Origin of the sequence: Chryseobacterium sp. IT-36CA2, assembly GCF_949767875.1 — a bacterium.
Taxonomy (GTDB): domain Bacteria; phylum Bacteroidota; class Bacteroidia; order Flavobacteriales; family Weeksellaceae; genus Chryseobacterium.
On the sequence record NZ_CATKPG010000026.1, the window covers coordinates 1 to 57671 of the forward strand.

General features: G+C 36.1%; 52 protein-coding genes and 1 tRNA gene. 12 read left to right on the top strand and 41 right to left on the bottom strand.

Going from position 1 to position 57671, the window contains the following annotated elements:
• Positions 1 to 818: 818 nt before the first annotated feature.
• The 7 genes from ACM6F9_RS21525 to ACM6F9_RS21555 form a co-directional block, all read right to left on the bottom strand.
• Positions 819 to 1196, bottom strand: a complete 378-nt coding sequence (locus tag ACM6F9_RS21525; protein WP_414847556.1) for a VanZ family protein — start codon at positions 1194 to 1196, stop codon at positions 819 to 821.
• The gene (gene gcvH / locus ACM6F9_RS21530; RefSeq protein WP_414847557.1) at positions 1171 to 1548 is read right to left on the bottom strand and encodes a glycine cleavage system protein GcvH; all 378 of its coding nucleotides are present in this window, start codon (positions 1546 to 1548) and stop codon (positions 1171 to 1173) included. The genes ACM6F9_RS21525 and gcvH overlap by 26 nt, the downstream gene beginning before the upstream one ends.
• 107 nt (positions 1549 to 1655) lie before the next feature.
• Positions 1656 to 8687 carry a cell surface protein SprA gene (sprA, locus tag ACM6F9_RS21535; protein WP_414847656.1) on the bottom strand — a complete coding sequence of 2344 codons (7032 nt, stop codon included), beginning with the start codon at positions 8685 to 8687 and terminating at the stop codon, positions 1656 to 1658.
• A 57-nt stretch (positions 8688 to 8744) separates the two neighbouring features.
• Complete coding sequence (gene ruvA, locus ACM6F9_RS21540; protein WP_105703328.1) at positions 8745 to 9329, bottom strand: Holliday junction branch migration protein RuvA; 585 nt, start codon at positions 9327 to 9329, stop codon at positions 8745 to 8747.
• A 193-nt stretch (positions 9330 to 9522) separates the two neighbouring features.
• Positions 9523 to 11814: an NADP-dependent malic enzyme gene (locus tag ACM6F9_RS21545; protein ID WP_414847558.1), complete on the bottom strand. Its 2292-nt coding sequence runs from the start codon at positions 11812 to 11814 to the stop codon at positions 9523 to 9525.
• A gap of 16 nt (positions 11815 to 11830) precedes the next feature.
• Entirely contained in the window at positions 11831 to 12679 is an 849-nt protein-coding gene (locus ACM6F9_RS21550) for an ATPase (RefSeq protein ID WP_414847559.1), read from the bottom strand.
• A gap of 85 nt (positions 12680 to 12764) precedes the next feature.
• Complete coding sequence (locus ACM6F9_RS21555) at positions 12765 to 13028, bottom strand: hypothetical protein (protein ID WP_089696488.1); 264 nt, start codon at positions 13026 to 13028, stop codon at positions 12765 to 12767.
• Positions 13029 to 13389: 361 nt separating this feature from the next.
• On the opposite strand from ACM6F9_RS21555, the gene ACM6F9_RS21560 reads away from it, so the two are divergent.
• From ACM6F9_RS21560 to ACM6F9_RS21590, 7 genes are all read left to right on the top strand, one after another.
• On the top strand, positions 13390 to 13848 hold the full coding sequence (locus ACM6F9_RS21560; RefSeq protein ID WP_414847560.1) for a GtrA family protein: 459 nt from the start codon (positions 13390 to 13392) through the stop codon (positions 13846 to 13848).
• 3 nt (positions 13849 to 13851) lie between these two features.
• Positions 13852 to 14589: a lysophospholipid acyltransferase family protein gene (locus ACM6F9_RS21565; RefSeq protein WP_414847561.1), complete on the top strand. Its 738-nt coding sequence runs from the start codon at positions 13852 to 13854 to the stop codon at positions 14587 to 14589.
• Positions 14590 to 14619: 30 nt separating this feature from the next.
• Positions 14620 to 16065 carry an MFS transporter gene (locus ACM6F9_RS21570; RefSeq protein ID WP_414847562.1) on the top strand — a complete coding sequence of 482 codons (1446 nt, stop codon included), beginning with the start codon at positions 14620 to 14622 and terminating at the stop codon, positions 16063 to 16065.
• Between the two features lie 91 nt (positions 16066 to 16156).
• The gene (locus ACM6F9_RS21575) at positions 16157 to 17119 is read left to right on the top strand and encodes a DUF3810 domain-containing protein (RefSeq protein WP_414847657.1); all 963 of its coding nucleotides are present in this window, start codon (positions 16157 to 16159) and stop codon (positions 17117 to 17119) included.
• Positions 17120 to 17865: 746 nt separating this feature from the next.
• Complete coding sequence (locus ACM6F9_RS21580; RefSeq protein ID WP_414847563.1) at positions 17866 to 19380, top strand: vitamin K epoxide reductase family protein; 1515 nt, start codon at positions 17866 to 17868, stop codon at positions 19378 to 19380.
• A gap of 190 nt (positions 19381 to 19570) precedes the next feature.
• Entirely contained in the window at positions 19571 to 21766 is a 2196-nt protein-coding gene (locus ACM6F9_RS21585) for a peptidase domain-containing ABC transporter (protein WP_414847564.1), read from the top strand.
• A 302-nt stretch (positions 21767 to 22068) separates the two neighbouring features.
• Positions 22069 to 23367, top strand: a complete 1299-nt coding sequence (locus ACM6F9_RS21590; RefSeq protein ID WP_414847565.1) for an HlyD family secretion protein — start codon at positions 22069 to 22071, stop codon at positions 23365 to 23367.
• A gap of 400 nt (positions 23368 to 23767) precedes the next feature.
• On the opposite strand, the gene ACM6F9_RS21595 is transcribed toward ACM6F9_RS21590, so the two are convergent.
• The 7 genes from ACM6F9_RS21595 to greA all read right to left on the bottom strand — a co-directional run bounded on the left by ACM6F9_RS21595 (position 23768) and on the right by greA (position 29706).
• A tRNA-Met gene (locus tag ACM6F9_RS21595) sits at positions 23768 to 23841 on the bottom strand.
• 44 nt (positions 23842 to 23885) lie between these two features.
• Complete coding sequence (locus tag ACM6F9_RS21600; protein ID WP_414847566.1) at positions 23886 to 25178, bottom strand: TlpA family protein disulfide reductase; 1293 nt, start codon at positions 25176 to 25178, stop codon at positions 23886 to 23888.
• A gap of 61 nt (positions 25179 to 25239) precedes the next feature.
• The gene (locus tag ACM6F9_RS21605) at positions 25240 to 25461 is read right to left on the bottom strand and encodes a signal peptidase (protein ID WP_414847567.1); all 222 of its coding nucleotides are present in this window, start codon (positions 25459 to 25461) and stop codon (positions 25240 to 25242) included.
• A 5-nt stretch (positions 25462 to 25466) separates the two neighbouring features.
• Complete coding sequence (locus ACM6F9_RS21610; protein WP_414847568.1) at positions 25467 to 27458, bottom strand: T9SS type A sorting domain-containing protein; 1992 nt, start codon at positions 27456 to 27458, stop codon at positions 25467 to 25469.
• Positions 27459 to 27532: 74 nt separating this feature from the next.
• Positions 27533 to 28720, bottom strand: coding sequence for an ATP-dependent Clp protease ATP-binding subunit ClpX (gene clpX / locus ACM6F9_RS21615; RefSeq protein WP_414847569.1), 1188 nt, complete (start codon positions 28718 to 28720; stop codon positions 27533 to 27535).
• A 68-nt stretch (positions 28721 to 28788) separates the two neighbouring features.
• Positions 28789 to 29178 (bottom strand): HIT family protein, encoded by a 390-nt coding sequence (locus ACM6F9_RS21620; RefSeq protein WP_414847570.1) that lies wholly within the window; start codon positions 29176 to 29178, stop codon positions 28789 to 28791.
• 57 nt (positions 29179 to 29235) lie between these two features.
• A complete protein-coding gene (greA, locus tag ACM6F9_RS21625) occupies positions 29236 to 29706 on the bottom strand; it encodes a transcription elongation factor GreA (protein WP_121490200.1) in 471 nt (156 codons plus the stop codon).
• Between the two features lie 109 nt (positions 29707 to 29815).
• Here greA and ACM6F9_RS21630 point away from each other — a divergent pair, with 109 nt between their 5' ends.
• From ACM6F9_RS21630 to ACM6F9_RS21640, 3 genes are all read left to right on the top strand, one after another.
• Entirely contained in the window at positions 29816 to 30271 is a 456-nt protein-coding gene (locus tag ACM6F9_RS21630) for a hypothetical protein (RefSeq protein ID WP_414847571.1), read from the top strand.
• An 8-nt stretch (positions 30272 to 30279) separates the two neighbouring features.
• Positions 30280 to 30729, top strand: a complete 450-nt coding sequence (gene dtd, locus ACM6F9_RS21635) for a D-aminoacyl-tRNA deacylase (RefSeq protein WP_414847572.1) — start codon at positions 30280 to 30282, stop codon at positions 30727 to 30729.
• A 266-nt stretch (positions 30730 to 30995) separates the two neighbouring features.
• Positions 30996 to 32654 carry a S8/S53 family peptidase gene (locus ACM6F9_RS21640; RefSeq protein ID WP_414847573.1) on the top strand — a complete coding sequence of 553 codons (1659 nt, stop codon included), beginning with the start codon at positions 30996 to 30998 and terminating at the stop codon, positions 32652 to 32654.
• Between the two features lie 88 nt (positions 32655 to 32742).
• On the opposite strand, the gene ACM6F9_RS21645 is transcribed toward ACM6F9_RS21640, so the two are convergent.
• From ACM6F9_RS21645 to ACM6F9_RS21705, 13 genes are all read right to left on the bottom strand, one after another.
• Positions 32743 to 33255, bottom strand: coding sequence for a hypothetical protein (locus ACM6F9_RS21645; protein ID WP_414847574.1), 513 nt, complete (start codon positions 33253 to 33255; stop codon positions 32743 to 32745).
• A 59-nt stretch (positions 33256 to 33314) separates the two neighbouring features.
• A complete protein-coding gene (locus tag ACM6F9_RS21650) occupies positions 33315 to 33854 on the bottom strand; it encodes a hypothetical protein (protein WP_414847575.1) in 540 nt (179 codons plus the stop codon).
• Between the two features lie 53 nt (positions 33855 to 33907).
• The gene (locus ACM6F9_RS21655) at positions 33908 to 34612 is read right to left on the bottom strand and encodes a DUF1361 domain-containing protein (RefSeq protein WP_414847576.1); all 705 of its coding nucleotides are present in this window, start codon (positions 34610 to 34612) and stop codon (positions 33908 to 33910) included.
• A 6-nt stretch (positions 34613 to 34618) separates the two neighbouring features.
• Positions 34619 to 35989: a DUF4153 domain-containing protein gene (locus tag ACM6F9_RS21660; protein ID WP_414847577.1), complete on the bottom strand. Its 1371-nt coding sequence runs from the start codon at positions 35987 to 35989 to the stop codon at positions 34619 to 34621.
• A 52-nt stretch (positions 35990 to 36041) separates the two neighbouring features.
• Positions 36042 to 36359 (bottom strand): hypothetical protein, encoded by a 318-nt coding sequence (locus ACM6F9_RS21665; protein WP_414847578.1) that lies wholly within the window; start codon positions 36357 to 36359, stop codon positions 36042 to 36044.
• Between the two features lie 12 nt (positions 36360 to 36371).
• Positions 36372 to 36857: a Coq4 family protein gene (locus ACM6F9_RS21670; RefSeq protein ID WP_414847579.1), complete on the bottom strand. Its 486-nt coding sequence runs from the start codon at positions 36855 to 36857 to the stop codon at positions 36372 to 36374.
• 25 nt (positions 36858 to 36882) lie between these two features.
• Entirely contained in the window at positions 36883 to 37179 is a 297-nt protein-coding gene (locus tag ACM6F9_RS21675; protein ID WP_414847580.1) for a hypothetical protein, read from the bottom strand.
• A 33-nt stretch (positions 37180 to 37212) separates the two neighbouring features.
• On the bottom strand, positions 37213 to 37503 hold the full coding sequence (locus ACM6F9_RS21680; protein WP_414847581.1) for a hypothetical protein: 291 nt from the start codon (positions 37501 to 37503) through the stop codon (positions 37213 to 37215).
• A 64-nt stretch (positions 37504 to 37567) separates the two neighbouring features.
• Positions 37568 to 37858, bottom strand: a complete 291-nt coding sequence (locus ACM6F9_RS21685; RefSeq protein WP_184560377.1) for a winged helix-turn-helix domain-containing protein — start codon at positions 37856 to 37858, stop codon at positions 37568 to 37570.
• A 101-nt stretch (positions 37859 to 37959) separates the two neighbouring features.
• Positions 37960 to 38577 (bottom strand): hypothetical protein, encoded by a 618-nt coding sequence (locus ACM6F9_RS21690; RefSeq protein ID WP_414847582.1) that lies wholly within the window; start codon positions 38575 to 38577, stop codon positions 37960 to 37962.
• 171 nt (positions 38578 to 38748) lie between these two features.
• On the bottom strand, positions 38749 to 40251 hold the full coding sequence (locus tag ACM6F9_RS21695; protein WP_414847583.1) for a RagB/SusD family nutrient uptake outer membrane protein: 1503 nt from the start codon (positions 40249 to 40251) through the stop codon (positions 38749 to 38751).
• An 11-nt stretch (positions 40252 to 40262) separates the two neighbouring features.
• Positions 40263 to 43214 carry a SusC/RagA family TonB-linked outer membrane protein gene (locus ACM6F9_RS21700; RefSeq protein ID WP_414847584.1) on the bottom strand — a complete coding sequence of 984 codons (2952 nt, stop codon included), beginning with the start codon at positions 43212 to 43214 and terminating at the stop codon, positions 40263 to 40265.
• Positions 43215 to 43643: 429 nt separating this feature from the next.
• On the bottom strand, positions 43644 to 44408 hold the full coding sequence (locus ACM6F9_RS21705; RefSeq protein ID WP_414847585.1) for an enoyl-CoA hydratase/isomerase family protein: 765 nt from the start codon (positions 44406 to 44408) through the stop codon (positions 43644 to 43646).
• Between the two features lie 259 nt (positions 44409 to 44667).
• Between ACM6F9_RS21705 and ACM6F9_RS21710 the strand changes: the two genes are divergently transcribed.
• The gene (locus tag ACM6F9_RS21710) at positions 44668 to 45219 is read left to right on the top strand and encodes a phage tail protein (RefSeq protein WP_414847586.1); all 552 of its coding nucleotides are present in this window, start codon (positions 44668 to 44670) and stop codon (positions 45217 to 45219) included.
• Positions 45220 to 45253: 34 nt separating this feature from the next.
• Positions 45254 to 46075: a T9SS type A sorting domain-containing protein gene (locus ACM6F9_RS21715; protein WP_414847587.1), complete on the top strand. Its 822-nt coding sequence runs from the start codon at positions 45254 to 45256 to the stop codon at positions 46073 to 46075.
• A gap of 85 nt (positions 46076 to 46160) precedes the next feature.
• On the opposite strand, the gene ACM6F9_RS21720 is transcribed toward ACM6F9_RS21715, so the two are convergent.
• The 14 genes from ACM6F9_RS21720 to ACM6F9_RS21785 all read right to left on the bottom strand — a co-directional run bounded on the left by ACM6F9_RS21720 (position 46161) and on the right by ACM6F9_RS21785 (position 57627).
• A complete protein-coding gene (locus ACM6F9_RS21720) occupies positions 46161 to 46847 on the bottom strand; it encodes an SMUG2 DNA glycosylase family protein (protein ID WP_414847588.1) in 687 nt (228 codons plus the stop codon).
• A 2-nt stretch (positions 46848 to 46849) separates the two neighbouring features.
• Positions 46850 to 47620: a DUF4241 domain-containing protein gene (locus ACM6F9_RS21725; protein WP_414847589.1), complete on the bottom strand. Its 771-nt coding sequence runs from the start codon at positions 47618 to 47620 to the stop codon at positions 46850 to 46852.
• A 147-nt stretch (positions 47621 to 47767) separates the two neighbouring features.
• Positions 47768 to 47929, bottom strand: coding sequence for a bacteriocin-like protein (locus tag ACM6F9_RS21730; RefSeq protein WP_156121380.1), 162 nt, complete (start codon positions 47927 to 47929; stop codon positions 47768 to 47770).
• A gap of 219 nt (positions 47930 to 48148) precedes the next feature.
• Complete coding sequence (gene paaZ / locus ACM6F9_RS21735) at positions 48149 to 50644, bottom strand: phenylacetic acid degradation bifunctional protein PaaZ (protein ID WP_414847590.1); 2496 nt, start codon at positions 50642 to 50644, stop codon at positions 48149 to 48151.
• Positions 50645 to 50652: 8 nt separating this feature from the next.
• A complete protein-coding gene (locus tag ACM6F9_RS21740; protein ID WP_414847591.1) occupies positions 50653 to 50925 on the bottom strand; it encodes a hypothetical protein in 273 nt (90 codons plus the stop codon).
• Between the two features lie 14 nt (positions 50926 to 50939).
• Positions 50940 to 51767 (bottom strand): alpha/beta hydrolase, encoded by an 828-nt coding sequence (locus ACM6F9_RS21745; protein ID WP_414847592.1) that lies wholly within the window; start codon positions 51765 to 51767, stop codon positions 50940 to 50942.
• A gap of 18 nt (positions 51768 to 51785) precedes the next feature.
• The gene (locus ACM6F9_RS21750; protein WP_414847593.1) at positions 51786 to 52379 is read right to left on the bottom strand and encodes a transferase hexapeptide repeat family protein; all 594 of its coding nucleotides are present in this window, start codon (positions 52377 to 52379) and stop codon (positions 51786 to 51788) included.
• Positions 52380 to 52475: 96 nt separating this feature from the next.
• Complete coding sequence (gene pcaF, locus ACM6F9_RS21755; RefSeq protein ID WP_414847594.1) at positions 52476 to 53681, bottom strand: 3-oxoadipyl-CoA thiolase; 1206 nt, start codon at positions 53679 to 53681, stop codon at positions 52476 to 52478.
• A gap of 50 nt (positions 53682 to 53731) precedes the next feature.
• Positions 53732 to 54427: a DUF6624 domain-containing protein gene (locus tag ACM6F9_RS21760; protein ID WP_414847595.1), complete on the bottom strand. Its 696-nt coding sequence runs from the start codon at positions 54425 to 54427 to the stop codon at positions 53732 to 53734.
• Positions 54428 to 54458: 31 nt separating this feature from the next.
• Positions 54459 to 54872, bottom strand: coding sequence for a PaaI family thioesterase (locus ACM6F9_RS21765; RefSeq protein WP_414847596.1), 414 nt, complete (start codon positions 54870 to 54872; stop codon positions 54459 to 54461).
• A gap of 9 nt (positions 54873 to 54881) precedes the next feature.
• Positions 54882 to 55190 carry a hypothetical protein gene (locus ACM6F9_RS21770; RefSeq protein ID WP_414847597.1) on the bottom strand — a complete coding sequence of 103 codons (309 nt, stop codon included), beginning with the start codon at positions 55188 to 55190 and terminating at the stop codon, positions 54882 to 54884.
• Positions 55191 to 55263: 73 nt separating this feature from the next.
• On the bottom strand, positions 55264 to 56397 hold the full coding sequence (locus tag ACM6F9_RS21775) for a 3-hydroxyacyl-CoA dehydrogenase NAD-binding domain-containing protein (RefSeq protein ID WP_414847598.1): 1134 nt from the start codon (positions 56395 to 56397) through the stop codon (positions 55264 to 55266).
• Positions 56398 to 56437: 40 nt separating this feature from the next.
• On the bottom strand, positions 56438 to 56791 hold the full coding sequence (locus tag ACM6F9_RS21780) for a four helix bundle protein (RefSeq protein WP_414847599.1): 354 nt from the start codon (positions 56789 to 56791) through the stop codon (positions 56438 to 56440).
• Positions 56792 to 56826: 35 nt separating this feature from the next.
• Complete coding sequence (locus ACM6F9_RS21785; protein ID WP_414847600.1) at positions 56827 to 57627, bottom strand: enoyl-CoA hydratase/isomerase family protein; 801 nt, start codon at positions 57625 to 57627, stop codon at positions 56827 to 56829.
• Positions 57628 to 57671 lie beyond the last annotated feature (44 nt).

The window sequence follows — 57671 nt, forward strand, 5'->3', positions numbered from 1 at the left end:
TGCAGAGAGAAAAATTTTAAACATTTGTTTGGAATGTTCGGCGAGAGGGGTTGAAAGCTGGAGAGTTTGGGGGTGAAAGGGGTTTTCAGGAGTAATGAGTAATGAGTAATGAAAGGTATACCTATATATATTATACAATAATAGATATCTTTCTAGAAATATTCTTTTTCCAAGTTGGGGATAAAGCCCGCTTCTATTGAATCGCCAGATACAATTAACCACAGACTGCACGGATTTGCACAGAGAATAATAGATACAATATATATAAGAGAGGTTATAATAGCAGAAATATTATGCATCGTAAGTAAAATGCTTCGACTCTGCTCAGCATGACACTGCTAATACTTACTGCTAAAAAAGCTTAGACATTATCCTGTCATTTTACTTGCTTTAAGGCTCTCGTAAATAAGTTGGGATTCTTGCGGAATGACACAATGGGAATAGCAGGATATCTCCACACTGGTTTGTATAGGAATGATAGATTTAAAAACTTCAACCTGATTACCGAAACCCAGCAACCAGGAACCCGTAACTTTATAACCCATCATTCATCACTCATTATTCATAATTCATAATTTATAATTGACTCCCCTAGCCCTGATAGAAATGGTTACCCCGCAGTATGAGTTGGTGGGTGGGTTTGGGCGTGGGGTGCGCTGGCGCGAGGAGTAGGAATGGATAGCAGGATGAAGCTCCTGAGAATGGTGGAGAGTGAGAGGGGCTGAGAGTGAGGATGATTGTAAGTAGGTTTGAGAGAGATGGAGAAGTGAGATACTAAGAGGTAAGAATAGAAATTCTGATTATTTTAAGGACCTGCGTTAAAAGAAGCGCTTGATCAACATCTTATAGGTATAGTAGCCCAATAAACATCCGATAGCATCTGCTACGATATCCAAAGTTTCCATTGATCTGCCTAATCCCATTTCTTCCTGCAGAATTTCTGTAAGGAATGCATAGATAAGGATGATCTGAAAGAAGTATGAGAATTTTATTTTGGGAAATGCAGCAATAAAAGAAAAACCCAAGGCTGCAAATATGCTTAAATGCAATACCTTATCGATACCGCTGAACATAAACCAGTATTCCTGGTTTTCTTCTCCGGGCTTGAGAAGCATATAAGTAAGAAATGCCCAATAAATGGGCAATATCTTACTAAATATTTTTGAAATCTTATCCAATGATTGCTTTGTAATCATCTGCAGAAAGTAACTCAGACTGATCTGCCCCATCAGCAATTTCCAATTTGATGATCCATCCATCTCCATAAGGATCTGTATTTAACAATTCTGGCTGACCTTCTAAGTCTTCATTAAATGCAATAACCTTTCCTGCGATAGGTAAGAATAGATCTGAAACAGTCTTTACTGCTTCTACACTTCCGAAAACATCTCCTCCATTAAGATCATCATCTACAGTATCTACATCTACGTATACGATGTCTCCAAGTTCTCCCTGAGCAAAGTCTGTAATACCAATTGTAGCTACATTACCTTCGATCTTGATCCATTCGTGATCTTTCGTGTACTTTAATTCTGATGGTGTGTTCATTTTTTAATTTTTATTTTGTACAAATGTATTCAAAAATATACTAGCTTCAAATATTGGATATAAAAAAAGTCCTTCAAAACTGAAGGACTTTTAAGTTTGTATCTTTTTTAGAATCCGCCTCCGGATTCTCCGAATGTAAATGTGGCAGAGATACCTGCTCTGATCGTTGACAGTGGAAATGCTGTGGAGATCTTATACTTTGAGGTCATCTGTTCGTAGAATACTCTCAGGTTAAGATTCTCGGAAACATTATAGTCTGCAGAAAGTTTGATATTCATCAATCTCTGTCCTCCTGTTACCTGTGCATCGTTTAGAAGAATATTCATAATGGAGGTTTTGCTGTCTCTTAATGAAATATCTCCTCTGATGTTCAGGTCACTTCCTTTTCCTCTTGTTCCTCGTCCTCTGATGTTAGCTGTTCCCAATCTGAAGTTTCTAATAATATATCCAAGACCTACTCGATATTCTGTATTAGCATCTTCAGTAAGCGTCTGGTTAACTAATCCCAATACCATCATTCTTGTTTTATTATACTCGATTCTGAACTGCATATTATTTCTCATGGTAACATCTACTCCGATGAGGGGTGAGAAAGATTCTACATATCCTACCTGTGCGAATGTATATGGATTGATTTTATCCCCCTCATTTTTAAGTACGTTACCTGCATTATCCACAGTTTGATAGTACCCACCCGGATTACCATGATAATCTACATTACTCTGGATTCCTGTAGCAGTATAAGTTGCTGTATACCCATGTAGGATATCGAACTTCGTAAACTGTCCGCTTATTATCGGAATATTTTTTAATCCCGAGTAAACAATTCTCCAGTTTGGTAATGGGAACCCTGATTTTTTAGGATTACCCATTGGTGTCACAGATTTGCCTTCCATAGCTGCTCTAAAGGCAGGAATCAATACATAAGCATTTCCAATACTGTAATGCTGAGCAAATCCATTGTTATCCAGTGCTCCTGTACCTCCAAGTTGTTGTGACAGGGCTCTTGCATTTTCTCTGATAGCCTGGTAAACTGCCTGCCCATCTTTAAATGAAGTGCTAAGAAGCATTGTTGTGTTGGAATACGTTGTCAATTCGCTGGCAAATGTAAAGCCAGGATCAGGAACTCCGTTATTTGTATAGTTAAATCCTGTATGTGAGAAGTTACTGTTAAAAGTATGCAACACATTTAAATCAATCCTTAAATCATTCATTGGCATTACCTGTAAGTCTGCCCTCAATTCTTTAGTAGACATTCTTTGATATGGATCTGTCATATAATTGGAACCACTCACCCATCCGTTTTCCATTACTGTTCTTCTGATGTCTGCCTGTGATCCAAAAAGGAATCCGATTGTTGGCCCTCCTAGCGTTTGTCCGGATCCATACCAGTTTGGAGCAGACAATAATCCTGGAAGTACAGTACCATTATTTTCAGTGTAGCTTACATTCAACTGTTTGAAAGAGGTAAGGAAGAATGCAGCACTTTGAAGTGGGGTAAGTCTATTTTTAAACTTATACTTTTTATATCTGTATCTGTTCTTCTCCCATTGTTTTGTATAAACATTGTTCAGAGAGTCCATCTCCTGTTTGCGTTTCTGAAGCTTGGCATTTATATTTTTAAAATAATTAAACTGCCCAAAGAACTTAGGAAGGTCTGCAGAACCTGTTACCTGAATAACATTGGTATTCTGTCCCACAGATCCTAAACTTTGCAGCTGATTGGTTTGAGGATCCACAAATCTAAGCAATGAAGTAGATCTTGCAGCCCAGTTATAAGTAAATCCGTATCCTACCTCAGCATCAATGAAATCCAGATAAGGTAAATACTGGAACGGCAGTTTATAATTCAACTGTGCTCTGTGGTTATACAATACAGGTCTTCCAGCTCTGAATACATTTCCAAAAACCGATTTGTTGTCCATCGAGTTTACGTCCAGATTGTCATTAAGGGTTCTGGTTGCTGAATTGATTTCTAGTTTTAATGATTTTGTGAAATTGAACCCTAAACCGTACTGCCATCCAAAGAAGAAGTTTCTGCTTCTGATGACATTGGCATTACTATACATATCTCCACTAAGGATAGCTTCTACATTTCTGAACTCAAGCTCATTGTAATTTCTATCAATTTCAGTTCTGAAAGATATTCTTGTAGGGATAGGATTAAAATTGAATTCCTTCACCCATCTCAAATATTTCGTAGATTTTGCAGTATCGCTGATCATTTTATTGAAAGGCTTAATTACCCACGGTTTAAACGTGTAGTTATAATCAATATATCCTCTCAAATATTGTTTGTAATCTTTTTTTCTATAAATATCTCTGAAATAGTCATCGTTATAAACAGCCGTTACCGAAACGTTTTCAATGTCATAAAACTTAGGCTTTTTATTTGGATTTACTCTTTCCTTATGCATATTAACGACTCCTATACTTCTCTGCTGAGTGTATGTTCTCGCTACTTTTTTCAACTGATCCTTATTGGGTGCCTTATTGAATTCCACGTCGGTATCCAGAGGGTTATATTTCGGATCTTCAATAGTCTGTGAATAAGAATAGTTTAAAGGAATCTTCACTCCTGTTTTTTCCGGAAGGAATTTGTCTAAATTAACAGCAGTATTAATGCTGAATGCTGATTGGGTAGACTGTGTTCTTTCTGCCGGTTTAGAATCAATATTTCCGAAACCAACTGAAGTATAAGATGCATTTGCATTCACTGTTGCAAGATCTCCCATGTTAAAGTTCAGGCTGGCATTTCCTGCATATCCTCCATCATTTTCAATTTCAGAAAGACGGATTTCGTTTACCCATAATATTCTGGTTATTCCGGCACCACCTCTTACATCTGCATTTCTTACCCCAATCATAATGGTGGTAATATTTCCTAAGCTTGGTCTACCTTTAATATAAATATTTTTGAAAGGTTCCTGGTATGCAAGATCCATTGTTCTATTGGTAACCGCTACTCCCGATTTATCTCTCCTGATCTTAGCATCTACAAAATTTTGAACATCGAAATCAACTTCGTTTTCCATTGGCCAGATTTCCATAGGAGCTGTTGCCGTTGTTGGAGTCATTTTTAATGATGATTCATATTCGTAATAGTTATCAGTAGCATCACTTCCGAAACGAATAAAGAATTTGGTTTTCTCATCCATTCCTATTACTCTGTTCAATGGATCGTGAGCGTGTACAAATAATTTCAGCTTTTTGTATCTTCTCATATCCAATGTTGTATTTTTGAATACCCCTCTTGCTTCTGATTTAAGATCAGTTACTTTCATGTAAAGTGAAGCTTCATTTTGTCTCTGAGCTCCTGCATTTCCACTTAATACCTGTCTGTCAATTCCTGGAGGCAATACATACGGAGGCTGGTTCAGTGCATTTTCTTCAATATTTACACTTCCTACTTCAAAGTTCGGATCTGCCACAGTACCTGTTCCTTCTTCTGGTGCGGTAACAACTGTACTGGCGATTTTACTATCATACTTTCTCCAGTCTGATCTTACAAGATCCATTGTTCCGAATCTTAAAGTAGAGGTCTGATCGAACCCTGCCAACATTAATCTTGCAAATCTTACATTGTTCAATACTGAAGGATCATGTGATCCTTCCTGTGGGTCATACTTAGATACCGGGATTCTGAATAAATACCATTTGACATCTGAAGTCTGCCCATTCTGGAATGTTGCTTTTACCGTTTTAACATCTACAATATTATTATTTCCCCCAAGTGTCAAGCTAGGTTGGTCAAGTTTAATAACATACTGGTTATAGTTTTCTGTCTGATCAAGGTTATAATCTTTATTGATATCTTCAGCATCCGGAGTTTGAGAAGCTACGTTCAATGAGTTCGCTTCTGAGTTTCCTTCCGGGTTTCTGAAATATTTGTAACGCTCCACCACTGACGACGCCTGAGATCCTGTAAATTTATCAGAAAGATAGAACACGAAGTCATCCACTGCAGGGTCAGCAATATTGGTTACCGGGTTTACAAATGTATTTCCGAATCTCATTGCTTCCTGATCAGAAGTAAGACCGTCATAACCGGCATCCTGTACTCTTCTGTCATCTCCTTCTGTAGAGAATGCATATAAGATTGGTGGCTGTTTTGGCTGAACTCCCCAATTTGAATTGGTGGTAGATGATGGTGTAACAGGAGTTGGAAGTCCGTTTTCGTATTGCATTTTTCCATCCTTCAGAACATCTTCTGAAACGTTTCCTAAATGCAGTAAAAGTCTTGGATCAGTTCCCAGAGTTTTACCATCGGCATAAGGGTCCATCATCCAGAATTCAACGTATTCAATATTGGAAGCAACGAAGTTCGGAACACTGATTGATCTCATAATTCCTCCCCATCTGCTTTGTACCTGCTCTGTTACTGGGTTTACGTTGTATGGTCCTTTTTCTTTAGGGAAATAAGAGATATCGAAAGTATTGGTGAAAGTTTGCTCTCCTGCTACGAAATCTCTGTTGTTATAAATCTCCGAATATTGTACTCTTCTTGAAGCATGGTTGGATACGGACTGAGGTGTAATTCCTGAAGGCGCTTTTCCTCCAACCCCCCAGAATCTTGGGTCAATATTATACCAAGTTAATAGTCCTCTTCCATACCCACTTGTTAAATCGTCATTGCCAGGCACTGTGTTAAATGGCGGCAAGGTATTTTTTTCTGGTTTTGAAGCTAAGCTCCATGCAGCAGGTTCTTTTAATGAGATCTTCGAGGTGGTTTGCTCAAAATCGTCAATATATGACTGGTTGTTTGTTCCTTTATTCAATCCAGGTATCAGATAGGCGCCTTCCATCTTAAAGTTGATGTTGGATGGGGCTTCGGTTTTTACCATCGGTATTTTATTGGCAAATCTGGTTAGATAAGGAGCCTGATTGTTATACATCAGGTTAATTCCTGCCATGGTATTGTTTACCGCTTCCTGCCCGAAGTTTACTTTCTGGGTCAATGGAGATTCTGAGTAATTGATTACCGTTCCTCCTAAGATAAAGTTTTCACTGAACCTTCTTTCCAAATTTAATCCTAAGAATCTTTTTCTTTGGGTATTAAATGTCAACTGATTTTCTAATGAAATATTAATTGCCTGCCCGGATTGTTTTACATTTTCATTGATAATGGTAACCGTCCCAAGCATGTAGTCTACTGTATAGTCTACACCTTCTGTAAGCTGTACCCCATTTGCAGCCACTTTCACTGATCCCTGAGGAACGTTTACCGCTCCTAAAGAAATACCTTGTCCCTGAACTCCTTTGTAACGGCCTTCCAATGTATATCTTTGAGAAAGGTTACTGGAAAGCACAGACTGCTTTTGTTTGGTATAAAGATCCTGGAAGACATACTGAGGATCACTGGTTCCTAATTTGGATTCCAGATATTTTCCGAAAGGCTGTACTTTGGTAAAGATTACCCTTCCTGTTTCCGGTCTAATGGTAGTTCCGGGAACAAAATCGAAAATACCATCTCCTTTGGATCCGTCTTTGTTATTCTGGATGTCATTATTCATATTAAGACGATCCCAGTTGAATAACTTCAGTAAGTTCTGATCTTTTACAGGGGTATCCGGAAGATAATTTACCTTACCTCCGGTTTTCGGGTCTCTATAGTATACATTCAGAATAAATCCGTCCTGTGCTACCTGACCTGCATCTATTGAATAGATATTCTTCATCATCAGATCCCACATAGGAGACTGAGTGTTCACTTTATTATTTACTCTTAATACTTTTGTGATCAGCACTGGGCTTTCTTCAGAAAATTCCCCTACTTTGTATACTTTGTTGCTTCCATTAACAGTATAAGAATATGAAACAGCTAAAAGCTGCTGATCATTTAGTTTTTGATTTAATGAAATATATCCAAGCTGTGGCTGAAAGGTAAACTCATTAGCATTAAGCTTTCTCGCTTTTGTATTGTAGATAAATTGTTCTCCATTATCATAAGGCGTAGGGTCTCCCGGAAGCACCTGTCCCTGGAAAATAGTCCCATAGTTTTTTCCAGCTTCTCTGGATCCTGCTACTGATGAAACCCCATCATATAAACCGTTCAGAGAGTTATCAGGTAAAGTAAATCCACCAGCTGCTTCCCCAAGGTCTCTAATCCCGATAATACTTTTCTGATAAGCAAGATTACTATTCCCTTGATCAAGTACCCAAACTTCCATTCTAGTAATATTGATGGTTGAGTTGATCTGTGGATAATTAATTAAGGCATCATCATATTTGTTCAGGAAATAATGTCCTAAAAAGAAGTGTTGGTTTTCTTCATAATCAATGGCATTGACTTTAAAGTTGTTCATAACCCCACCACCCTGTACGACAATATTACGAGCCTCACCCTGTTGTTGGGAAAGAACTACTGTTCCAAATGTTTTTCCTAACTGGAATTCGGTTTTCACCCCGAACAATGATTGTGAGCCACGGATCAGACTGGTTGAAAGCGGCATATTTACGTTACCAAATTCAACTCTTTTAATGATTTTATCTTCTCCTCCTTCATTGGGTTTATCTACATTTCCAAGACCTTTGCTTTGAAGGTCTTTCCAGCTTCCTTTTGCCTGCCAAACAAGGTTCATTCTGTTTTCGAAAGCAAAACCACTCTGGGTATCATAATTGGCTTTTAACTGAAGGTTTTCCCCTACCTTACCTAATAATCCCAGCTGAATTCTCTGATCAATATCAAAGGTAAAATTGGTCCTGTTTTGAGGCAGGATCATCGGGTTGTCAATTTTTTGGTAAAGTCCGGCAAAATCCAGAGATGCATACCCTGAAGGAATGATTTCAATTTTATTACCTCCGAAAATGGTTTCGAAAAGCCTGTTATTGATCATTACAGAAGGGATAAGTCCCTTCCTCCTTGCATCTGATTTGTCTTTTCTGAAAAGGAGGTTGTACTTATCAGATTTCTCCTTATAGTAAGCTTTAGTCTGGGTAGCGAGCATATATTGTTTATACTCTTCCGGAGACATTGCTGTAGGAGGACCTGTAATGGTATTTCCGATTTTGGGATATACGTAGTACATCCCGGTTTTTATGTCGTAATAGGCTTCATACCTCGTAGGGTCAGCCACTTCATATTGTTTTCTTATGATCGCCGTATCTCTCTGTACCTGTGCAAAAGCACCGACAGACATAAACAGGAACGACAGGAACAAAAATATGTTAAGATGCTTAATATTCGCCACCAAATGTTAAATGTTTTTTAAGATTTGTTTAACCAATTCTTCCACCGAGATGTTTGGATTTTGTTTTATTATTCTATCCGCAATCTTCTCACTCGCACGCTTAGGAATTCCTAAAACTTCTAATGCAGATAACGATTCTTCCTTGATTTTATTATCTACCATCACAGAAATGTTCGCATTCGGATCGCTGTATTTCTGTACTTTATCTTTAAGATCTACAATAATTCTTTCGGCCGTTTTTGCACCAATTCCTTTTGCTTTTTGAATCAACGCACTGTTTCCGGAAAGGATTGCAGAAGCGATCTCATCAAGGCTTAACGTAGACAGCAGGATAAGTGCCGACACAGCTCCCACTCCATTAACACTAATTAACAGATTGAACATTTCTTTTTCTGAACGTGTGTTAAATCCAAAGAGGAGATGAGCATCTTCACGAATGATCTGCTGGATAAATAAAAAGGTCTGCTGATTCAAAACCAGCGTCTGTGAGGTCATCAAACTGATTCCCACGTAGTAACCAACCCCTTGTACATTGATGACTGCGTAGGTAGGCGTAAGTTCTTGAACGTTGCCTTGTAAAGAAAATATCATTATTAATTTTTAAAACTCCCAAATATAGCAATTTAAACTAATTAATGTTTTCATTTCACGTGCGAATGATTTTTAACTTAATTTTTAGGTAAGAATTCAATGAATTAACATAAAAGCAAAAGACTCCAAAATATGGAGTCTTTTATTATCTCAACACGGTTTAAAGTGTCATTTTTTAATAAGAAAATCTAATTTAGTTTGATTTCTTTTCTCTTCTTTGAGCATCAAGAACAGCAATGGTAGCAAGGTTTACAATTTCATCTACGCTTGAACGCATCTGAAGTACGTGTACTGGCTGCTTTAATCCCATCAATATTGGTCCAATAACCTGTGCTACTTTCATTCCTCTCAGAATTTTGTAAGAAAGGTTGGCACTTTCCAGGTTCGGGAAGATGAAGGTGTTGGCAGGTGTAGTTCCTAATTTTGAGAAAGGATAATCGCTCAGGTGATCTGCATTCATTGCAAAATCCGGCTGAATTTCACCATCCACAACCATTTTAGGGAATTTCTCATGAAGGATGCTTACTGCTTTTGCTACTTTTTTAGAAGTTTCAGAGATCGCAGCGAAGTTTTCAAATCCAAGCATTGCAATTCTTGGTTCGATAGCGAAAGATTTCACTGTAAATTCTGCCATTTTAGCAATATTTACAAGATCTTCTGATGTAGGATTCTGGTTGATAGATGTATCTGCGAAGAAAATAGGTTTCTTTTCAGATAGAATCATCATCATTGCCGCTACTTTATCTACTCCTTTATCTTTTTCAATCACTTCAAGAACAGGGCGTAAAACTGAAGTATAGTTTTTTGAGAATCCTACGATAAGACCGTCAGTATCTCCGTGTTTCAGCATCAAAGGTCCGAAATAGTCTCTCTGACGTACATATCTTTTGGCTTTGTACTCGTTCATTCCTTTTCTCTGACGAAGTTTCCAAAGGGTTTCTCTGTATTTTTTTCTGTTTTCTTTCTGATCATCATCACTTGGATCAATGATGGGAACATCCAGAGTAATTCCGTAACGCTCCATTTGCTCCTTGATGTATTTTTTATCTCCTAAAAGACTTGGGTAAGCAATTCCTTCTTCATACAGAATCTGAGCAGCTTTCAATACATTGTATTCTTCAGCATTTCCAAGGGTGATTCTTTTCGGATTGGATTTTGCACGGCTCTGCATCATTCTTACCAATCTTTCATCTCTACCCATTCTATCTAAAAGCTGGTGTTCGTATTCTTCAAAATCCGTAATGGTTTTTCTTGCAACACCACTTTCAATAGCTGCTTTTGCCACAGCGCTTGATACTTTAGTGATCAATCTGTTATCAAAAGGTTTTGGAATAAAGTATTCTCTTCCGAACTGAAGGTTTTGAACGTTGTATGCTAAAATTACAGCTTCAGGCACTGGTTCTTTTGCCAAATCAGCAATCGCGTGTACTGCTGCAAGTTTCATTTCTTCATTAATTCCTGTAGCTTGTACATCTAATGCACCACGGAAGATATAAGGGAATCCTAATACGTTGTTTACCTGGTTAGGATAATCACTTCTTCCTGTTGCCATGATTACATCTTTACGGGTTTCAAGAGCAAGATCGTAAGCAATTTCCGGATCAGGATTAGCTAAAGCGAATACGATAGGGTTTTCGTTCATGCTCAAAAGCATTTCCGGAGTCATTACGTTTCCTTTTGACAATCCTACAAAAACATCAGATCCTTTTACTGCATCTTCTAATGTTTCAATGTCTGTTTCAACGATGAAATCTAGTTTTTCAGGAGTAAGGTTTTCTCTTTTATGATTGATAACTCCCTTACTGTCGCACATCAGGACGTTTTCTTTTTTCAATCCTAATGAAATATAAAGCTTGGTACATGCAATAGCTGCTGCACCCGCTCCGTTCACCACCATTTTCACTTTATCAATATCTTTATTGGCAATCTGCAGAGAGTTGATCAATGCAGCTGCTGAGATAATTGCTGTTCCGTGCTGGTCATCGTGCATCAAAGGAATATTCAATTCCTCTTTCAGCTTTTGTTCTATATAAAAAGCTTCAGGAGCTTTAATATCTTCCAGGTTGATTCCTCCAAAAGTAGGAGCAATACCTTTTACAATTTCAATAAATTTATCAGGGTCTTTTTCGTCGATCTCAATATCAAAAACGTTGATATCTGCAAAGATTTTGAATAAAAGTCCTTTCCCTTCCATTACCGGTTTTGAAGCTTCAGCCCCGATGTCTCCCAGTCCAAGTACGGCAGTACCGTTAGAAATTACTGCTACCAGGTTTCCTTTTCCTGTATAATCATACACAGTTTCAGGCTTATCATGAATTTCCATACAAGGAACTGCTACTCCCGGAGAATAAGCCAGCGAAAGGTCTCTTTGAGAAGAGTGTGGCTTTGATGGGATAACTTCAATTTTTCCTTTGGGTTCTGCTTTATGATAATCTAGCGCGGCCTGGCTAAAGTTCTTTCCGTCACGATTGTTGTTACTTGACATAAAATTTTGTTTTTTGTTAAAGTATGTATTTAATGTGGTAATCTACTAAGCTTTCAATTGGTTTCTGAACTACATGTCCCACATTTAAATTAAGCTCTGCTGCTGCAGAACGTAGAATATTTTCATAATAATATGCTATTGATCCTATGAAATTGATCTCCGCTTCTTTTGATTCTTCATAAGGAAGAACCTGGAATTCGAAGAAGCTCAGCATTTCATCAAAAACCATTTTCTTAAAATAAGGATGATCCTTTCTTTCTACAACAAATTTATTGAAATTAGCGAGATAAGCATTAGGCATGGAAGTATGGTACATGTTCTTAAGCACCTCTTCAATGGAAAGATGATAAGTATCTTCAAATTCTTGATGAAGGTCATCCGGAAGTTTCTGCATGAAATATCTTCTCACCAGCTGTTTTCCTATAGAACTGCCGTTTCCGTCATCCATAAGAAAGCCAAGCGAAGGAAGTTTCACTTTCAGATCTGTTCCGTCAAAATAGCAAGAATTGGATCCTGTTCCAAGAATACATACTATTGCAGGTTTTCCGTTATATGCAGCATAAGCTGCGGCAGTAAGATCTTCTTTCACTATTATTTCGGCTTTGGTAAAAACCCTTTGAAGTTCTTTTTGAATAATTGCACGGTTGGATGCAATTCCACATCCTGAACCATAGAAAAAGACTTTAGTTATAGAGTTTTTGACAGCACCAAGATTTGTATTTTTTTCTATTTCCGGTACAATAAGTTCTGCTTTGGTATTATTAGGATTGAAACCGATTGTTTCTGTTTTTAAAAAGACTTTTTGAAAGTCATCCAAAATCACCCAATCACATTTTGTAGAACCACCATCAACAATAGCAACCATGTTTATCATTTTTATTTTAAGGGTGCTAAATTAGGAATTTATCTTCAATTAGCATTTAAAACAATCTGGAAGCTGTCTAAAATCATTAATGTTTAATCTGTGTTTTTTTTTCGTTGAATTGTATTAACCAATCTTCTATTTCATCTTCCAGATAGGAAGTCTGTAATACCATAGCATTGATAAAATCATCAGGCACTGGTTCTCCTTTGGAGTTTTCAAGATTCCACAATTCGTTTGACATATTTTCATATTCGGAATACACTCTTTTGAAGCGGGAATTTTCTTTCTCAAGAGCCTCAATATTTTTCTGTTGAAGCTGGAATTTTCTGTATTTGTTTTGACTTTTCATACAAATATTATTAATAATTGGTCATAAAATGTTGGAGTATATGCTCTTAATCGTGCACTACAAGATAGAAAAAACCATCAACACAAGAAGTTGAAAATGAATTTATTATCAGGTCTTTATTACATCATTCTGAGTATTAAAATTAGAAATAATTTTTATTAAAAAAAATATTTTAACAACTTTTTTCAGTGTTTAACATATAGTTATAAATTTGCACAATCATATTGTGAAGTTCTCCGGTTATTGATATTCTAAAACAATTCTTAATAAGAGAAAAATATAATAAAGCATTTGCCTTTTCAGATTGCAGCTGTTTCATTACTTACACAATCTGTACAAATATTTTTTAGATTAAAATTGAATGAAAGAAATACTCATACGTCAGAAACAGGTTTTGTTCTTCATCATTGCAGGAGGGCTGAGTGCTATTGTAGAAATAGGCAGCTTTAAGATATTCAGTACCTATCTTCCTCATTTTTTTGTTAGAGAGACTAACTTCTATGGAGTACATTATCCTTTAAGTAATATATTTTCTACCAGCTGCGGGATTATTACCAATTACTTTCTGAGTATCTGGTTTGTTTTTGAAAGAGGAAAACATTCCAAGAGAAAAGAGTTCGCTTATTTTATGGTAGTATCTTTCTTTTCTACTTTACTCAGTTTAGGTTTTTTCCAGATATTCTACAGCTTTATATTTAAAGATAATATCAATTTATTTTTTTATACCTTGAGCCCGGAAATGATCAGTAAAATTGCTGCAATTGTGCTGGTTTCCATTCTGAATTATTCGATAAAGAAGAAAGTAATTTTTAACGGTTAAGCTGTGACAAAAATTTTAAATTATCTCTGGAGATTCTGGCTGCTGCTGTTGGCTTTTTTTCTGACGGTTATTATCGGAATCCCGGTCTATATTTTATCCTTTAATAAAAAGCATTATAAATACGGATATAAACTTGTCAGACTCTGGTGTTTCGGGATGTTCTACGGAATGGGTTTCAGATATGACCTGATTAAACTTTCGGAGCAGGAAAAAGATAAGAATATACCTTATGTATTTATTTCCAATCATACTTCCATCATGGACATTATGCTTGTCTGCATTCTTTCTCCACATCATCCGATCTGTTTTGTAGGAAAAAAAGAGCTGGTAAAGATTCCTATTTTCGGAACCATATATAAAAGAATCTGTGTCATGGTAGACAGAGCAAGTGCCAAAAGCCGTGCAGATGTATACCGCAGATGTGCAGAGAAGATGGAAGAAGGCAACAGCATTGCTATTTTTCCTGAAGGTGGTGTCCCTGATGATACTTCTATTATTCTTGATGATTTTAAGGACGGCGCATTTATGCTGTCATCAAAACATCATTCTCCTATAGCTGTTTATACCTTTGTGGGACTCAAGGAAATGTTCCCGTTTGAGAACTCAAAAGGCTATCCTGGACGAGTAAAGGTATATTTCAATGGAACCATGGAGCCCACTGATTCGCCAAAAGACTTAAAGGCAGAGGCTTATGAGAAAATAAAAAAAACCTTAATTAGGTATTCCGTTGAAAGGAAATAGTTATATTTGTTTGTGAAATCTATAATAAATATGTCAAATTATTCTAAACAAACCAATTGGGCTCAATTCATTCCGTTGGTTACTGTATTCTTCTTTTGGGGATTTGTAGCCGCCAGTAATGATATTCTGATCCCTGTTTTTCAAAAAGCCTTCAATCTATCCCAAACTGAAAGTATGCTGGTACAGATATGCTTTTATGTAGCGTATACTGTAGGTTCTTTAATTTATATGCTTGTATCAAAGAGCCTGAAACAGGATTTGATCAATAAAATCGGGTACAAAAACGGTCTTATTGTGGGACTTCTTATTTCCGCAATGGGAACTTTATTGTTTTATCCGGCTGCCAATATGCATTCTTTCCCTCTAATGATCTCCGGATTATTTATTGTAGGTTTAGGATTCTCTCTTCAGCAGATTGTTGCCAACCCGCTTGCTATTGAAGTAGGTCCTACAGAAACAGGATCTCAGCGATTAACAATGGCTGGAGGTATCAACAATTTAGGAACTACCATAGGACCGCTTATTGTTGCGTTTGCTATTTTTGGTTCTGCCGGCGCTGGTAATACGGAAGCAAGTATTGAAAGTGTAAAAATACCTTATCTGATATTAGGAGCAGCTTTCGCTCTTGTAGCTTTAATGCTTAAATTTTCCTCTCTTCCTGCTGTAACTCCTACTAATACTGAGAATACAGATGATAAAACTCCGGGAGAGCATAGAACATCAGCTTTCCAGTATCCTCAATTGGTTATGGGAATGATCGCAATCTTCGTGTATGTGGGGGTGGAAGTTTCTACAGCAAGTAACCTTCCCGCTTATATGGAAAAGAATTTAGGATTTGAAACCAAAGATGTAGCCCCTTATATTTCTTTATACTGGGCATCATTGATGATTGGCCGTTGGACAGGTGCTGTAGAGGCATTTGACGTGAATGCAGGTTTCAAAAAGATCTTAAGATTTTTAGCTCCTTATCTGGCATTTGGTGTATTTTTATTTGTAAACGCACTTGCTAAGCATGATCTTTCTCCATTCTATGTATATGGGTTTATTATTATTGCGATGATCATCTGTGATATCTTAAGTAAAGGAAACCCAGCAAGAATGCTTCTGATCTTCTCTTTAGCAGGGATTACAGCTTTGCTTATAGGGATGTTTACTACGGGAATGGTATCTGTGTATGCATTTACGAGTGTAGGTCTTTTCTGTTCTACTTTATGGCCATGTATCTTCGCATTGGCGATCAACGGACTTGGAAAGCACACCAACCAAGGTTCAGGATACCTTATTATGATGATTATGGGAGGAGGTATCGTAAGCTTTATACAGGGTTATATTGCAGATCTTATCAATATTCACTTTAGTTATATCGTAGGGGTGATTTGTTTTGCTTATCTTGCATTCTATGCGATCCGTGTGACTGGGATTCTAAAAGCTCAGGGCATTGATCTTAATAAAATATCTAAAGGTAGTGGTCATTAATATAACAAAAACAATATATAAAAAGAAACGATTTTGGGCAGGTATATTACTTGCCCAATTTCTTTTGTTCTATGTCTTCTCAAAATCAGGGATCATGATTTCTTTTTTTGAGAACTTTTTTGAGCTTCAAAAAGAAATTCACCAGATGCTATTCAGCTGGGTTCCTTTTTCTATGGGAGATCTTATATATATTGTGCTGGGAGTTCTCCTTTTGTATTATGTAATCACTTTATTCAGGAAGGAAAGAAGAAGTAACTCTTTAATCAGAATCCTGATGATCATCAATATTTTTTATTTTATTTATCAGGTATTTTGGGGAATGCTGTATTTCCAGACTCCTATCATCAAAAAATTGGCGAGCCAGAAAGAACCGGAAATAGAAAAAGCAAAAAGGCTTGCTATTACCTATCTTGAAAAATGTAAAACAACACGGCAGTCTGTAAAAGAAGATGGCAATGGAATATTTATCATTACCAACCTTACCTCTATACAAAAAGAAATTCTATCTCAACAGACAAAGCTGCCTTCATATATTTCGGATAAAAAAACACCTCAAGTATTAGATATTAAACCCAGTTTATTCAAAAATATAATGAGTTTTACAGGGATTTTGGGATACTACAATCCTTTCACCGCAGAAGCTCAGTATAATCCTGAACTGCCCCATACATTCATTCCTTTTACCACTGCCCATGAAAGCTCTCATCAGCTTGGTTTTGCGCGCGAGCAGGAGGCCAATTTTGTGGGGTATTTAATAGGAATTCATTCCAATAATTTGGAGTTGAGATACAGCACTGAGTTTTTTACTTTAAAGAGTCTTTTAAGATTTATCGTGGAGGAAGATCCCGAGTTTGTAAAGAATATTCTTCATCAGTATTCTCCTGCTATGAAAAGAGACAGGGCTTACGAAAAGAGCTTCGTTTTAAGCCATCAGGGCTGGCTGGATGATTTCTTTGGATTTACCAATAACCTGTTCCTGAAAAGCAATCAGCAAGAAGGCTCTGTTACCTATTCTTACTTTATAGATCTTCTCTTAAACTATGAAAATACATAAAAAAAGAATCGTATCAGGCGATACGATTCTAAAAACACAAATGATGAAAAAAAATTTATTACCTTGACTTGTTCCCTCATTCAAGGCGATGTAAAAGTACGACATATTTTATAAATACAAAAACATTTCCCTCCTTTTTTAAAACTTTAAGAAAACTTTATGATTTTTTATGTTTTTTTGAGTTCACATCCCAACTTAACAAATCACAACCAACTCCCCTATTTAATGTAAAAATATCGTTTAAATAACCTATAACCTATTAATTATTTACAAAATTAAACGATTGTTTAAATAGATAATATTCTACTTTTCCTATTTTTTACCATTTTAAAAATAGGAGTTATCTACACTATTTTATGAGATATCTCTACAATTTGATCTTCAAAATTTCAAAGATTTTGTGAGCGAAAAAACATTGGCAATTTTTATTCTATTTACTCATTTAAAAGCAAAAATTCTATAGAAATAACAATCTTCCATTTTATCCAGATAAGTTTTAGAATTTTGCCTTCTTTTTATCCATTCAAAAGAAACTTTTGCAACTTGAGAAACACTTCAATCCGTGTAAAAAATAATCTAATCCAATCAAATAACATACTTTACAATCTACATTTAAATCCACATTTTATAAAATAAAATATTGAAAGTCAAACTAAATCTATCAACAACCACTTATATCTCACTAATAAAAGAAAAAATTTTTTGTTTATTTAAAACATCTGTGTATTTTAGATAAAAATATTAATATGATTTTTGACAAACTAATTAACCACTTAAAACTCGATAAACAGGAATTTATTTTCCAGTTCAACTCCCATCCCAATTACCCATCTGCACTGGCTTTCAGTGACACCCTTAACTTTATGGGGGTAAAAAATGACGCTTATGAACTAGACAAAGAATATTGGGACGAACTTCCGGGAGAATTTATTGCCATTGTTGAGAACTCATTCTCACTTGTAAAAAAATCAGGAGGCAATTATTCAGTATATTCAGAAAAAGCAAAAACCTTCGGCAAAGAGGAACTTTATACCAAGTCAACAGATTTCGTACTTCTATTTGAAAAAACGGAAAATGTAGAAAATAAACTGGCATTCAATTTCAAACCCGTTCTTTACATCATTTTTGCAGCTGTACTTGCTTATTCATTGATAAGCCAAAGTATTTATGAAGCCATCTTCAATCTTCTTTCTTTGGCTGGAGTCTATATTTCACTGGAAATCTTCAATCAGAAATTCGGAAATACATCTACAGTAATCGGTAGTATATGTGGTGGCGGAGGTGCTGCTGCAAGCCAGACAGCCAACTCATGTGATAAAATTATAAAGCAGGATAAAACCAGTATTTTAGGGTTGAAATTTGCAGATTTTTCTCTGATCTATTTTGCCGGACTTGCAGTATTAGGTTTGTTCTTACCAGCAACAGCCTATCTTGTAAAAGGATTTACTTTCGTTTCTGTACTGGCAATAGGCTATTCTCTATACATTCAGGCTTTTGTAGAAAAGACATTTTGTAGAGTCTGCCTTTTGATTATTTCAATCCTTGTGGGACAATTGGTGATCAGCAGCTTATTCTTCCAAAACCTGTCTTTCAGCGTAGGAACTCTTCTATTGACTGTAATTCTATGGGCACTTGTTTTTTCTGCGGTTATTTATTTCAATACATTGCTTGAGCAAAAAGAATCTCTTCAGAAATCGAATGCGAAAAATCTTAGATTCAAAAGAAACTATGAGCTTTTCAAAAACCAGATGGAGCAGAATCAAAAAATCGAATTCCAGGATACAGAAACTTTTGCAGTGGGGAAAAGAGATGCTAAACTTCGTATTTCTATTGTTTCCAATCCGTATTGCGGGTTCTGTAAAGATGCCCATAAACTGGCAGAAGGTCTTCTTGAAAAATATCCGGAGAATATTTCTTTACAGATGAGATTCAATTACAGCCCTGAAAGAGCACCGGAAAAATACACACAACTTATTTCAGACCTTACTCACATTTATCACAACAAACCTGAAAAAGAATTTTTACATGCAGTAGAAGAATGGTTTGAAACGAAGGACGAAAGCAAGATTAATACTCTTTCCGGAGGAAACGTAACATCAGAAAATCTGAATCCGCTGGTGGAAATGTCTAAGGAGAATAGTAATGCAGGATTAAGCTTTACTCCCATCTTTATTATCAACGGATATCAGTTCCCTGACAAGTACGATCGTGAAGATATTTTATTCTTTATTGATGAATTAATAGAGGATGATGAGATTTAGTAAATAAATCTTACCGATTCAAAAATTTCACTATCTTAGGAAAAACAAAATAACCATCTGAAAAGATGCAAGAGAGCAGAAAAACAGTGATAAATGGGACTATTTTCAGTTTCCATTTCATTGAATTATAATTGAATTAAAGCAAAAAATGTCGTCATCCCTTGACGGCATTTTATAATGAGTAGTAGTTTTGAAAAAAAAATTTCCATTTTATAAGCAGCCAGACACTAAAGATTGCGGTCCTACATGTCTTAGGATCGTAAGTAAGTATTACGGTAAAAGTATATCCCTGCAGCAGATTCGTAACCTTTCCGAAACAACACGTGAAGGAAGCAGCCTTCTTGGACTAAGCGATGCGGCAGAAAACCTTGGATTCCGATCAATGGGGGTCCAAATCGACTTCAATACCCTTAAAGAAGAGGTTTCTTTTCCATGTGTTGCACACTGGAATAAAAATCATTTTGTTGTTGTTTATAAAATTGATAAAAACAACAAAGTATACATTTCAGATCCCAGTTACGGACTAATCACCTATACACGCGAAGAATTCATAAAATCATGGATTGGAGAAAATGCCAACGAAAATACAGAAGAAGGAATTGTCCTGATTCTTGAAACAACTCCCGCATTTTTCCAGACCGAATTTGATGCTGAAGAAAGTAAAGCCAGCTTTACTTTTCTTTCCAAATATCTTTTTAAGTACAAGACACTTGTTATTCAGTTAGCCATAGGGCTTTTAGGAGGAAGTTTACTGTCCCTGATATTCCCGTTTCTTACTCAAAGTATTGTAGACGTCGGGATACAGAACCAGGACATTAATTTTATCTATGTCGTTTTACTTGCACAGATCATGCTTTTCCTGGGAAGAATGGGAATTGAAACCATCCGAAGCTGGATTCTTCTTCACCTTTCAGCAAGAATTAATATTTCAATTATCTCTGATTTCTTTATCAAACTGATGAAACTTCCGATAAGTTTCTTTGATACGAGAATGACAGGAGATATCATGCAAAGGATTAATGACCACCACAGAATCGAGCAGCTTCTTACCAGTTCATCATTAAATACCCTGTTCTCACTGGTGAATCTTATCATTTTCAGTATTGTTTTACTGTTTTATGATTACAGACTTTTCATCGTTTACCTTGTTGGAGCGATATTGTATATCGGCTGGATCAGCTTCTTCCTGAAAAAAAGGAAAGAACTTGATTACAAAAGGTTCTCACAAGTCTCCCAGGAGCAGAGTAAAGTAATTGAGCTCATCAACGGTATGCAGGAAATTAAAATGCATAATGCCGAAAAACAAAAAAGATGGGACTGGGAATTTCTTCAGGTAAAACTGTTTAAAATCAGAATAAAATCCCTCTCACTGGAACAATGGCAGTCTGTAGGAGGTAACTTTATTAACCAGATGAAAGATATCCTGGTGAGTTTTCTTTCGGCAAAACTTGTTTTAAGTGGAAATCTTACTTTGGGGATGATGCTTTCAGTTCAGTATATTATCGGACAGCTGAACAGTCCTCTCCTACAGCTCATCGACTTTATCAAGCAGACTCAGGATGCTAAAATTTCCCTTGAAAGATTAGGGGAAATTCATGATAAAGATGATGAAGAGGATAAAAATGAGCAGTATGTGACAGATGTTCCAAAGAGAGATATAGAGATCAAAGATATGTCATTCCGATATATTGGCTCTGATGTTCCTGTTTTTGAAAATTTAAGCCTTACCATTCCCTATCAGCAGACCACAGCAATTGTAGGAGCCAGCGGAAGTGGTAAAACAACCTTGCTGAAACTGTTGATGAAGTTTTATGATCCTGATCAAGGTGAGATCAGAATCGGGAATACCAATATGAAAAATATTTCTCCGAGATATTGGAGAGATCATTGTGGAGTCGTAATGCAGGAAGGGTATGTTTTCAACGACACTATTGCCAATAACATTGCTGTAGGTGAAGATCATATCGACAAACAAAAGTTGAGACGTGCTGTAGAAATAGCTAATATCAAAGAATTTATTGAAAGTCTTCCTTTAAGCTATAATACAAAGATCGGTAATGAAGGTGTTGGAGTCAGCGGCGGCCAGAAGCAGAGACTTTTCATTGCAAGAGCCGTTTACAAATCTCCTGAGTATATTTTGTTTGATGAAGCCACATCAGCACTGGATGCTAATAATGAGAAAGTGATTATGGAAAACCTTGAGCAGTTCTTTAAAGGCAAAACTGCTGTAGTAATTGCACACAGACTTTCCACGGTAAGACATGCAGATAAAATCATTGTACTGGATCATGGAAGAGTGGTAGAAGAAGGAAGCCATGCTGAGCTGGTAGATTTAAGGGGAGAATATTACAGACTTGTAAGAAATCAGCTTGAATTAGGCAGCTAATCAACATATAGTGGTATCCGAAAAGCTTATAGAGTAGGAAAAATTAAAAACTAATATTTATCATGAAAAATCTAAAAAAACTTTCGAGAAAAGATTTGACACTTGTCAGCGGAGGGGTAGTTATTCCAGACAGAAACTGTTGTGGATCCTGGTGTCTTGGCAGTTGGGTACCATGTCGTATAAAACATTTTGAGTGCCCGCCAGATTCAGACACATCAGCACCTGAGTGGTATGATGGCAACTGTCCGTTTATTTAAATTATATTCCCCCTGAAATATTGGGGGAAATTTTACTACAAAACAATGAAAGAAGACGTTTTAGACAATATTGAACTCCGCTCAGAAAGCGTACAGGATATTCTTACCCAGCCACCACATTGGATGATCCGCTGGGGAAATACTGTGATATTTATTATCCTCCTGCTGATTCTCTTCATGAGCTACATTATAAAATATCCGGAATTTGTTCCGGCTCCCATTATTGTAACTTCTCAGAATCCTCCGGAGAAAATAGAAGCAAGGACCAGTTCCAAGATTGAAAAAATATTCATAAAAGACCATCAGGAAGTTAAAAAGAATGATGTACTTATGGTGATGCAGTCTGCTGCCAATTATAAAGATATTTTAGAACTAAAAAAACTGGTAGATTCCATTACTCCTGATAAGTTATATACCTTTCCTCTTGCCCAGGCTTCAAGATTTAAGTTAGGTGAATTGCAGGGCGAATACAACAGTTTCGCAAAAGCATTCCAGGATGAAGCCCTTTTCACAAGATTACAGCCTTACGCTCCGGAAAATTTGGCTGCCAATCAGAGTATTTCTGAATACAAAGTAAGAATAGCTACTTTAAAACAACAAAAAAATCTGGAATCAATCAAATATGATTTGACCAGAAAAAACTTCAACAGATCTCAGGAACTCTTCAATCAAGGGGTTATTTCGGCCATGGAACTTGAGAATGAAAAGATCAAATATCTTCAGGCTCAGCAAAACCTTGAAAACCTTAAAATTTCCATTTCACAAATGGATGAAGGGATCTCCAATCTTAATAAAACCAAAAGCGGAACTGCCATTAATACAGAAAAAGACAGAATTACATACTCTTCACAAACCTTACAGCTTCTTGAGCAATTAAGAAAATCGTTAAAACAATGGGAACTGAATTATCTTGTTATTTCATCAACAGATGGTGTCGCAAGTTTCCAGCAGTTTTTTGGCGAAAATCAGTTCGTAAAGGTAGGTGAACCAATCCTTTCTATTCTTCCGAAAAATAAAGAGCAATTGGTGGGCAGAATGTCTGTTCCAACCACAAACTCAGGAAAGATCATTCCGGGTGAAAAAGTATTGATCAAATTAGACAATTACCGATTCCAGGAATATGGTATTATTGAAGGAAAAGTACAGAACATATCTCTGATTCCTGATGATAAAGGAAATTATTATGTAGATGTGATTTTACCCAAAGGATTAAAAACAAGCTACAACAAAAAATTAACATTCGATAAAGAGCTTAGAGGTAGCGCAGAAATCGTAACACAAGATTTACGACTCATTGAAAGATTCTTCTATCAAATCAGAAAACTTCTTGGATATCAGGTTTAATAAAATACCTATACAAAAAAACAAAAGCCGTTTTACAGATTGTAAGACGGCTTTTTTATAAATGTATTCTAATGATAGTGTGCCAAAATTTTATTGTAAAGAAAAAGACGATTATATTTTCCCATTTCCTCCCCTATTATAGACGTTTTATCAACGAGACAGGCATTTGCCTTAAAATAATAAATCTTCCAAAAAAGGGTTATAAAAAAGGCTACAGAGAGGGATCAGTAAATATTCATCTATTATATCAAAGTAAAAAGGATGAGGTACAATTGAAATAGGCTCAATATTCCCCTAATGCTCTATTGGAATACTATTATTTATAAAAATGAAAAGATGAAATTGTAGTATTTTTAAAAAGAAAAACCGCAATCATTAATTTAATGATTGCGGTTTATTGTAGCGAAGACGGGAATTGAACCCGTGACCTCAGGGTTATGAATCCTGCGCTCTAACCAACTGAGCTACCTCGCCGTTTTGGTGGTGCAAATATAGAAAATATTTCTTTACCTCCAAAATTATTTTAACTTAAAATATTCCAAAACATCGCCAACATGGTCTGGTTTACTGATAATCTTATTGTTAGCATCTAAAATAAAATACGTCGGAGTTGCATGAATATTGTACGTATCGGTATAACTACTGTTCCATCCTCTCAATTCTGAATCATTCACCCAAGGAAATGCAGCAATCTTTTTAGCATATGAATCTTTATCAACGTCTAAAGACAATCCCACAATCTGGATATTTTTTGATTTCAGATCATTGTATTTTTCCAGAAGTTTAGGCAATTCGCTTTCACAGTGTGAACATGTAGATGACCAGAATACAATGACCTTTTTATCAGCCTTTACATCGTATAATGATTTCGCAGTAGTATTAACTGGTGACTGGAACTTATAATTAGGAAAAGCAGCTCCCATTTCAATGTTTGCATTCGACTTTAATGTAGAAGCAAGCCTGTCTGTTATGGTGCACTTAAGATTCTTAGCAAGGGATAAGTATTTGCTCTTGTATTCATCCATCTGATACACATCAAAAATATCAATCAGTTCTGACAATACAGTCTGCCCTCTTGGAGTTTCCACTTTCAAACGATCTAACAATGCATCAACAGATTTTGTCACATTTGTATTACCTCCAGAGTTCAGATAAGCTACCAATACAGGTCTCAATAATGATGAACTTTCTAACATATCTCCTGACTTATCCAAAAAGTTGATAATCTCCTCCTGGCTTACTTTTTTGGTGGAATCCTGTGTATTAGAAAGAAACTTACTGTAATTGGTGTTATAGTAAGCAATAAACGGATGCTGAGCAGCATCAATAGAGCCTGAATTACCGGAAAGTCTGTCAATCTCTGTTTTCAGAGCTTTTCCAAAATCGGTATTATCTTTATAATATTCTTTGATTTGTGCTAAAGCCGGCAAAATAAGTTCTTTTTTTTGTGAGCCTTCCTGCTGTTTACTCATCAGGTTGTTAGCATCATCCAGATAAATAACATCTTTTACTTTATTATTCTGGATATCCAGTTTAAAGTTCACATTTTTATTTTCAGAAATAAAGCTTACCGTATTATTAGAGCCAGGGAAATAGACTTTCATCATTCCCATATAATTGCTCGGGTACTTAAAGGTCCATGTACTATTCTTACTTTGTTCTTTAGTAACAATAATATCTTTCGAGCCGTTTAATGTATATAGAATAGCGTCTTTGTCTTTAAAGTCTGCCGGAGTCTGAATTGTAACAGTAAACTGTGCCTGTAGAGCAAATGCAGCTAAAATTGCAGATAACGTATAAATCTTTTTCATAAGGTAAAAATAAAAAAACTCTCTGACTAATCAGAGAGTTTAATATTATTTTAATAAAATTTTATGCTTTTACGCTTTTGTACTTTTTTGTATAATAGAAAATAAATACAATTGCTACAATAGCAAGTACATAAAGGTACATATCAATAGGTGAAGCCGGTGATCCTGTTCCATTTCCTCCATTTCCTCCTCCTGATGGTGGTGGTGATGGTGGAGTGTTAGCATATGCTAAAGATACAACAAATAGGAAAAGCGCCAGTACTAGTTTATTAATAGTTTTCATGTGGTTTATTTTAAGATTTTAGTGTTAACAGTTTCTCCCTTATCAGAAACGATTTTTACAACATATGAATTTTTAACTGAGCCATCTAGCTCGATTACAAAATCTCTGGATGTTTCAACCGCTTTTTTAGAGATTACTAGTTTACCGCTCATATCATAAACTTGAATGTCTGCCTTTTTCCAGTTTGGATCAAATCTAACAATATAATTTGTAATTGATGGATCGTAAACTACAAGTGTTTTAGAAACACCTTGAGTTGTTTTACCTGTACCTAAAGTAAGATTACTTGGTTCTCCATAATAAAGATTAGCTTCTGCGTTTGTTACAGGAACAACGTCTCCTTGCTTAGCTTCTATTAAATTACCATTTTCTGCTTTGTAATAGAAACCAATTCCTGAAGATAACTGGTGTGCACCTGCTGGAATTAACTCAGCATTTTCTCTGATTTCGAATTTATAAGACTTCACTTGGTCGTAATAGCTCATTAGCTTAACATTCTTACCCTGGAAGTTATTCTCATTTGCTTCGTTAATATACAACCAATAGTTTTGGTTGTTAGTATCATATCCACCGTTCAATGCTTCTTCATAAGTACCGATAAGATTTGTACCGGCTGAAGACTGAACTGAAGTTGCAGCAGAAATCTGGTGACCTGTTGTTAATCCAGGAGATACAACATAATATGTTCTGGAAAGTTCTTTTCCATTAGCATCTAATCCGATTACACCAAGTTGTTTTATTGAATTGCTTGCTGTCTTGCCATTAGCCATTTTAGCAGCATTCACATTATAATCAGTACCTGAAGTTCTTGCTGTTGATTTGAATCTTCTCAGTGTATTAAAGTTTAAAGTCTGAAGTGTATTATTTCTTAACTTTATTTTAAACGACTGCATAGGTTTTACTACTACCAAATCTACGTCACCAACAACTGGAGCAACTCCATCACCTGTAGGGAAGAAAGTAACTACCTTAGAACCTGTAGCGTAAGTAGAGCCATTTGAAAGAGTTACTACTGTACCTGGGTTATATTCAACACCCCAGATATTTTTCACAGCATTTCCGTCAGTTGTTGTACCAGCTTCAGTATACCCAATACTAGCTAAATCGATATTGGTAAGGAAAGGGTTTCCGAATTGATACATATTCTGCGCAAATGTTCCAGCCCATGGGGTTGTAGTAAATTCAAAACCGTCATCAAGATAAGTATTGTACTTCTCATTGTATTGGTTTGTACTATTACCATTAGTTCCGAACACTACATTAGAGGTACCTAAGTTAGATTTCCCTGCGTTTTGTAATGTTAAAGCACTAGCATATGGTGCATATGGTTTCCCATTAATATTGAATACCGGCGCTGCACCTGCAGGAGTACTTGGATTCCAGTCATCATTTTTAACTCTCAGCATATAATAACCTGAAGGATCCCAAGTAGTTGAAGTAGGAGCTAAATTCAAAGTAGTAATACCAACAGCATTCATATTATCCCATTTCAGAATCGGGTTAGCGTTAGTTCCATTTCTAGTAGTATTGAACGTTTTACCAAGTTCAGTAGATAATGAATTGAAAGCTTTACCAGAGAAAGGCAATGCAACTTGCTGGAAGTAATTACCACTACCATTACTAGCAGTTCTGTATTCTTTTGTTACAATACCTGTAATGTTAGACTGGGAAATTCCGTCGATGAACAACTGACCATATGTAGAACTAGCAAAGGTACCAGGAGTATTAAGCCTTAAAATAATATTACCACCGTCAGTTTTATCAGCTGTACCGGCAGCATCAATTGTTTTAAAAGCATCTGAACCAGATCCTACAACCATTATATTTCCATGTACATCCAAAAGACCATTACCTTTTGTTTGTACACCTCCACCACTATAAACTAGGGTGCCTTCACTCACATACATATTAGCATTAGTGTCAACATGACATAGTATCTGCGCCTGAACAGAATAACTAATTGCTAAAAGACCTATAGCAAATAAACTTTTTCTCATTGTATAAATTATTTGTGTGTTAATACAATCTTTAACTGCAAAGGTATTCTTTTTTTTCAGAAAAAAAAATATTTTTACCTATTAATCAAAACATTATCTTCAGTCAATATGATCTCCTTGTCCTCTCCTATTGAAAACATGTAGTCTTCTAGAACTTTTTCGGTGGTACCTCGAAGCCCTCTGGCACCTAATCCTTTCTCAATAGTTTCCTCTACAATTCTCTCGATTGCTCCATCCGTTATTACCAAATCTGTGCCATCCATCTTGAAAAGTTCCACAAATTGATTCACGATTGAATTTTTAGGTTCTTTCATAATTCTTACAAGCGTCTCTTTCGTGAGTTTATCGAGGTAAGTAATGATTGGAAATCTTCCTAAAAGTTCCGGAATTAATCCGAAAGTACGAAGGTCAATTGCATTAATATTTGTTAATATATATTCGTCTTCGTCTGTTTTGTTGATTTTTTCAGAGCTGAAACCTATCGCCTGCTTGTTCATTCTTCTTTCGATAATCTCTTTGATCCCGTCAAAAGCTCCACCCGCAATAAACAATATATTCTGAGTATTTACCTGAATATATTTCTGATCCGGATGTTTTCTTCCTCCCTGCGGCGGAACATTTACGATACTTCCTTCCAGCAATTTCAGTAATCCCTGCTGTACTCCTTCTCCGGAAACGTCTCTTGTAATACTTGGATTATCAGATTTTCTTGCAATTTTATCAATCTCATCAATGAAAACAATTCCTTTCTCTGCTTTTTCTACATCATAATCAGCTACCATTAGTAATCTGGATAGGATGCTTTCCACATCTTCTCCCACATATCCTGCTTCTGTTAAAATAGTAGCATCTACAATACAGAAGGGAACATTAAGCTCTCTTGCGATGGTTTTTGCCAGGAGCGTTTTACCCGTTCCCGTTTCTCCTATCATGATGATGTTCGACTTTTCAAGCTCCACCTCTCTGTTTTCGTCCTTAGCGTGGAGTAATCTTTTATAGTGATTATATACAGCAATTGAAAGCTGTTTTTTGGCCTGATCCTGCCCGATCACATACTGATCAAGAAATTCTTTGATCTCTTTTGGCTTTTTAAGCTCCTCCATACTATCTGCAGGCGAATATCCTGTTTTGGATGCGCCGTCTTTTACAATAGCATGTGCCTGCTCTATACAATTTTCGCAAATAAAACCATTCTGGCCAGAAATCAGCATCTGTACTTCATTTCTTTTTCTGCCACAGAAAGAACATTGGTTAGAATTCATATGATAATATATATATGTATATGTTAAAGAAAATCGTAAAAAATTACTTTTTTACGATTTTCTGATTGTTAAGAATTAATAATTGAGTTTTGAATCTCTGTATATTCTTCGTTCGTTAATTTTAATCTTTCATTTCTGAAGTTCATATCTTCTATCTTATTTAAAGGAATCAGATGGATATGTGCATGAGGAACTTCAAGTCCTACCACCGCTACTCCTACTCTTACACATGGAACTGCAGTTTTGATCTTCTTGGCTACCTCCTGGGCAAATCCCCAAAGGTTTTTGTATTCTTCACTTTCAAGATCAAAAATCAAATCCACTTCTTTTTTGGGTACTACCAGAGTATGTCCCTTCACCAAAGGCATTGCATCTAAGAAAGCGATAAAGTTTTCATTTTCTGCAATCTTATAAGAGGGAATCTCGCCATTGATGATTTTTGTGAATATAGTGCTCATTTTATCAGAAGTTTGGGTTAGATATTTAGAAGTTTAGAAATAGAAAGGTGTATCAGACTATAAAGAGATGTCTAATACTTCAAAAGAAAGTTTGTTTCCGTTGGGTAAAGTAATTTCAGCTGTTTCACCAATAACTTTTCCTAACAAACCTTTTGCGATGGGTGTATTCACAGAAATCTTTCCTGTCTTCAGGTCGCTTTCGTTATCCGGTACCAATGTAAATACCTGCTCTTGCTTGGTAGCATTATTTTTAAGTTTCACTGTCGTTAAGATAGAAACTTTTGAAGTATCTAATTGGCTTTCATCTATAATTTTAGAAGTCGAGATAACATCTTTCAGCTTAGAAATTCTCATTTCAAGCATCCCCTGAGCCTCTTTAGCCGCATCGTATTCTGCATTTTCCGATAAATCTCCTTTATCTCTTGCTTCTGCGATCTGTTGAGTAATTTTTGGTCTCTCTACAGTTTCCAACTGTTCCAGCTCAGCTTTCATTTTCTCTAGGCCCTCCTTAGTTACATAGCTTGCCATAATTTTCAAAATTTAGTTTTAGTATAAAAAAATAATCCGACATTTGCCGGACAATGTTTTCGAGTTGTAATCGTTTTATTTTTACAAATATATAAAAATTTAAATTGAAATGAAAAAAACTTTTTCAATCCTATCTATTTTCATTTTATTGATTTTCAATAATTTAACTATAAACTCTTGCGGAAGCCGGGAAGATACTGTGAACTGTTTCCCGAATACGCCCATCAACGTAACTCTTAATTTAAACCTGCCTGCCTACTATGCTTTAAACAACATTAATGGTTGGATTTACGTGAATGAGCAGCAAGCCGGAACAAGAGGATTGATTATTGTACGAACAGCAAACGGATTTAAGGTATATGACAGGAATGCTCCTCACATATGTCCTGATAATAACACCACTCTTGAGGTAAAAGATAATATTGCAATTATATGTCCGCAGGACAATACAAGATGGATTTTAAGCACAGGACAGCCAGAATCAGGGGCTAAAACGTCTCTTCCTCCTAAAACTTATCCTTACAGCTATGATGCACCGAGCAAAACTTTAAATATTTATTATTAGAATACAAGATGAAGATCGTAATACAAAGAGTCTCTGAAGCCTGTGTAAAAGTGGATGGAAAAACCGTTGGTGAAATTGGTAAGGGATTAATGCTGCTGGTAGGTGTGGATGAAAATGATGAAAAAACAGATGCAGACTGGCTTGTACAGAAGGTTTTAAATCTAAGAATCTTTGGCGATGAAGATGATAAACTGAATCTTTCTGTGAAGGATATTTCCGGAGAAATTCTTTGCATCAGCCAGTTCACATTGATTGCAGATTATAAAAAAGGCAACCGCCCTTCTTTCATAAAAGCAGCAAAACCAGATAAAGCAGTTCCTCTTTTTGACTATTTTAAAGAAGAAATTGCTAAATCCGGACTCAAAACAGAAAGCGGAATTTTCGGAGCTGATATGAAGGTTTCCCTGATTAATGACGGACCTGTCACTATTGTCATGGATTCTATTACAAAAAGCTAAACCGGAGAAAAATACAACTTAATGCAATACGTTTCAATTGATTGAAACGTATTTTTTTTGCTTGATGCGTATAAAATATATTACTCTTAAACTTCGTAAGCTTAAAAAAATCTGTGAGATTTATCATTCACAAACGATGAAATCCCCTGTATAAAAGAAAAAGTGAAATTTTTAAATAATAAATTCACAAAAATGTGATTTGTTTTTATTTTATTATTATTTTTGATGTAGATCAAAACTGATTCACAACCATTTAACAAAATCGTATGAAAACAAAAATCAACCTCCTCGCATTGTTTGCGTTCTGCTCTTCTATGTCTTTTGGTCAGGACAATCAGGCCAAAATGGCTAATGATCAAAATTCAATTATTTATGTATGCTTTTCAAAAGGCATTAATTCAGAAAAAATGGCTTTCAGCAGAAATTCTGATCTGGAGAGATTTTCAAGAGAAAATCAAATTTCGTTTAAATATGATCTGGATTTCACAGACAACAAACTTGATGAAATGGCCAGAAGCAGTAAAGCTATCGGCAATTCCGGAGAGTCTGTAGAAAAACTGAAAAGAATTTATAAGGCTGATCTTCCTCTTCAAAATCCAGGAGCTGCAGAAAAAATCATTCAGACCCTTGAGAGATTTCCTGAAATAGAATATGTGTCTGTAATGAGCGCTGCACCCATCGAACCTCCTTTGGTAAACGCTTTTGTAGCGACTCCTGACTTAGAAAGTCTTCAGACTTACTTGAATGATAACCCAGGAATCAATGCAAAATATGCCTGGTCAAGAGGGATTACGGGACAAAATATCCGTGTGCGTGATGTGGAATATGGTTTTTACAAAACTCACGAAATGCTTTCTAATCAAAATTCAATACAACTTGAGCCTGGATATTCTCCAAATGCAGGATTAGCTAATAATAATTATCGTGACCACGGGACAGCAGTGACAAGTATTTTAGGTTCGGTAAAAGATAATATCGGACTTACAGGAGCAGCCTACAATACTTCTGAGATAAAAGGCTATATGGAATGGACAACTGTGGGATACAACAGAGCTTCTGCGGTGAGCAGATCAATCAATGCATCTCAGTCCGGAGATATTATATTATACGAAATGCAGACTGGCGGAAAAGACGGTCAGTATTGCCCTGCAGAATATGATAAAGTAATCTGGGATCTTACAAAAGCGGCTACTGATTCAGGAATCATTATCATTGCTGCGGCAGGTAATGGAAATCAAAATCTGGATGATCCTTTTTATGCATCCTATCTTGCGAGAGGAAACAGCGGTGCTATCATTGTGGGGGCGGGATCTCCCAACACAACCCATTCGAAATTAAGTTTCAGTACTTTTGGAAACAGAGTAGATGTTCAGGGTTGGGGAAGCAGCGTTATGGCAGCAGGTTATGGATCTTATGCAAAATATGACAATGACAACAACAGAACTTATAATTATTTCAGTGGTACAAGTTCTGCTACTCCGGTAGTATCTTCTGCTGCTATTTTGATTCAGTCTTTCTATCGTCAGACTACAGGTCAATATTTAACGCCTTCAGCGATGAAGAATCTTTTAATTTCTACAGGAATTCCTCAGGGAGGAACGGTGACGGGTCAGAAGATTGGTCCTCTTCCTAATGTGAAGAATGCTATTATTCAACTGGAAAGTAAATTTGCAGCACCAGTTAAAACTTTATCTGCTTTAGAAGTTAAAATTTATCCTAATCCATCCAGCACTTCTATTGCTATTCAAAGTAATGAAAATAAAAAACTGGATGTAGAGATTATCAACCTTCAGGGGCGTACTGTAATCAAAAACTCAGTTTTGCCGAATGAAAAAATTGATATTTCACAGCTTCCTACCGGTCAGTATATCATTAATATCAATGAAGGCCAGAGAAGAGTTGTTGAGAAATTGACAAAACTATAATTTAAAAAGATTTTTAGACCATTTTACTTCACATCAAACCCTCTTTCAGTATCTGAAAGAGGGTTTTTACTATCAATTTTTATTCGTTTTAGTTGGCAGGAACGCTGTTAAAATTAAGCGCCACTTTGATGTTCATATCCGAAGAAGTTTGGTTCTTCAGTTCATAAACTGTTCTTACGGTTAATCCTGTACTTTTTACAATCTCATCCAGATATCCTGTATCATTCAGATCCAGATTCATGCTGGAAGAATTGGTAGATATATTGGAGCGTGATGCTATCAGTCTTTCGCCTGTTCCATTGGATGAAACGTATATTTTAACGGTTTTGAATGCACTTAGATTTCCTCCTGATGGTGATGCCACAGAGATTTTTGCATCTGAAATTCTTACGTCTTTAATCTTTGCATTGTTATTTCCTCCGAACCAGGTCTGTACATTGGTAGCGGTTGCTGTAGAAGAAACTTCTTTATCCGCAGGAACTCCTGTAGACACCAAAACATTCGTTGTGTATGGAAATGTATTCTGAACCAGCGACTGTACGGTTCCGCAACTTACGAGTACAGCTGAAGCAGCCATTGCTGTTAGAACTATATTTTTCATAATTTTAAATTTTAAACTTCTGGGTATAATTTGCAGAAATTATACCAAATTGATTTATTTTATTCTATACTTACCGTAAAACTTCCCTTGGTATTTCCGGAAGCCATGTTACTTTTTCCGATGATAAGCCATACTTCTCCTTTTCCTGGAGTGTCATACGTAATTTCTCTTCCGAAAGGTCCATCGTAGTCTCCATTAGGAACTTTGATCTGATTGAAACGGATATTAAAATCTTTCTCTTTTGTAGAAATTTTTGCTTTGATATTCGGGCGGTCGTAATGGGTTAGTTTTAAAACCAATTCCTGATCATCTTTTGTAAACTGCTCTCCAATGGTAAAAGGAAGCTGGTTTGCATCTGCCGTTCTTACAATCTGACCATCTTTTTCATTTCTCATCACGCCTTTACGCAGAACTTCTTTTGTGGCTGGAGCATTGTTAATAATTGAATCTTTTTTTCTCAATGCTGCAGAATCTGCCTTTACTACAGAATCCGGCATTTCCGTTACAATGGTAGAATCTTTGTCCTGAACTGAAGTAACAGCGGGTTCTTTTTTACACGAAATAATAATCAATGGAATTAATAATAAGCTTTTTTTCATAATATTAATTTTAAAAGTGGATCAACATTTATTATGCTGAGCTCATTTAAATGCTAAAATTGTTCCAATCCGTTTAATGATTTATTTTCCGTCTGCAATTCTTTTTCGTCATTTGTTCCTGCCCATTTGAATGTAAAGTACATAAAGTTGAGCATCAGCCCCATTAAAACCGTAACGCCCCAAGTTTTGGTATATTCCATTGGATAGATCACCCGTACCACGATATCCGAGAAGAGGCCAAAAGGATTATTGAGCACATCCCAGCTGTTCCATCTCAGAAATCTGCCGAGATAAACTCCAAAACTGCTCATGAAAAGAAAAAATACAATCACTCCGTTGATGATATTTCTATTAGCATAATCTGAAAGCCGTTTTTCGATATCGTTAAGGCTTATAAAACCACAGATCAAACCTGTCCAAGCATAGGAAAGAATCACAATGAGATCATACCAGATCGGGATTGCATTTCTTGCTCTGAGATGAAAAAGATCTGTCAGAATATAGGGAGAATTAGGGAAAAACAATATCCAGACTATAATAATAAAGATGAGGGAGATTTTGCTTCTGATATTAAAGGCAAGAATGAAAGAACTTAATAATAAAGGTATCCATGCCAGAAACAGATTCCAGTTGAGGAACAAAAACACTTTTGTATCACTGATATAGTATCTGAAAGCTGAGAGACTGAAACAGAATACGGTCATCAGCATCAACAATATATTAATTTTAAATCTTGAGGATCCAACAAAGTTTTTCATGATCCTTTATTGTATGGTTTGATAATACATAATTTTTGAAAGAAACGTTTTGGAGGTTTCATTTTTCACTTTATCCTGTAAGGTCTTTTTAAGCTTCTGATCATTTTTTTCATTTGCATATTTCATGAGCGCTTTTTCACTGAAGTTGATGGATGTTAAATGATAATTGACTGCAAAATCTTTTCTTTTCATATTCTGGGAGGTAATAAAACCACCCCAATTGATATAACTGCACACAAGAATGGTTGCGTAAAAATACCAGATCATTGTATTGACAAGAAAAATGTTTCTTTTCTGTTTTTGAATTTTAATAAAAGTCAGAGTTAAACCGACTAATGATAAAAGAAGAAATGCAAAAACGCCTAGCCTTTTGTAAGTAAATGCATAATTCACGATATACTCATAGTTTTTAAGGGCGGCAGAAACCACAAGAATAGCATTGAGGAAAATCCAGATTTTGGCTAATATCTTCAATAATCCTGCTTTGGGATCAAAATTAAATCCGGATTTAAAGTAAAACATGATTACCAGAATAGCCATCACAATAGACATGATCACAGCATTTACTCTTTCATGGGTTTCTTCGGAAAGCTGAACGGGTGTTTTTACGGCTTCATAAAACTGTTCATAATTATAAGTGATAATGAAGAAGATGAGTAAAATATTCAATAAGGCAAAAGAGATTACTCCACTCATTCTTTCTGCATCAAGATCAAGAAAGGAATAGGTAGCTTTTGGAATCCGGGAATCTTTGCTAAAGTCGTTATCTAAAAAATGATTGTTTTTATAGATAAGTTTTTCCACAGCATAATTCCAGTAATTAAAAGCAATAAAAAATCCTAAAACCGAAAGACAGAACAGTTGCCAAATATTAAGATTCAGCTCATAATCTGTGAAAAGAGCCGCAAAATGATTACTTCCCGCAGAATAAATCCCAAAGAAAACGGAAACCAACACCAACGGAATCAAAATAAAAGCAAATGTCTTCTGCCACAATCCGGATACATTTTTCTTAGGCAGCCATTCATCAAAACTAAAAAATCGACAGAAGGACGTACAGCAATTGACAATAAAAACAGGAATTAAAAAGAGAATTTTCAACCTTCTGTTTTTCGATTTGTATCCTAATAAAAGCAATGAACTTGCCACTGCTATAAAGGATGGAAAATCCCCAAACCAGGCAAACGCAATACTAGACAAAACACTTGTCGCAAAAAGAATATACAGTGCCCTCGTTCTATTTTTTTCCGGGGTTCTAAAAAGCGTTAACAACGCATAAACAATTCCCAGAATCCCAAGATTCAGCCCTACATCCTGATCATAAAAGACAATAACGAAGAGAAGGGCTGTAGTGAATATATAATGATGTGTTTTCATGAGGTTGATTATTTAATATTTAAGGATTTAAAAATTTAAAAAAAGTGAAAGATTAAAATTTAAGGACCTCATCTATCCATGAAAACTGTGTCATAATATAGAGGTATAAAACTGTAATCGGAATATTGACAAGCAAAAGGAGAACTGAATTACCGGATGCTTTTTGATCTGTGACATCGGTAAGATAAATTATCAGTTCATGTAGAAGAATAAACATATTAATGACTGCTGTTACTAATACATAATAAAATCCGAGTTCAATGAAAAACTCTGTTCTTATCAACCAAAATGCAATCAGTAAAAGTGTTCCCAGCAGAAAAGAAATAATAAATGATCTTTTCCCAAGTGGGCTAAATTTCATTTTCCCCATTACAATTAGTTTTTAGTGAAGAACTATCGTTTCTTTCTGTTGAATAAAATCATTCACATGATCAAAATTCTGCCACAGAAGTCCTTCAAAGTCCCAATTGTGAAAGGCTCTCATATTCTGACCTTTTTTGTATGCTTTGATATAAATTTTCACATACTCAGGCAGGATAATTGTTCCCAAAACGATTGCTGCCAGTAGATGTGCATTGAGCTTACCGTTTCCTAAAAGAAGAAACTGCATGGCGATTTCATCTTCGAAGTTGGTACCACAGCCGGTAATAAGATGGTGTACATCATGGTTTTCCATTTTGGGAATCATTGAGAAACCGTGTTTCCTGTAAAACTCTCCTAGCTTTCGGCCTAAAGAATCTTCCTGAAACTCCAACAGCTGTTTTTCATTGAACTGCCATTGCCTTTTTTTCTTTTTAAAATACTTTCTGTATAATTTTTGGGTTTTATCATATACAAATAGCAGAAACTGAACGCGTATTTTTTTCATAATAGTATTGATATATTTATGGATATTAATCGAAAAGACTAAGACCTATAAAAGCATAAGTATATGCGATAGGAATATTGGCTGCCAAAATGAGAATGGCAATCATACATTCTTTGAATTTTGATGTATTGATGATACCATTTATTAAAAATCCCAGTATGCATAATAAGTTGACCGGCACTCCAAAAACGATTAACAAATAGCCTGCTCCGGCAAACCAGTCATTCTTTGTAATGAATGCTCCTAAAAGACAGAGAGTTCCCACTGAAAAAAATACTCCGAATACAGCCTTGCCTAGATTTATTATTTCTGAATCTTTCATCATTATTATTTAGAATTAATTAGCAAACCAATTTTAGCTTCCCGCAAACGGACTTCCGAAAATCCCTACTGCCAGCTCGAGCCAGATCAATACAAGAGCCAGCATAATGAAAATGCAGATCATCACTTTCTGACTTTGCTTTTTGATTTTACTTCTTACCAGATTGATAAAAAAAGTGGTTGCAAAAAGTAAAATTCCTGCGATCAGAAAATCTGAGGCTGACCAGTTTACTTCTTTAGAGAACAGATTTCCCAGCAGTGGGATACTCAGTAAAGCCAATGGAAGGACATAAATTGCAATTGTTTTTTGTTTTTGTGTTATCATTCTATTTAAATTTAAATTATAAAGTACTTTGCATTTCAAAGTAAATTTTCAAAAAAATATAGGACTATCGTCCCAATAATTTCTCAAGCGCATCCAGATGCTCGGTAAAAGCCTGTCTTCCACTCTGTGTAACTCGATAAGACGTTTTAGGTTTTTTTCCTACAAATTCTTTTTTCACTTCAATATATCCTGCTTTTTCCAGAGCATTGCTATGACTAGCCAGATTTCCGTCTGTAATTTCGAGCAAGGTTTTCATTTCAGAAAAATCAACCCAGTCGTTAACCATAAGAACAGACATAATGCCCAATCTTACACGGCTTTCGAATTCTTTGTTGAGCTGATTTATTTTGATCATTTTACTTTATCTTATTTATTTAGCAACCGTTGCTAAAGGCAATAGTTATGCTTAATTCTCCTGATTCTGCTGGTCAATAGCAAAATCATATCCTACCTCTATTATTTATACTTCTTATGCATGATCAATCCATACACAATATGTAAAACTCCGAAACCAATAGCCCAAAACAGTAATCCCCATCCTAAAAAGAATAAAGAAATAAGCCCCAAAACAATTTCAAGATATCCTAAATACTTTACATCCGTTAATGTATAGCGTTCTGCAGCTACGAGAGCCAATCCGTAAAAAATAAGAGTAGCCGGAGCAATGAAAACAAAAAGATGATGATAAAGAAGTGCAAGGCAGAAGACTCCTCCTGCTATTAAAGGCACTGCAAAGGTAATCAAAAGTCGCTTTGTTGTAGCATCCCAGATCTTCAAACCTTTCTTTTTGCTTTTATTGGCTGTAAAAATATAGCCACTAAGAATAGCAACCACTAAAATAACTGCTCCAATTACAACAAGTTCTTTAACCAGAGCTGGTCCCAGAATATTTCTGTCTCCATCCAAATAACTGATTCCTTCCCTCTGAAAAACAAAATACACATATACAGCACCAATAATTGCGGTCAAACCTGCAACAACTCCGGATAGTCCACTTAAAGAAATGAATCTGGAAGACCGTTCCATCATAGAACGGATATGGGATAGGTCTTCGTGATAGTTTTTTGAATCCATAAAAAGAACTTTGAATTACAAAGTTATAATTTATTTTCAATCTACCAATTTTTTATTTTAAATTTTCTAAATATTTTTTGTTGAAAACCTCATCACTTATTTACCTATTAAAATAAAAAAGAGAACCCAGCAGTTGCCGGGTTCTCAAGCATATATTAAAATCTGTACGTGTTATAAAGGATTCTGAACAATCAATGGATTAGCATTGATCTCAGTTCTTGGGATAAGGAATTCCCAACGTAGGTCTGTATTAGCAACTGTCATCACGTTATTGGTCACTACGGAAGAATGATTAGCTCCCGTTCTGTCCAGTCCTTGATTTAATCTCTTAAGATCTAAAAATCTGAAACCTTCACCCCAGAATTCCAGCCTTCTGCTGTTAAGAATTTCTGTGATATAAGCTGCTCCTGTTGTAGTAGCCCCTGCATAAGACGGATTTCTGTTTTTGGCAAATACATTGAATACTGCTTTTGAACCAGATTCATCTCCTGATCTGGCCAAAGCTTCGGCTTCAATAAGATACATCTCTGCAGATCTCATATAAGGAACATCTACCCTACTGTCTCCTTGGCTTGCCGCAAGGAATTTCTGGCTTGTATATGGGAATTTAGAATAGGTTGAAGGTAAAGCAAGAGCTGTATGCGCTCCTGTTGGATCAAAATTCTTCGTTCTAATATCCGTAGATGGGAATGATAAAAATAATTTGCTGTTAATTGCTTTTGGAGCCTGACGAATATTGGTAGAGTTAAAGTTTCTGGACATATAAGCACCAAAGTTTGAGAATGAATCTCCCTGATCTGCTATAATAGTGGCACCCCACATCCACTCACCTACTCCTGCCAGGTTATTAAAGCCGGCAGTATAAGTTGCATTATCCATAAGAGCAAATCCTACACGGGCTGATTGAGCAGCGGTTACTGCAGCAGCATAATTCCCTTGTGTCAATGCAATTCTAGCTTTTAATCCTAAAACAACTTTGTCATTAAAATGGGATTTTGTCGCTCTGGTAATTCCTGTAAGCCTGGTTGACGCTTCATCAAGATCTTTTCCGATCTGAGTATACACTTCTTCTACCGTATTTCTTGCCAAAGGAATTTCATTGGCTACCAATCTGATCGGAACACCAAGTTGAGTATTGTTTGCTCCCGGAACATATCGCTTACCATAGATCTGAACCAACATGTAATAGCAGAAAGCTCTGAATGCATATGCTTCACCAATTGCTGTTTTAATGGTTGTTGCGTCTGCTGCAGTAGGTGCAGGAACTGAAGGCCCGTTAGCGATAACAAGATTTGCATTTCGGATTAATGCATAATAGAACTGATAAGGATAAAGATCATTGGAAGCATTATCATTTACCTGATCCTGCCATCTTACAGCTGAGACATACCAGCCATTTCCTGTAGATGGAAAAACAAGGTCATCTGCCAAAGCATCCATTATAATCATAATTCCGCCCTGACCATTCTGCCCTTGATCGCTTTGCCTGTAATACATATCTCTATGCATCCCATTGACAATAGCCATAAGGTTAGCAGAACTTGAATAAGCCGCTTCTTCAGAAGCTGCAGTAGTAGGATCTGTCTCCAGATAATCACTCTGACATGAAGCCATTCCCGTAAGGACTGAAAGAACAACAGCCCATTTTATATATTGTTTTGCGATATTTTTCATTATTTAATTATTTAAAAAGATACATTAAATCCTATTGTTACCACTCTTGCCGGAGTGTATCTATTTGATGCAGTACCATTGAACGCCTGCGCTGGTTCCAATCCTTTTCTAGCTGTTTTGCTCCATAGATTTTCACCGGAAACAAGAATCCTTAATCCGGATACTCCAAGCTGAGATAAAGTTTCAGGACTGAAACTATAGCTTAAGGTAGCCTGTCTGAATGTAATAAAATCTGAGCTCACCAGCCATCTTGATGAATTACCCGCATTTGAACTTGTATATGTTGAGGAGTTCAATGCAGGAATATCAGTAATCTGACCAGGAGTTGTCCATCTGTCCAGAATATCTGTACTTAAAGCCCCTCCTTGTGAGTAACTGGACATCAATGCTGCATAGTTAGAATCATACGTCTTTCCTCCTAACTGATAGGTAAACATTGCAGATAGAGACCATTGTTTATAAGTAATTGTTGTTCCGAAACTTCCGAATAAATCAGGAATTGCTGTTCCGGAATAGTCATATTTCGCTTTATTGAAATTGGTTGTTACTTTTTGGCCGTTAACGGTTCTGATATCAGCAGCTGTTGTATTAGCATATGTATCAGCTACAAGGAATAAAGGAGAACCATCAGTCGGATCTACTCCATACCATTGTCTTAACCAGTAATCATATATTGAATGTCCTACGGAAACTTTTTTCGTTCCATTGATAATCTCTGTTATCCCGTTTGAAAGTTCTGTAACCTGATTTTTAAGTGTGGATGCATTCGCATTAATATTCCAGGTGAAGTTTTGGTTTTTAATAATGTCCGCATTAATGCTGAATTCGAATCCACGGTTATACATTGTTCCCACGTTTCTACTGATCGTATTATCAGGAACTCCGGCAGAAACAGGAAGAGGAACCGGGAAGATCAGATCTTCCGTAACTCTTTTATAATATTCTACGGAACCTGTAATTCTGTTATTTAAAAATCCAAAATCAATCCCTAAATCAGTTTGCTTATTAGCCTCCCAGGTGATGGAAGGATCAGCCAAAAATCCAAATAAGATCCCAGGCTCCTGAGCATTATTATAACCTAACGTATAAGTACTTTTATACATATAATAACTGTCTGTTCTGTCATTCCCTACTTCACCATATGAACCCCTGATTTTTAATTCACTGATAAGATTAGAATTGCTTAAGAATTCTTCTCCTTTAAGCCTCCATCCTGCACCTATAGACCAGAACGAATCCCATCTTACATCTTTGGCAAATCTGGATGAGCCATCCCAGCGGATAGATCCTGAAAGCAAATATTTCGATTTATAATCATAATTTAACCTTGAAAATACTCCTTCTTTTCTGTAATTGTCTGTACGGGAAGTAAGTGTTGCAGGTGTTACAAAGTTGATTAATTCATCATTATCATCTACGATCTGTCCTTTTTTATATCCGTACAGATATTCATACATGAATTTGTAGTTTTCATGTCCTAAAAGGAATTCAAAATTATGCTCTCCAAATTTTCTTTTGTAGTTTAAGAGCTGGTTCCAGGTGAATGTTTGTTCAGTAAAACTATATTTTTCTGCTGAACCTAGCGGAGCTGCATCTCCAATAATTTTGTTTCCGTAGGTACTTCTTCTATTATTTCTGATATCATACCCAACGTTGGTAGATAGAGTAAGATAAGGATCTACTTTAATTTCAGCATATGCTCTGGAAATGATATAATAGTTTTTAGAAAGATCTTTATTTAAAAGCGTTTCCTGAATTACATTTCTTCCCGCTGCTGCATCTGCTCCTCTGGCGCTTCCTGCATCATACACAACATTTCCTGCATTGTCATAAAGGGTAGCAAATGTATTAGGATCATGAGCATAAGGACTGTAAATAGGCCCCATCGTTCTTGTCCATCTGTATGGATTGATATAAGCAGAATTATTATCCACCCCTTCTACGGAATTGTTTCCGTTAGAAGATACTCCACTGATGCTTGTTCCTAATTTCAACCAGCTTTTTACTTGAGAATCTACTTTTAATCTTGCTGTAAATCTTTCAAAGTCTGATTTGATAAGATATCCTGTTTCATTGGTATATCCTACTGAAGAAAAATAGGTTGTCGTATTACTTCCCCCACTGTAATTCAACTCGTAATTCTGTCTGAATCCGGTATTCATCAAGGGTTTTTGCCAGTCTAAATCTGTATATTTAAGTTTTGCATCCGGGTTTAAAACTCCATTGACAACTAACTGATTATCGGGAACATTAAAAACATTGGTTTTCAAAACTCCTGAAATCAGCTGCGCTGTAGCATAAGCATTCGCATCAGCGATCGTTGTACCAGGCACAGAAGTCATTCTGCCATTTCTTATTGACTCCCAGATAAGCGGATAATATTGGTGAACATTCACTCTATTATATTCCGGAATTGATCTTCCAATTGCTCCGGTACTCATACTAAAATTAATGAGATCTTTCCCTCCTTTTCTTCCTGATTTTGTAGTAATCAAAACAACTCCGTTAGCTGCAGCAGAACCATACAAAGAGGTGGAAGCTGCATCTTTCAGGATATTGAATGATGCGATATCATTAGGGTTGATGGCAGCAAGAGAACCTGTATAAATAGTACCATCCACCACGTATAAAGGATTTGTTGTAATACCATAAGAACCGATCCCACGGATTTGGATGCTTGGTGAACTTCCCGGCTGTCCTGTACCGGTACTTACTTTAACTCCGGCACTGGCTCCATCTAAAGCCTGTCCGATACTCGTTATTGGTCTGTCTGCAAATTGTTTGGCTTTTACTTCGGTATTAGAGCCTACCATCGTTTCTCTTTTCTGGCTCCCGTAAGCTACTACAACGATTTCATCAATCTTAGTATCCTGTGGTATGGTGTCTCGTTTTGTCTTTTGGGCCTCCACCAGATGCGCACCCACAAAGAACAGCACGGCTGTGCTTAATAATTTCATTTTCATATTTAACATATTTTAACAGTAGTTCAGCAAATATATGCAATAAAAACTGTTAAAAATGTAAATAAAATTCAATTTAAATTAATTAAATTCAATTGATTTAAATTTTTAATCAATATTTATATATTTATTAAAAAAATATGTTAAAATTTAGTTAACGCAGATTTTTAAAAAGAACAAAATAATCTAAATACAGTTAAATCAATGTTAATTTAAAGCTAAAAACACTTTTTAATTAATAAAAACACACAATCAAAAACAAAAACATCAAAATAAATCAATTCAACAACAGAGATTATAAAATTTCAAAAATGATTCTATGAAATAAGTGATTTAAATATTATAAGACATAAAAAACCGAAGAAACTTTTCTGTTTCTCCGGTGTATATGTGGATTAAAAACCGTTATTATTTTACCAGTTAAAAGGAAAATTATTTTACTCTCAACCTTTCTTTAATAGATTCAATATTTTTCTTTGCAGAGTCTTCAAGGATAAGACTTGCACTCATATGGATTCTTGCAGGCATTAATTCATTGAAATGATCTGTACCTTCCCATGAAACCTTTTTAATTAATGCTAAAGCATCACTGCTTCTTGACGCTAAAGTTTGTAAAAATTTCTCCAATTTTTCATCCATCTCCTGAATATTCTCTGAAACGGAGTGGTAAACATTATGCTGCTCCGCCCATTCGGCAGATCTGAAGTCTGCATCAATAGCCATTGCTGAGAATTGAGATTTCCCGATTTTTCTTTCCACATAAGGGCCGATTACAAAAGGTCCTATTCCAAGATTGATTTCCGTAAGTGCTAAAGCAGAGTCTTTTGTTGCAAAACAATAGTCTGCTCCGCAGGCAATTCCTACTCCACCTCCTGTTGTTTTTCCCTGAACTCTTACTATTACAATTTTCCCACAGTTTCTCATGGCATTTAACACTTTGGCAAAACCACCAAAAAATTGTGTGGAAGCTTCCAGTTCTTCAATTGCCAAAAGCTCATCAAAGCTTGCTCCTGCACAGAATGCTTTCTCTCCTGCACTTTTAACCAAAATAGCTTTCACTTCTTCTTTTGCCCCTTCCTGAAGGATCGTTTCTGCCAGTTTTTCTAAAATTGCTCCTGGAAGGGAGTTGCTTTTGGGTGTTCCGAAAGTGATCTCGGCAATATTATTTTTAATTTCTGATGCTACAAATTCGCTCATTATTATTTTTATTGGATTCTTACAAAAATACGAAATACCACTCTTTCTGAGAAACTTAAAAACGATAAATTCCATTATAAATGCACCTTTTAAAAGATTCCCTTTACGTAGAAATACGGAGTCTTCAATTTGGTATTTTCTACTCTAGCACCTGATTCCTTTTAATCGTTCCTTTGGTCTAAGAATTAATAACCAAAAGGTGGTATCTGAAAAGCCTATAAGAGAGTAAGAGAATTTACAACTAAAAAAACTTATTATCATGGACGAGTACATTGGAATCGTAAAATTATTTGCAGGAAATTTTGCACCTAGAGGCTGGATGTTTTGTGACGGAAGCTTAATAGCTATTTCAAGAAATTCAGCTTTGTTCTCTATTTTAGGAACCACTTACGGTGGAGACGGCATTACAACGTTCGCTTTACCTAACTTAAAAGGACGTATGGCTTTAGGAGCCGGAAATGTAAATGCCAACGAATTTTATCCTTTAGGAGTAGTGGCAGGTACTACACAAAATACTCTTTTAGCATCTAATATGCCAAGTCTAGGAAGTGGATTTCAGCTGAAAGTTGCTAACAAAAATGCCAATTCATCAACTCCCAGCGCTACAACATCTATCGCCATTACAGGTAACCAGGTAGGAAGAGATTTCAATGCTGTTACAAGCTATGTAAACAATGCTAATCCTGACACAGCAATTAATGGTCAAAGTATCGTATATGTAGGGCAAAATATACCAGTCAATAATATGCCTCCTTACCTTGGCTTAAATTATATTATATGTGTTGAGGGTGTTTATCCTCCAAGAAGTTAATCTCAATAATAACCTAACATTTAAAACAAAAATCATGAAAAGCACTACTTTTTTAACAATTTGTAGTCTGCTCATTTCAATTTTTTCATTCGGGCAGACGAGTACAGAGCAATTTGAAACGGAATCGAACGGAAGTACCAGCTTCACCGATAATGGGGTCATTTTCAATATCATTTCACATGTGAGTGTTTTTGACATTCAAGGAAATTTCCCAGGAACCGGTTGGAACGGAACAGCAAATGACAATAGATATATTGACAATTCTAATGATTCTCAATCTCCACCATCATTCAGTATTAAAACTACTTCAAATTTGTTTAAAGTAAACAGATTCTGGATGTATCTTTCAGCATTGAATCTGGATCTTAATGTAAGTGGAACGCTGACTGTAACCGGAAAACTAAGTGGAGTAACCAAATTCACCCAAACAAAAACAACTGGTTTTGCAACAAGTTTAGGAACCACGAACGGATACACACTTCTTGATCTCACTAACTTAAATGGTCAAAATTACTCCAATATCGTTATTGACGAACTGCAACTTACTGTAGGAGGATCATTCAGATATGTAGCTCTCGATGCTTTCACATGGGTAAAAGACACCAATCTGGTATTGGGTACTTCGGAAACTAAAAGCATTAAGAAAGACCTGACAGTTTATCCTAACCCGACCAACGGACCTATTTCTATCACTACTGAAAAAGCAAGTGAAGCTAAGATCTACAGTTTGGATGGCAAAACGCTGAAAACAATACAAACTCAAAAGGGAAATAATGAGATCAATATTTCAGAGTTTCCAAAAGGAGTGTATATTATCAAAACAGCAACAGAATCTACCAAGGTAATTAAAAACTAATTTTACAAAATTTCGCATAAGTTCCACATTCTCTATAAAGATTCTAATTCATGAATGACAAATCCCTTTCCAAGAAGGGATTTCGTCATTTCTTTAGTGCAAGAATATATTTATCTATATAAAGTTGTTTTTCCTTTGATTTATATTGCTGAATATATCTTGGATGCTCCAGAACAGTCATTCTATCAAACAGTTTTGCTTCTGTATTTAATTTTGAAATAAAATCAGCATTCTTTTTACCAAGAACGAAAACTTCTGATGTATCGAGATTAAGACTTATATGTTTCTTCAGAGATTCAATCATAAAATCCTTTACCGATTCGAATAGCTTTTTGTCATCATAATAATTAGCATTAAGCCATCCGTTTTTTGTCTTTCTTACAATAGCCAGCGGAAATGGAGAATTGATATAAATATCTTTGTAGAAAAGATCAGCGCCACCATATTCTTCAATCATATCATACATAAAAACTGAAGAAATTTCATGGGTGTGGGCAGATTCCATTTTGATTCCGCAGAAACTTTCCAATCTTTTTGTATCGGTAAAAGGAACTCCGGTTACTCCTGCTCCATGGCGGCTTGGATTGATACCAATGATGAATTTTCTTTTAACAGAATCATTATAGTATTGATGATAAAACTTTTGCATGACGGTCATCGTTTCCGGATTATCTAAATACGGATTCAATACCTGAAACCCCTCAGGAAGTTCTCCCAAATAGGTTAGATTTTTATTGAATTGAACAACTTTATCAGCAAAATTTTTACTCATATTTAGTTTTTAGAAAAAATAAAATTTTCAGGTTGATCGTCGTCAATATCCTCATCTTCATCCTCTTCACTTAAAGCCAATTCGAGATCAATAAACTCAATGTATAAACCACATATTTCGCCATTGGCATCGTAAGCAAAATAAACAGGATAGCTACCATCACCAAAGCCGCTAGCGAACATCGGAATCTGATAATTGGTATTTGGAACCGTCCAATTGATCCAGTCTCCTGCTTCCCTCTGATTATTCGGGTTGTCTTTATAGCTTTGTGAGAAAAGGTCAGCAAAATAATCATCATAAAGATTGTCGACATTTATTTCATCAACAAATTGATCTACAAAAGGAAGGACTTCTTTATCCGCAATACAACCTAAACCTGCATCCACCTCAAAACCAAAAAAATCATCTTCAGTTACTCCTTCCAATTCTTCAATCCCGACTAATGCTTCTCTGTAAATAACAGGTTTTTCTTTGGTAAATTCAACTTTTACAACAGCATATCTATCTCCCCAGTCTTCAGATTTTGCCACAGCAATCGTCACAGGAAAATTTCCTTTTGGAGCCTGAATAAAATATGGCGATTGATTCGCATTTAGAGAAACCAACGGATCTCTTACGACTACTTTTCCTGAAGGAAGAGAAACATTTCCGATTTCCATCGTCTCCATTTTCTGTCCCAGAATTTCATCAGAAGTAAAATATGTTTCGAGATCTGTAGGACAAACCAGAATATTTTTCACTTCTTCCCATTTTTGCATCCAGTTTTCGTTCATTATTTTTTTGAATTGATTTTAAGTTTGAAAATAATGAATAAATCTAAGGACATCAAGCAGGAAAGGGTTTTTAACAAAAGATTATAAAAATAAAGCTGCAATTCCTTGCGAATTGCAGCTTTATGTATTGTTTTAAATTAAAAAAATCTAAGAATCGGCACATATATAACATGCTCTTGCAATGTCTGGCCATCTTCCAGGAAGACAACAGCTTCCGGGAGGACAAGGATTAAGGGCACAAGACCAATTTGGTCCGGAACCTTTAAGAGATCTCAACTCATGTCTTGAAAGTTTTTTTAAGTTTTTCATAGTGGTTTGTTTTGATGTTCTCTCCTACTCTATATGCTTTTCGGATTTCGCCTATTAAAGTTAGTCATTTTCAATTAAAAACAAAATAACTAACTGAAATAAAACACATTACACTGAATCAACATCCTTATCAAGGTTTAGAACCCCGACAAGGATAATCGTCCATAAAAAAATCCCTTTCAATTACTGAAAGGGATTTTAAACTTATATTTTCATGAATTAAATCAATCCAAACTGTTGGAAATGGTGCGTGAAATGCTTTTTGTGCATCAGTTCCCACATTTCTTTATTCAGTTTTCCAAAAACATAATTCATATGTTCTGCCTGTGGATTTTCTTTGTAATAGATCACAAATTTCTTTACGTTATCTATGAATGACAATTTTGCTGCTTCCAGATTTTTGTGGGTAAGTTCAGGAAGTGAACCATCCTGCGGAAGGAACGGTGCTGTAAATTCTTTTGGCATAGCTCTGTGGTTGTAAAGAGAATCCTGCCATTTTTCAAGATTTTCTTCCGGAGTAAAGCATTTTTCTGCTTCAGGTTCTCCGAAGCTTACCAGAACTGCCTTCTCTAAGTGTTCAATCATTTGCTGTGGAGACATTTTCCCCCAAAGTGCAGGTGTACTTTCCGTTAATCCATTTACTATTTTCTGAACGTTTTTCACACTCAGATCAATGAAAGGAGATTGTTTTGCCACCAATGTTAAAATTGTTGCCACGCAAACGACCTCATCTCTTTGATTCACTACTTCTACCAGCCATTTTACAACACCAGAAGGAATATTTCTTCCTTTTACTCCTCTGTTGATTTTTTCTTTTGCGGTTAAATACACTGTGATAGTATCTCCGGCATATACTGGTTTGAAGAAACTACATTCTTCCAATCCGTAATTGGCAATAACAGGTCCTTTTTTCCCTGAAACAAATAATCCTGCTGCTGCTGAAAGAATGAAATATCCGTGAGCTACAGTTTTATCAAAGATGGTCCCCGATAAACTTGTAGCATCTGTATGAGCATAGAAATGATCCCATGAAACATTGGAAAAGTTAACGATATCCGCATCAGTAACCGTTCTTCCAGCAGTTTCTAAAGAGTCTCCTACTTCTACTTCCTCAAAATATTTCTGGAAAGGATGTTTGTCTGAGAATTTTTTCTCTGCTCCCTGCTGATAGATCTTGGTAATCGCTTTCAATACGTCTGGCGACCCCTGGATTGCTGTTTTCTGTAAGAAGAAATGAAGACCGCTTAATCCGCCCATTTCTTCTCCGCCCCCAGCTCTACCAGGACCTCCGTGCATCAATGTAGGAAGTGGTGAACCGTGACCTGTGCTTTCCTTGGCGTTATCTCTGTTCAGTACAAAGATTCTTCCGTGCTGGGAAGCCATTTTCCATGAAGTTTCTGCGATAAAATTCTCGTCGTGAGAAATGATAGATCCTACCAAACTTCCTTTTCCTCTTTTTGCCAGAGCAGCTGCTTCTTCAGCATCTTTATATGGCATTAATGTAGATACCGGCCCAAAAGCTTCTACATCGTGAGAGATATTTTTTTCGAAAGGCTTGTCGTTCAGGAATAATTTCGGACTCATAAATGCTCCATTTTCATAGTTGGCATCTACAAGCTCGTGTTTTCCGTCATAAACAAGTTCTGTTTCTGATTTTAAAATGTTTACTTTTCTCAGAACTTCTTCATACTGCTGTCTTCCTACTAAAGATCCCATTTTGGTTTCTCTGCTTAAAGGGTTTCCGATTTTTGTTTGATCCAATGCTTTAGACAAAGCATTCTGAACGTCACCAATTAAATGCTCAGGAACGATAATTCTTCTGATCGCCGTACACTTTTGTCCTGCTTTTGTCGTCATTTCGTTACGAACTTCTTTGATGAATAAATCGAATTCCGGAGTGCCCGGTTTTGCTTCCAATCCAAGGATAGAACAGTTCAGGGAATCTGCTTCCATATTGAAACGAACTGCATTTCCAGCAACAGAAGGAAGTGATTTTAATTTTCTTCCTGTATGGGCTGAACCTGTGAATAAAACAGAGTCTCCGTCCTGTACATAATCTAAAATATTCCCAGGTTCTCCGCAGACTAACTGAACGGCTCCTTCAGGCAATACTCCACTTTCAATCATATCCTGAAATACCGCATTGGTAAGGTAAGATCCGAAAGGAGATGGCTTTACAATGGAAGGAACACCCGCTAATAAGGAAGTGGATAGTTTTTCCAACATTCCCCATACCGGAAAGTTATAAGCATTGATCTGCACAGAAACACCTTCACTAGGTGTTAAGATATGGGTTCCTAAGAAAGTTCCGTTTGCAGAAATTTTCTGAGTGTCTCCATCTACCCAAAATGAAGTATTAGGAAGCATTCTTTTTGCCAATCCGGAATAAGTAAAGAAAGTCCCGAAACCTCCTTCAATATCCACCCAAGAATCTACGTGGGTAGCTCCTGTTTTGTATGATAGATCATAGTATTTTTTCTTTCTTTCCAACAGGTAAAGTGCTACTTTTTTCAGCATTTCCCCACGGTCGTAGAAAGTCATTGAAGAAAGGTTTTTATATCCTACGGTTCTTCCGTAGTCAAGAGCCTGTTCAAAATTAAGCCCTTCTGTATCGGAAACAGCTACCTGTTCTCCTGTAACGGCGTTGTACAAAGGAACTCCGTTTCCAGTACCTTCTACCCATTGTCCGTAGATATAGTTTTTTAACTTTTCCATATAGTTTTTTACTTTTTGCTTAGATTAATCTTTTTGATAAAGTTTCTAATAATCAAATAAGGGATAAAAAGCGCCAGCCAGCCATCTAAAATGATTACAATTTCAACAAATAAATTATAGAAATAATCTTTATGCTCTAGCTTAGCAATTACCTCATCTGATTCAACATGTTCCAAAGCATCTGAAATTCCTATTGATTCTTTTACCAGATAAAGCCCTAGGGCATTCATACTAATTATAAAAATAAATATTACGATCCAGTATTTTTTCAGAATGTTCATTAACTGAAACTAATTTATTTCGGTTCCTGATAGGGAAACATTTTCACTAGTCCTTCATATAAACTTCTGTGAAGAATGGTTGCGTGATTGTCTGTTTCCATCATTTTATATTCTAATGTCCAGTTTTTCTTTCCTGCTTTTTTCAAAACGTCGTAGAATGCTTCAGCATCTTTTACCATTACCGGATGTTCTCCTTTTCCTACAGAAACATAGACGAACTTTTTAGTATCCGGTGATTTTGAAAGTAATACTCCTGCCTGGTTGAGAAGACTTTCATCATCCCACCACAAACTTGGACTGATGATAAAATAATTATTGAACATTTCTGGCTTCTTCAGAAGGATTTCTGTTGCCAAAAGGCCTCCCAAAGACTGACCAAAAAGGTATTTGTCCGTAGTTTTAAACTGGCTTTCCACATAAGGTTTTAATTCTTTTTCAAGGAATGCTATAAACTTATCAGAATGTCCTGTGGTAGGATAGTCTTTCTGCAAGTCTTTTAAATCCGTATGAAAAGTAAAATCTCTTTTTCTGTCTACATTAGCAACTCCCACTACAATGGTTTCCGGCATGGAATACATTTGATTAAAGAATTGTACTAATCCTGTGACGTGAATAAAATCTTCATTCATACTTCCATCTAATAAATAGATCACCGGGTATGATTTTGTTTTATCATATCCCTGTGGAAGATAAATATTCAGCGTTCTGTCTTCATTTAATGTTTTGGACTTTATCGTCCTCACTTCTCCTATTGTAAGCGGTTTTGTAGCAACAGTCTGTGCTGTTAGTGTACAACCTACCGCCAACATTATGCTGCATGCAAGTGCAATTTTTTTAATCATATTTAATTGTAATGGTCATTATTTTATATCATCCCAGATGCTGTAATCCACAATTTTGGTTGGGATCTGCTGAACATATTCTGTAAAAGGTTCACAAGGCAGGATGGCTTCTTTTCCTTCTCTTGCCAGTTCCTGATATAGTTTTGTTCCTTCTGTTTTCCAGTGAATCATTTCGTCAGAAACATCACGGATCACTTTTGCAGGGCTTCCTACAACCAGTTTTCTTGGTTCACATCTGAAATTGGCTGGTACAAAAGCTAATGCTCCGACAATACTTTCATCGCCGATATAGGCTTTGTCCATTACCACAGAGTTCATTCCGATCAGACAGTTTTTTCCAATGTGTCCAGAATGAATAATTGCGCCATGTCCGATGTGTGCTGATTCTTCCAGAATCGTTTCTATATTCGGGAAGACGTGAAGGGTACAGTTTTCCTGTACATTGGCTCCATCTTTAATAATAATTTTCCCCCAGTCGCCACGAATTACTGCATTGGGACCAATATAGACTTCTTCACCTATTTCTACGTTCCCGATAATAACTGCCTGCGGATGAATGTAAGCAGTTCGTTTTATAATGGGACGAATCCCGTGGTATGAGTAGATATTCATTTTTTTAATTTGAAAATCTGAGAATGAGTTAATTTGAAAATTAATAATGTCTTTTAAACATTTTCAAATTCTCAAATTAACTCACTTTCAAATTAATTATACTTTTTCGATAACCATTGCATATCCCTGTCCGACACCGATACAAAGGGTACACAATGCATATTTTTTATCCTGCTTTTGAAGTTCTATTGCAGCAGAACCTACAATTCTCGCTCCGGAAACTCCCAGTGGATGGCCAATAGCGATAGCACCTCCGTTCGGATTGATTCTTGAGTCGTCATCTTTTAAACCTAAGCTTCTGGTTACAGCCAGTGCCTGCGCTGCAAATGCTTCATTTAATTCGATGATATCCATATCTTCCAGAGAAAGGTTTAATCTTTTCAATAGCTTTTGAGCTGCTTCTACAGGCCCAATCCCCATGATTCTTGGCTCTACACCTGCTACGGAAGATCCCAGGATTTTTGCTTTTGGTTTTAAACCATATTTTTTAACGGCTTCTTCGCTTGCTAAAATCAAAGCAGCTGCTCCGTCATTCATTCCTGAAGCGTTTCCTGCAGTTACTGTTCCCTCTTTTCTGAAAGCCGGACGAAGTTTTGCCAATCCTTCCATTGAAGAAGTAGGTTTAATGAATTCATCTTTTTCAAAAACGATTGGATCTCCTTTTCTCTGAGGAATTTCAACTTTTACAATTTCTTCTGCCAATCTTCCGCTCTCCTGAGCTTTTGTAGCTTTCTGCTGAGACCAAAGGGCAAATTTATCCTGATCTTCTCTATTGATCTGGTGGATATCTGCTAAATTTTCTGCAGTTTCTCCCATTCCGTCAACCCCATACATTTCTTTCATTTTTGGGTTGATGAAACGCCATCCGAAAGTAGTATCAAACATCTGGCTGTCTCTACCGAAAGCTGCGCTTGGCTTTGACACTACATAAGGAGAACGTGTCATGTGCTCTACTCCTCCTGCAATATAAATCTCTCCTTCCCCTGCTGCAATGGAGCGGAATGCATTGGCTACAGCAGACATTCCTGAAGCACACAGCCTGTTGACCGTCTCACCTCCAATTTTGTAAGGAAGACCTGCTAATAAAAGTCCCATTCTAGCAACGTTTCTGTTATCTTCTCCTGCCTGATTGGCACATCCAAAAATAACGTCTTCAATTTCTTCCACAGGAACTTCAGGATTTCTTGCTACTACTTCCTTAATAACAATAGCAGCCAGATCATCGGCTCTTACTTCTGATAACCCTCCCTGCAGTTTTGAGATGGGAGTTCTAACATAGTCTATGATGTATACGTTGTTCATAAATATTTTAATATAATAATCCAGTAATGTAACCGTGTAACAATCCAGATTTATTTGTTTTTATTTCTTAGTTCTAAAGCCTGCTTTAAAGTATAAGGTTCATATTTGAAGTCCTTTCCGAAGATTCTTTTGGCATTTTCTTCAAGGGTAGAATCGAAGCCTGCTTCTTTTCTTCTTTTATCTACATTTTTAAGATCTTTTATGGGCCAAACAAAATTGACAAAGATTTGTTTTCCGTCTTTATCTTTTGTCATTTCTCCTTTTCCCTGTGTTCCGTAGATCTGTTCTTTGTCTTCACCCATCAGATATCTATCTTCCATCATAGCCACCCAGGTAAAAGGAATTTCTTTCTTTTTTCCGGCTTCCTTAATGAGAGGCAGATATTTTCCAATTTTGGTGGAATGCTGAATTACATACCAGGCCGCCTGATTGGTTGGTTCTCCTACAAGTGTCTTTCCGGGATATCCATATTGAGTAATAATACTTTCAATTTTCTGCATATTCAAGCTATCATGCTCTGCCACCAACAGCCAGTTTTTCTTTTTAAATTCTTCCTGATCAATATTCAGATCTTTTAACAGCTGTTCTTTTTTCTCCGGAGTAATCTCAGTATCAAAAAGCATTCTGTATCCCTGATCCACCTTCATGATTTCATCCAATTCTTTTTTCAAAGCTTCATTCACTTTCTGTTGAGCGTTGATCAGAAGAGTTGAAATTCCGAAAAGCAGTGCCACTATTTTTTTCATTCTGTTTAATCTGGTTTCTGGTTTTAGTTTTTTATAAGTCGGTTACTTTTTTCCCGATTTTGTAGACTGTGCCTACAAATTTGGCTATCAGTTCCTGATTTTGATTGGTAATCTGAATGTCATAAACAGCGGTTTTTCTGGTATCATTAACCAAAACACTTTCTGCCCTGAAAACATCACCTTCTTTTCCTGCTTTGGTAAAATTGATGATACAGTTTAAGGCTACAGCTGCATCTCCGGTATTGTTGGAAGAAAATGCCAGTGCAGAGTCTGCAAATGCAAAGGTAACTCCGCCATGAACTGTCTTAAGCCCGTTTAGCATATCCTTCTTAATTGGCATTTCTATTAAACAGTAATTTTCTTTTACTTCAATCATCTTAATATTCATCCATTGGGAAAAATAATCCTGATTGAACATATAATCTGCTACTTGTCTTGGATTCATTTCTATTAATTATATGTTTGTTATTTCTTCATACAGCTCATCGGATAACCTGTCGTAAACATTCATGGTTTTACCCAGAATAATTTGTTCGTATGAAAGACTTTCTGAGTCTGATAAATTTTCAGAGGGATATGATTCATTTAAATCAATTCCGTTTTCGTTGGCTAATCTTTTAATCAATTCTCTGTATTTTTCATTAAATTTCCCCAATAGCTCAAGCCTTTCCTGCTCATCCACAGAGGTAGCTTCCTGAGTTAAATACTGTTTCTCAATTGAAAGTCTGGTCTCCAGCTCAGCTCTGAATTCTTCTATATTCATAATATTAATTTGAAAATTAAATAAATTTGAGAATTTGAAAATGGAAACCCGTTATAGTCAATTTTCAAATTATCTAATTCATTTTACGGAGCAAAGGGCTTTGTCTATATCTTTCTTCCTGATATTCTTCGTAAAGGTTCTGAAGGGTTTCGGAGATTTTTGCATACCCGATTTCTTTACCCCAGCTTAATAATCCTTTTGGATAGTTTACGCCTTTCTGCATTGCCAGCTCGATATCTTCATCATTCGCAACACCTAATCTTTTAGCTTCAACCGCTTCATTGATCAGCATGGAAATGATTCTTAAAAAGATCTGCTGATATAAAGCATCGTCTTTCTGAGCAACAGGTTTTTCTGCTCCCTCGCTGTAATCATAGAAACCTTTTCCTGTTTTTCTTCCGTGAAGCTTTGCTTCAGACATTCTTTGTTGTAGTAATGAAGGTTTGTATTTCGGATCGTAGAAATAATCTTTATAAACTGTAGTTGTTACAGCAAAGTTGACATCCACTCCGATAAGATCCATCAATTCGAAAGGTCCCATTTTGAAGTTACCCAATGTTTTCATTGCTTCATCCACCTGTTCCGGTGTTGCGATGTTTTCTTCAACAATCCTTAGGCCTTCTCCGTAATAGGGTCTGGCGATTCTGTTAACGATAAATCCGGGAATATCTTTGGCAATAACAGGAGCCTTCCCCCATTCTTTCATGAGGTTGTAGATTTTTTCTGCTAATGTATTTTCTGTTAATAAGGATGGAATAACTTCCACTAAAGGCATTAGTGGAGCCGGATTGAAAAAGTGAATTCCGATGAAACGCTCCGGTTTCTTTAGTTCTGCACCCAGAGAGGTGATAGAAATAGATGATGTATTGGAACTGATGATACAGCTTTCTGAAACATAGTTTTCAAGTTCTGTAAACACTTTGGTTTTGATCTCTTTATTTTCTATGATGGCTTCAATGATGAGTTCACAATCTTTGAAATCCTTCAATTCTGTAGCAATGGAAATATTAGCTAAAATTTCAGTCATTTTCTCTGCTGAAATTTTTTGTTTATCAACCAATTTGGTGAGTGTTTTTTCCAAACCTACTGTTGCCGTTTCTACTTGTTTTGAGTTGGCGTCATATACCCAAACTTTGCATCCGTTCGTTGCGGCTACTTGTGCAATGCCAATTCCCATGGTTCCGGCACCGATAATTCCTACATTCATATTTTAAATTTGAAAATTTGAAAATGAATTAATTTGAAAATTATTTTAATTTCGAACTTGAAATAATTTTAGACAGAATTAATAGAATTTCTTTTAAATCAGATATTAATTTTTCGTTCGGAGATTGTAAATATGGAGACTGTAAGCATAGCAAAAGCCAATATTCTGTTTCATCAGCTTCTTTAGCTGCAATTTTTAATTTATGAATAAAATCTGCCTTACTTTCTGCATTTTGAGCTTCTTTAACATTTGCTCCAATCGAAGTTCCTGATTTAAAAATTTGATTTGCCAAAGGAAATTTTCTAGCTTCGTACAAATCTTCTGAAAATTCAATAATATTTAATGCGAAATCAAAAGTCTTATTTACAATAATATTTCCTTTGTCATTTCTCATTTTCAAATTCTCAAATTAATTCATTTTCAAATTAATTATCTTCCTTTATAATTAGGTTTTCTTTTCTGTAAAAAAGCATTTACTCCTTCAATGAAGTCTTCTGTACCTGCAGCTTCCTGTTGAAGATCTCCTTCCAGCTCCAGCTGTTCTTTCAATGTATTGGTATAAGAACTGGCAAAAGCTTTTTTCGTAAGCTTAAGAGCAGCTGTTGGCATATTTGCCATTCTTTCAAGAATTTCCATAGATTTTGGAACGAATTCTTCTTCTGTGAAAACTTCTGCTACAAGACCATGAGTTTTAGATTCTTCTGCAGATAATTTTTTACCTGTAAATGCTAAATAATTGGCCAATTGTCTGCCTAAAAGTTTCGGTAAGAAGTATGTTCCTCCTGTATCTGGAATCAAACCGATATTTGAAAATGCCTGAGCAAAATAGGCTTTTTCATTTGCTAAAACAAAGTCGGAGATTAAAGCTAACATCGCACCGGCTCCTACTGCAGGACCGTTTACTAAAGCAATAACTGGCTTTTTGCAACGGGTAACTTCCAACACTAAGGGGTTATAATAGTCTACCACAATTTTTCTGATGATGTCATGATCGTGGTGTTCTGTACCTACCACAAATGCTTCATCCAAATTCTGACCTGAGCAAAACGCTCTTCCTCTTCCGGAAATGGCAACACATCTTACTGTTTCGTCTTCATTGCATTCTTTAACAAAATCTCTAAGATCTGATAATGAAGGTTTTGTAAGAGCATTCATGGTTTCCGGTTGATTAAGATAGGCGATTTTAAGCTTCCCGTCAAAATGCGTTTCAATATCGAGTTGTGTATACATAGTTTTTATTAATTTATTATTTAACAATGCACTAATTTAACAAT

Excerpts from the sequence above, each read along its gene's own strand:
- ACM6F9_RS21770 (WP_414847597.1), bottom strand. The coding sequence starts at position 55,190 with ATGAATATAGAAGAATTCAGAGCTGAGCTGGAGACCAGACTTTCAATT.
- ACM6F9_RS21600 (WP_414847566.1), bottom strand. The coding sequence starts at position 25,178 with ATGAAAAAGATTTATACGTTATCTGCAATTTTAGCTGCATTTGCTCTA.
- ACM6F9_RS21680 (WP_414847581.1), bottom strand. The coding sequence starts at position 37,503 with ATGATAACACAAAAACAAAAAACAATTGCAATTTATGTCCTTCCATTG.
- ACM6F9_RS21630 (WP_414847571.1), top strand. The coding sequence starts at position 29,816 with ATGAAAAAAACTTTTTCAATCCTATCTATTTTCATTTTATTGATTTTC.
- ruvA (WP_105703328.1), bottom strand. The coding sequence starts at position 9,329 with ATGATATTTTCTTTACAAGGCAACGTTCAAGAACTTACGCCTACCTAC.
- ACM6F9_RS21695 (WP_414847583.1), bottom strand. The coding sequence starts at position 40,251 with ATGAAAAATATCGCAAAACAATATATAAAATGGGCTGTTGTTCTTTCA.
- ACM6F9_RS21715 (WP_414847587.1), top strand. The coding sequence starts at position 45,254 with ATGAAAAGCACTACTTTTTTAACAATTTGTAGTCTGCTCATTTCAATT.
- ACM6F9_RS21640 (WP_414847573.1), top strand. The coding sequence starts at position 30,996 with ATGAAAACAAAAATCAACCTCCTCGCATTGTTTGCGTTCTGCTCTTCT.
- ACM6F9_RS21655 (WP_414847576.1), bottom strand. The coding sequence starts at position 34,612 with ATGAAAAACTTTGTTGGATCCTCAAGATTTAAAATTAATATATTGTTG.
- ACM6F9_RS21645 (WP_414847574.1), bottom strand. The coding sequence starts at position 33,255 with ATGAAAAATATAGTTCTAACAGCAATGGCTGCTTCAGCTGTACTCGTA.
- ACM6F9_RS21690 (WP_414847582.1), bottom strand. The coding sequence starts at position 38,577 with ATGGATTCAAAAAACTATCACGAAGACCTATCCCATATCCGTTCTATG.
- ACM6F9_RS21750 (WP_414847593.1), bottom strand. The coding sequence starts at position 52,379 with ATGAATATCTACTCATACCACGGGATTCGTCCCATTATAAAACGAACT.
- ACM6F9_RS21745 (WP_414847592.1), bottom strand. The coding sequence starts at position 51,767 with ATGATTAAAAAAATTGCACTTGCATGCAGCATAATGTTGGCGGTAGGT.
- ACM6F9_RS21525 (WP_414847556.1), bottom strand. The coding sequence starts at position 1,196 with ATGATTACAAAGCAATCATTGGATAAGATTTCAAAAATATTTAGTAAG.
- ACM6F9_RS21780 (WP_414847599.1), bottom strand. The coding sequence starts at position 56,791 with ATGAGAAATGACAAAGGAAATATTATTGTAAATAAGACTTTTGATTTC.
- ACM6F9_RS21550 (WP_414847559.1), bottom strand. The coding sequence starts at position 12,679 with ATGGTTGCTATTGTTGATGGTGGTTCTACAAAATGTGATTGGGTGATT.
- greA (WP_121490200.1), bottom strand. The coding sequence starts at position 29,706 with ATGGCAAGCTATGTAACTAAGGAGGGCCTAGAGAAAATGAAAGCTGAG.
- ACM6F9_RS21610 (WP_414847568.1), bottom strand. The coding sequence starts at position 27,458 with ATGAGAAAAAGTTTATTTGCTATAGGTCTTTTAGCAATTAGTTATTCT.
- gcvH (WP_414847557.1), bottom strand. The coding sequence starts at position 1,548 with ATGAACACACCATCAGAATTAAAGTACACGAAAGATCACGAATGGATC.
- ACM6F9_RS21620 (WP_414847570.1), bottom strand. The coding sequence starts at position 29,178 with ATGAGCACTATATTCACAAAAATCATCAATGGCGAGATTCCCTCTTAT.
- sprA (WP_414847656.1), bottom strand. The coding sequence starts at position 8,687 with ATGTCTGTCGGTGCTTTTGCACAGGTACAGAGAGATACGGCGATCATA.
- ACM6F9_RS21730 (WP_156121380.1), bottom strand. The coding sequence starts at position 47,929 with ATGAAAAACTTAAAAAAACTTTCAAGACATGAGTTGAGATCTCTTAAA.
- ACM6F9_RS21545 (WP_414847558.1), bottom strand. The coding sequence starts at position 11,814 with ATGTCAAGTAACAACAATCGTGACGGAAAGAACTTTAGCCAGGCCGCG.
- ACM6F9_RS21760 (WP_414847595.1), bottom strand. The coding sequence starts at position 54,427 with ATGAAAAAAATAGTGGCACTGCTTTTCGGAATTTCAACTCTTCTGATC.
- ACM6F9_RS21650 (WP_414847575.1), bottom strand. The coding sequence starts at position 33,854 with ATGAAAAAAAGCTTATTATTAATTCCATTGATTATTATTTCGTGTAAA.
- ACM6F9_RS21665 (WP_414847578.1), bottom strand. The coding sequence starts at position 36,359 with ATGGGGAAAATGAAATTTAGCCCACTTGGGAAAAGATCATTTATTATT.
- ACM6F9_RS21775 (WP_414847598.1), bottom strand. The coding sequence starts at position 56,397 with ATGAATGTAGGAATTATCGGTGCCGGAACCATGGGAATTGGCATTGCA.
- ACM6F9_RS21675 (WP_414847580.1), bottom strand. The coding sequence starts at position 37,179 with ATGAAAGATTCAGAAATAATAAATCTAGGCAAGGCTGTATTCGGAGTA.
- clpX (WP_414847569.1), bottom strand. The coding sequence starts at position 28,720 with ATGAATTCTAACCAATGTTCTTTCTGTGGCAGAAAAAGAAATGAAGTA.
- ACM6F9_RS21580 (WP_414847563.1), top strand. The coding sequence starts at position 17,866 with ATGATTTTTGACAAACTAATTAACCACTTAAAACTCGATAAACAGGAA.
- ACM6F9_RS21685 (WP_184560377.1), bottom strand. The coding sequence starts at position 37,858 with ATGATCAAAATAAATCAGCTCAACAAAGAATTCGAAAGCCGTGTAAGA.
- ACM6F9_RS21740 (WP_414847591.1), bottom strand. The coding sequence starts at position 50,925 with ATGAACATTCTGAAAAAATACTGGATCGTAATATTTATTTTTATAATT.
- ACM6F9_RS21785 (WP_414847600.1), bottom strand. The coding sequence starts at position 57,627 with ATGTATACACAACTCGATATTGAAACGCATTTTGACGGGAAGCTTAAA.
- ACM6F9_RS21605 (WP_414847567.1), bottom strand. The coding sequence starts at position 25,461 with ATGAAAACTATTAATAAACTAGTACTGGCGCTTTTCCTATTTGTTGTA.
- ACM6F9_RS21660 (WP_414847577.1), bottom strand. The coding sequence starts at position 35,989 with ATGAAAACACATCATTATATATTCACTACAGCCCTTCTCTTCGTTATT.
- ACM6F9_RS21720 (WP_414847588.1), bottom strand. The coding sequence starts at position 46,847 with ATGAGTAAAAATTTTGCTGATAAAGTTGTTCAATTCAATAAAAATCTA.
- ACM6F9_RS21710 (WP_414847586.1), top strand. The coding sequence starts at position 44,668 with ATGGACGAGTACATTGGAATCGTAAAATTATTTGCAGGAAATTTTGCA.
- ACM6F9_RS21725 (WP_414847589.1), bottom strand. The coding sequence starts at position 47,620 with ATGAACGAAAACTGGATGCAAAAATGGGAAGAAGTGAAAAATATTCTG.
- dtd (WP_414847572.1), top strand. The coding sequence starts at position 30,280 with ATGAAGATCGTAATACAAAGAGTCTCTGAAGCCTGTGTAAAAGTGGAT.
- ACM6F9_RS21590 (WP_414847565.1), top strand. The coding sequence starts at position 22,069 with ATGAAAGAAGACGTTTTAGACAATATTGAACTCCGCTCAGAAAGCGTA.
- pcaF (WP_414847594.1), bottom strand. The coding sequence starts at position 53,681 with ATGAACAACGTATACATCATAGACTATGTTAGAACTCCCATCTCAAAA.
- ACM6F9_RS21560 (WP_414847560.1), top strand. The coding sequence starts at position 13,390 with ATGAAAGAAATACTCATACGTCAGAAACAGGTTTTGTTCTTCATCATT.
- ACM6F9_RS21570 (WP_414847562.1), top strand. The coding sequence starts at position 14,620 with ATGTCAAATTATTCTAAACAAACCAATTGGGCTCAATTCATTCCGTTG.
- paaZ (WP_414847590.1), bottom strand. The coding sequence starts at position 50,644 with ATGGAAAAGTTAAAAAACTATATCTACGGACAATGGGTAGAAGGTACT.
- ACM6F9_RS21765 (WP_414847596.1), bottom strand. The coding sequence starts at position 54,872 with ATGAATCCAAGACAAGTAGCAGATTATATGTTCAATCAGGATTATTTT.
- ACM6F9_RS21555 (WP_089696488.1), bottom strand. The coding sequence starts at position 13,028 with ATGAAAAGTCAAAACAAATACAGAAAATTCCAGCTTCAACAGAAAAAT.
- ACM6F9_RS21705 (WP_414847585.1), bottom strand. The coding sequence starts at position 44,408 with ATGAGCGAATTTGTAGCATCAGAAATTAAAAATAATATTGCCGAGATC.
- ACM6F9_RS21700 (WP_414847584.1), bottom strand. The coding sequence starts at position 43,214 with ATGAAAATGAAATTATTAAGCACAGCCGTGCTGTTCTTTGTGGGTGCG.
- ACM6F9_RS21670 (WP_414847579.1), bottom strand. The coding sequence starts at position 36,857 with ATGAAAAAAATACGCGTTCAGTTTCTGCTATTTGTATATGATAAAACC.